The following is a 57,009-nucleotide window of genomic DNA, read 5'->3' as shown; positions in this document are numbered from 1 at the left end:
TGCGGCACGACCTTCTCGACCAGCGATTGCGCCGCATCGACGAACACGCCGCTCGGTAGCGGGCCGGTCTTCTCAATCCGCCCGCCCGCGGGCGCGACCGACTTGGCCGTGACGCCTGCTGCCTTGAGCGCGGCGCTGTTGCCCCAGCTCGCATGCCCGTCGGCACGCGCGAGCCAGACCGGGCGATCGCTGACCACCGCGTCGAGATCGGCGGCAGTCGGGAAGCGGCCGAGCGCCCACACCTCCTGGTTCCAGCCGCCGCCGATGATCCACTTCTTCTCGGGGTTGGCGGCAGCGTAAGCTGCGATCCGCGCCTTGGCCTCGTCGAGCGACTTGGTGCCCGACAGATCGAGCTCGAGCGCGCGGAAGCCCAATTCCATGACATGCCCATGCGCGTCGATGAAGCCGGGGAGCAGCACCTTGCCATGTTCGTCGGCGCGCCAGTCCAATTTGACCGGGCGCTTCTCGCTGTCGGCTAGCAGCTTGACGACCTTGCCCTCGGGCGAGATCAGCAGGCCGGTGAAGCGAAGGACCTTGCCGTCCTTGTCGAGCGTGATGCCGGTGACATTGTCGATCAACCCATCGGCAAAGCCAGCACTCGGGAGCGAGAGCGCCGCGAGGACGAATGCGGCGCGACGGGCGAAGGACTTGGTCTGCATGCGCAATGCGATAAGCAATGTTCCTTCGTCGCGCCAGATGGTCTAGGCGGCGGCATGGCTACTCATCCCCGCCCCGCGCCCGAAACCCTCCCCGTCACCCTCGCCGATGTCCAGGCGGCGCACGCGCGGATCGCCGATCAGATCGTGCGGACGCCGACGTTCATCAGCAAGACGCTGTCCGAGCTGACCGGGGCGACGGTCTATCTCAAGTTCGAGAACCTGCAATTCACCGCTGCGTACAAGGAGCGCGGCGCGCTCAACACGCTGCTGCAACTGCCCGCGGGTACAAGCGGCGTGATCGCGGCGTCTGCCGGAAACCATGCGCAGGGCCTCGCCTATCACGCCAATCGCCTCGGCATCCCGGCGACGATCGTGATGCCGACCAACACGCCGACCGTGAAGGTGACGCAGACCGAGGGCCACGGCGCGACCGTCGTGCTGTTCGGCGACACGTTCGACGCGGCCTATGCGCACGCCCGCGAGCTCGAAGGCGAGCGCGGGCTGACCTTCGTCCATCCGTTCGACGACGTCCGCGTGATCGCCGGCCAGGGCACGTGCGCGATCGAGATGCTGCAGGACGTGCCGAGCATCGACACCTTCCTCACCCCGATCGGTGGCGGCGGCCTGATCTCGGGCATGGCGGTGGTCGCTGCGGCGGCCGACCATCCGATCGAAGTCGTCGGCGTCGAGGCCGAGTTGTTCCCGTCGATGTTCAACCGCATCAACGGCACCGCAATGCCGTGCGCGGGCGATACGCTCGCCGAGGGCATCGCGGTCAAGGAGCCCGGCGGGATCACTTCGGGGATGGTCAAGGCGCTGGTCGACGACATCGTGCTGGTCAGCGAGCGCAATCTCGAACGCGCCGTCAGCCTGTTGCTGCAGATCGAGAAGACCGTGGTCGAGGGTGCGGGCGCAGCCGGCCTCGCCGCGCTGCTCCAGCATCCCGAGCGCTTCGCCGGCAAGACCGTCGGCGTCGTGCTGTGCGGCGGCAATATCGACACGCGGCTGCTCGCCAACGTCCTGCTGCGTGATCTCGCGCGCTCGGGCCGGCTCGCGCGATTGCGGATCCGGCTGCAGGATCAGCCCGGCGCATTGTTCAACGTCGCGCGGATCTTCGATGCCGAACGCGTCAACATCATCGAGATCTATCATCAGCGCGTCTTCACGACGCTCCCCGCCAAGGGCCTGATCACCGATGTCGAATGCGAGACGCGCGACCGCGCGCATCTCGACCGGCTCATCGCCGCTTTGCGCGCCGGGGGCTATGAAGTGAGTACCGTCGAACTCGCGTGACGAAACGAATCTGGCGTGCGGCCAACCGAGTCCCGCGACTCTATCGCAGGGGCCCGGATCGGTGCATTTTATTGCCAGCGCGCTGAATCGATTCAGCAAATGCGGCATTAACCACCAATATTGGTAAAGCCGCTTTTCATCACGTTCGGGAAGATTCATAACGGCGGTGCGAACTGGCCGCCGGGGCGGCAGGACACGATTATTCAAGGGACCCTCCGCGGTGACAGCGCCATTCCGCTTTCCACGATTCTTCGTCACCAGCCCGTCGCCCTGCTCGTATTTGCCCGGTCGCCAGGAGCGGAAGGTGTTTACCGAGTTGCGCGGCGAGCAAGCGAGCGATCTTAACGATGCGCTCGGCCGGATCGGCTTTCGCCGCAGCCAGTCGGTCGCGTATCGCCCGAGCTGCTCGGGCTGCACCGCGTGCGTCTCGGTCCGCGTCGTCGTTTCGGACTTCGAGGCGAATGCGACGCAGCGCAAGCAGTTGCGCAAGAATGCCGATCTCGAAGTTTCCGCCTGCCGTCCGTGGGCGACCGACGAGCAATTCCAGCTGCTGCGCCGCTACCTCGCATCGCGGCATCCCGGCGGCGGCATGGCCGAGATGGACGAAGGCGATTATGCCGACATGGTCGAGCATTCGCCCGTCAACAGCTTCATCGTCGAATATCGCGAGCCGTCGCTCCACGGCGAGCGCGGCAAGCTGATCGGTGCATGCCTCACCGATCAGCATTCTGACGGGCTGTCGATGATCTACAGCTTCTTCGACTCCGACAGCACCGATCGCCCGGGGCTCGGCAACATGATCATCATGGATCACATCCTGCGCGCACGTGCCGTCGGGCTGCCCTATGTCTATCTCGGCTATTGGGTGAAGGGCTCGCCGCGGATGGCGTACAAGATCCGCTATCGTCCGATCGAAGTGCTCGGCCCGCAAGGCTGGGGCCTGCTGGTCGACGAGGATGCGGTCTATTCGCCGCCCGCCGAGAAATACGCGATCATGGCCGAGCAGATGGTAACGACGCGCTGATCCGATCGCGGGGTTATTGCCCCGCCGCGCGATCCACATGGAGGTCGACGTCGAGCACCTCGTCGCCCTCGCCCAACCGGGATCCGGCGACGGGTGCGGCCCCTGCCGAATCGAGCGCGACGGCCACGCGCGCATAGGCTTCGTCGGCGCAGAGGCCCGTGCACGGATCGAACGCTACCCATCCGAGCCCTGCCACATGCGCCTCGGCCCAGCCGTGCGGCGCGGGGCGACCATCCCCGACCTCGATACACGACGGGCTGTAGCCCGAGACATAACGCGCCGGCACGCCGAGCGTCCGCGCCGCGGTGACGAACACCTGCGCCAGATCGCGCGCGCTGACCTTGCCTTCGGCGAACGCCTCGATTGCGGTGCGGCCTGCGACCGGACGCCCGCGACACAGCGCGAAGCGCCTGTGCACCGCCAGATTGAGCGCATGCAGCCGCGCGACCGGATCGGTCTCGCTGATCGCGCTTGAAAAGCCGACGATCTCGGCATTGGGCTTGGTCAGCGCCGTCTCGCGCAGGAACAGTTCGGGCGGCAACGGCTCGTGCCCGCCATGCACGATCCCGTGCGAGCGGTTGGTCAGCACCTCGCCCGAGACATGGATCTCGATGCTGTCGAGCGGTCCCTCGACATACAGCATCGTCGTGCGGTTGCCGAAACCGTCGCGCCCATAGCGCAGCCGTGCATCGCAATCGACGTGCAAGTTCCACCCTGCGACCGACTGGTCGTGCGTATCTTCCGGGGTCAACCGAAGCAGTTGGGTCAGCCGCGCCTGCGGGTTGGTGAAGCGATACGTCGTGCGGTGATCGATCGCGAGCCGCATCAGCTGAACTTGAACTGGCGGCCGACGGCCATGTGGAGATTGTCGTTCTCGGCGATGAAGCCCTGCAGATATTGGTGCAGCCCGCGCGCGATCACTTCGCCCGATTTGGTGCGAGCCAAGCGTTGCTGGCGGGTGCGCGCCATCCGGTCGGCCTCGCCGTGCAGGCCGGTACGCTTGGCGAGCAAATTGAGGATCTCGACGGCTTCTTCGACCGAGGCGGCGAGGCTGCGCGGCAGTTCGGAGCGTGCGATCAGCAAGTCGATGACGTTCGCCGGCTTCAACCCTTCCGAATAGAGCCAGCGATACGCGGTGACTGCGGACACCGTCTGCAGGATCGTCGTCCATTGGTCGCGATCGACCACACCGCCGACCGACTCGCCCTTGGGCAGCAGGATATGATATTTGACGTCGAGCAGCCGTGCGGTGTTGTCGGCACGTTCGATCGCCTGGCCCAGGCGGATGAACCACGTCGTCTGGTTGCGCAGCATGCGGTGCACCGCGCCCTCGAACCCGCGCGTCTCGGCCTTTACCGCCTCGACCAGGTTGAGCGTCGCCATCGCGCCGCCGGGGCTCGAGCGATTGTCGAAGATCAGCCAGGCGCCGTTGATCGCGGTCCAGGCCTCCTTGGTCAGCGCGGTGCGCACCGCGCGCGCATTGTTGCGCGCCATGTCGAGGGCGCGGACGATCGATCCCGGATGGCTGGTGTCGACGGTGAGGAAGCGCGCGACCGAGCTTTGCGAGATGTCCCTGCCGGTTTTGGCGAAGGCCTGGTCGGTCTCGGTCACCGCCAGCGCCGATGCCCACGCCGCCTCGCCCGCCGGGCGCGGTGAGAGGACGTCGAGCCTGACGGTCGCTTCGACGAGCCGCGCGATGAAGTCGGTCCGCTCGACATAGCGGCCGAGCCAGTACAGCGACGATGCAGTACGGCTCAGCATCGCGAGGCTCCGCGGCATGGCGAGGACCGCAGCGCGCCGCTCACGAGACTTGCTCCTGCGATTGCGTCTGCGACTGGAGCGGGTGGGACGGTTGCGCGCCCGCGCCATTGTCCATCAGGACGAAGCTGTCCTTGGTACCACCGCCCTGCGATGAATTGACCACCAGCGATCCCTCTTTCAGCGCGACGCGCGTCAGCCCGCCGGGAACGACCTGGACGCCCTTCGAGCCCGTCAGCACGAACGGCCGGAAATCGACATGGCGCGGCGCCAGGCCTGCCGCGGCAAGCGTCGGTACCGTCGACAGCGCCAGCGTGGGCTGCGCGATGTAGCGGTGCGGCTCGGCGATCAGCGCGGCGCGGAAGCTCTCGATCTCGGCCTTGGTCGCGGTCGGCCCCACGAGCATGCCGTATCCGCCCGACCCGTCGACCAGCTTCACCACCAGCTCGGGAAGCCTTTCGAGCACGTATTTCAGCGCCTGCGGCTCGCGGCAGCGCCACGTCTCGACATTGGGCAGCTTCGCGTCACCGCCCGAATAGAATTTCACGATCTCGGGCATGTACGAATAGATCGCCTTGTCGTCGGCGATGCCGTTGCCCGGCGCGTTGAGCAACGCGACGTTGCCCGCGGCATAGGCCGCGATCAGCCCCGGCACGCCGAGCATCGAATCCGGCCGGAAAACGAGCGGGTCGAGATAATCGTCGTCGATCCGGCGATAGATCACATCGACCTTCACGCGCCCCGCAATCGTGCGCATCCACACGACGTCATCATCGACGACCAGATCGGCCGCCTCGACCAGCTCGATCCCCATCGAATCGGCGAGGAAGCTGTGCTCGTAATAGGCCGAGTTATAGTGCCCCGGCGTCAGCACGACGCAGACCGGCGCGGCGACGCCGACCGGGGCCACCGACTTCATCGTCTCGAGCAAGCGATCGGGGTAGGAATCGACCGCCGCGACGTGGAAATCGCGGAACAGCTCGGGGCATAGCCGAAGCATCGCTTCGCGATTTTCGAGCATATAGCTCACCCCCGACGGGGTGCGCGCATTGTCCTCGAGCACGAAGAAATCGTCGGGTCCGGTGCGCACCAGATCGATCCCGCAGATATGCGCCCAGATGTCGTGCGGCGGGCGGATGCCGGCGATCTCGGGGCGGAATTGCGGATTGCCGAAGATCAGATCGGGCGGCAGCACGCCTTCGGCGAGGATCCGGCGTTCGCCGTAAATGTCGTGCAAGAAAGCGTTGATCGCCTCGACACGCTGGACGAGGCCGACCGAGAGGCGCTCCCATTCGTCGGCAAGGAAGATGCGTGGGACGATGTCGAACGGGATGATCCGCTCGCTCGCATCGCTCTCGCCATAGACGGCGAAGGTGATGCCCAATTGACGGAAAGTTGCCTCGGCCGAGTGTTGGCGCCGGCGAAGCTCGGCGTCGGGGGTGGTCTCGATCCAAGCGCCCAAGGCGGCAAGTTCGTCCCGCGGGGTCGTCGACCCTGCCTGCCCCATGATTTCGTCAAACGCCGGTCGTGTCCCCATCGAGAAGGTAAAGCCCCCAAATACGTCTTGGGTTCCATGCTGCGATGGATTGTTGCGCCGCACAAGCGCTGCCGAAAAGAAATCTGCTGTCTAGCGCGCGCGTTCCTGCGCCAGCGCACTGGCAAAATCGCGCCGCGCTTCCGCGACCAAATGCGGCAGCGCGCTGGGATCGACGAAGGCGTCCACCGCGCCGGCGTCGTGGCGCCTGGCCTGTCCGAGCAGATCGACCTGATCGGGGTGCATCGGCAGCACGATGTCGGCGGGCAGCGTCGCCAGCCGATCGAAGCTGCGGCGATAATCGGCGGCGATGCCGGGATAGGCGCGATTGCCGATCAGGCGATTGCCCGCCACGGTCACGCTGCACGGAAATACGACGTTCAAGCGCCGCCCCCGCTCGACTACCGGGATCGTCCACGTCGTGCAGCCCGGCGTATGTCCCGGTGTCAGCACCGCGGTCAGCGCGACGGTCCCGACGCGGACTTGCTCGCCATCGCGGACGATCCGGTCGACCGGAACCGGCGCAAAGCGGGTGTGGCCGTTCGCATTGTCGGCTTCGTGTCGGCCACGGCGCAGCGCGGAGGCATCGCCGGCCGAGGCGACGAGCTTGGCGCCACTCCAGCGGCGCAGTTCGGCGAACGCAGCGGCATGGTCGAAATGCGCGTGCGAATTGAGGATCCATTTGATCTGGCGTGGCTGCACGCCAATCGTCGCGAGATTGCGTTCGACGAGACCGGCGCTCTGCGCGAGTGGGCCGCTGACGAGGATCGTGCCCGCGCGCGTGACCACCGCGTAGACGCCCAGCCCCTCGGTCCCGACATACCAGACCGGCCCGGCAATGTGGAACGGCGCTGTCGGTCGCGACCAGGCGGGTGGGTTCTGCGCAACCGCCGCGCCTGCCCCGAGGACCAGCGCGGCGAAGCCGGCAAGCGCGCGCGCGATCATAGCGCCGCCAGCATCCCCGGGGTCAGCACTTGTGGCAACACTCGCGGTTCGGCCGCGCCCGGTGCGTAATAGAGATACAGCGGCACGCCCGCGCGGTTATGCGCCTCGATGAAGCGGCCCATCGTCGCATCGCCATTGGTCCAGTCGCCGAGCAGCACTGCGACCTTGTGATCGGCAAAGCTTTTGCGCGTCGCATCGGTCTCGATCGCGGCCTTCTCGTTGACCTTGCAGGTGAGGCACCAGTCGGCGGTGAAATAGACGAACACCGGCCGCCCCGCCTTGCGCAACGCGTCGAGCCGCGCCTCGGTGAAGGGCTCGTTGCCCGCCTCGGCGACCGCTGCCTGCGCCGGCGCGCGCGACACGAGCGCCGCGCCGCCGATCGTCACAATCAGCAAAGCGATCAGCGCGACCCAGCCGAACGCCAGCCCGCGTGCCTGGCGGCGACCGCCGATCCACAACGCGAAGCCTGCGAACAGCGCAGCGCCGAGCCCGAGGATCAGCCCGTTGACCCCTGCCTGCCGCCCGAGCACCCAGGCGAGCGCGAGCGCGGTCAGCCACATCGGCACCGACAGGATGTGACGGAAGGTCTCCATCCACGCACCGGGCTTGGGCAGCCGCTTGCGCAGCGCTGGCACGAAGCCGAGCGTGAGAAACGGGATGGCGAGCCCGAGCCCGAGCCCCGCGAACACCGCCAGCGCCGCCGGCCATGGCAGCACCAGCGCCGCGCCCAGCGCCGCGCCCATGAATGGCCCGGTGCACGGCGTCGCGATGAACGCCGCGAGCGCACCGGTCGCGAACGCGCCGCCTGCCCCGCCCGAGCGATTGACGAATTGCGGCGTCGGAATCTCGAACAGCCCGCCAAGGTTGAGCGACAGCGCGACCGTCAGCAGCAGCAGCACGACGATCGCGCGCGGATCCTGCAGCTGGAACGCCCAGCCGACCGCGGTCCCGCCTGCCCGCAGCGCGAGAATCGCCGCGCCCAAGCCGACGCACACCGCGACGACGCCGCCGGTATAGGCCAGCGCCTCACGCCGCGCTGCGCCCTCGTCGAGATGCCCGCGCGCGAGGCTCAGCGCCTTGAGGCTGAGGATCGGGAAGACGCACGGCATGATGTTGAGGATCAACCCGCCGAGCATCGCGCCGGCAAAAGCGATCAGCGTCGCCATCAGCACGCCGCCGGCCGGCGCCGTCGATGTCGCCGCGGTCGCGGCGACGGTGCCGGCATTGGCGGTCACGCGCAGCCCCTGCTGCGCGCCGATTTGCAGGACGCCGACCAGCGGCGCTGCCCCGCCGGCCGCACCGGCCTTAGTCTCGATTACCAGCCGGTCGCCGTCCTGGCTCACGCTCTGCGGCGCGTTGTAATCGAGCAGCCCGGTCGTGACCGGGTAGAAATAGGCATCCTTGAGCGCAGCACCGGCCGGATAAGGAATCGCGATGCGGATGCGCCCTTCGCTCGCTTGGAAGACGCCCTTCGCATCGAGCGGCTTGGGCACCGCGCGGCGCCACGCATCGAAGCGCGCTTGCGTGTCGGGCGCAATCGCGCCGTCGCCGACGGTCAGCGAAAGCGACAGATCGGCGGCTTCAGGCACGCATACCGTCGCCGAGCAGACGAGATAGGTCGTGTGGAGCGTGATCGGCAGCGCGGTCCCGGCGGCGAGGCCAGCTGGTACCTTAAGCGTGACGAGTGGCGCATAGGGCTTCTCGAACACATAGTTCATCAGCTCGGCGACGACGAGCCGCCCCGGCACCGGATAGATCGGATCGCTTGCGGTCACCCCGTTGGGCAGTTTCCATTCGAGCTTGGCCGGGAAGCCCGCATCGCCCGGATTTTCCCAATAGCCGTGCCAGCCAACCTCGGGCACCGTCGCCAGCGCGACCGTGACGGTCGACCCCGCCGCCGGCGTCGTGCTCTCCGCCACCAGCGTGATCGCGAGGTGATGCGCGCCCGGTGCGCCGATCGTGCCGCCATCGGCTTGCGCCGCGCTTGCCGTCAGCATCGCCAGAACCGTCATCAAGCCGAAATGAAACCAGCGCATTCGCACATCCTTGTAGGTCACGCGCACCAAGGGCATAGCTCGCGCGGGGTCAAGTATATGGCGCGGAGATCACCGATGAAACGACAGGCTTCCCTCGTGGCGATGGCGCTCGCGCTGCTCTCGGCCCCGCTCTCGGCAAAGGAACCTGCGCCGTTCACCCCGCCCGCGAGCGCACCGAAGCTGATCGTGGTCATCTCGGTCGACCAATTCTCCGCCGACCTGTTCGCCGAATATCGCAAGAGCTTCACCGGCGGGTTCGCGCGGTTGCAGCAGGGTGGCGTCTTCCCGAGCGGCTATCAGAGCCACGCCGCGACCGAGACCTGCCCCGGCCATTCGACGATCCTGACCGGTTTGCGCCCCGAACATACCGGCATCATCGCCAACACCTGGACCGACCTCAGCGTCGCGCGCGCCGACAAGGTCGTCTATTGCGCCGAGGACGAGACCGTTCCTGGCACGACGCACGACGGCCAGTACACCGTCTCCGACAAGCACCTGCTCGTCCCCACGCTCGGCGAACGGATGAAGGCCGCCAATCCGGCGATCCGCGTCGTCTCGGTCGCGGGCAAGGATCGCGCTGCGGTGATGATGGGCGGCCACAACGTCGACGAGCTCTGGTGGTGGAACGGCAAGGCATTCGTCAGCTATGCCGGCCGCGCCACCCCCGCGGTCGTCGCGCGTGCCAATGCCGCGACCGCCGCGAACATTGCCGCGCCGCAAGCCGCGCTCGACGTGCCCGAGGTCTGCAAGCCGCACGATCGCGCGGTGCAAGTCGGTGGCGGCAAGACCGTCGGCGCAGGACATTTCGAGCGCGCCGCGGGGAGCGCTTCGGCGTTCCGCGCCTCGCCCGCGTTCGACGGCGCGATCGTCGCGCTGGCGGCGGGGCTCGTGCAGGACATGAAGCTCGGGCAAGGGCCGACCACCGACATCATCGACGTCGGCGCCTCGGCGACCGATTATATCGGCCACACTTATGGCACCGAAGGCGCCGAGATGTGCATCCAGCTCCAGCAGCTCGATGCGACGCTCGGCTCGTTCTTCCAAATGCTCGATTCGACCGGGGTCGATTATGAAGTCGTGCTCACCGCGGACCATGGCGGCAACGACCTTCCCGAACGCGAGGTCGATGCCGGGCTGCCTGCCGCGCAGCGCGCCAAGGTGATGCTCGCCCCCGCGATCGCTGGGAAAGAGATCGCGGCGAAGCTCGGCATCGCAAAGCCCGTGCTGTTCGGCGACATCCCCAATGGCGACGTCTATATCGCCAAGGATCTGACGACCGCGCAGCACAAGGCGGTCGAGGCCGCGGCGATTGCCTATTACAAGGCGTCACCGCAAGTCGCAGAGGTGTTCACCGCCGCACAAATCCGCGCGACGCCGAGCCCCAAGGGACCGCCCGAGAAGTGGACCATGCTCGAGCGGGCGCGTGCGTCGTTCCGGGCCGGGCGGTCGGGCGATTTGCTCGTCTTCCTCCAGCCGCGCGTCACCCCGATCCCGAGCGCGGCGGGCGGCTATGTGGCGACGCATGGCAGCCCGTACGATTACGATCGCCGCGTCCCGATCCTGTTCTGGCGCAAGGGGATGAGCGCGTTCGAACATACCGGTGGCGTCGAGACGGTCGATATCGCGCCGACCCTTGCGCATCAGATCGGCCTGCCGCTGACCGCACCGAAGGTCGATGGGCGGTGCCTGGATCTGAATGCTGGCGGAGCGCCCTGCCGCTAAAATCCCTCTCCCTGCGGGAGCATCGGGTCGGTCATGCCCCCGGCATGACCTAAACAGCGCGGGGCGCTGTTTACCCGATGCTGGTGGCCGAGCGCAGCGAGATCGGGTGAGGGCAGGCTAGAATAGCTGCCCTCCCTTCCCGCTCCCAAAGGGAGAGGGAGATATTCACCGCACTTCGTACGATCGGATCCCAGCCCCCAACCGATTCGCGCCGATCGCAAGCTGATCCCCGCTCATATTGGCGACGAACGCCGGATTGGTCGGCGCACCCGGCGCGAGGCTCGCGTCATTATCCTCGATCCGCAGGCCCGCCGCGCTGTAGGTCTTCGCCTCGGCCGAGACGACGATCAGCCCGCTGTGATTCTCCTTGCGCGCGCCCTGCACGAAGGTGTTGCGTGCGATCAGCCCGGTCGCGCCTTGCGACAGGTCGATCATGTAGTTGGTCTTGCTGCCCTTGGTGTCGTCGAAGCTGTTGTCGGTGATCGTGACGCGCGGCGTGCGCAGCTTGACGTAATGCCCGCCGGTGCCGCGTTCGAAGCGCGAATTGGTGACGGTCACCGATCCGAGATTGGCGAGGTAGATGCTGTGCGAGCAGCTCGGCGTGATGTCGCACTGCCCGAGACCCGCGAAGGTCGAATGGTCGATCGTGATCTTTTGACCGCTGGGCTGGCCGCCGAGAATGCCCTCCTGATTGTCGAGGAACATCGAGTTGCGCACGACGAGATCGCCGACTTCGCTGCGGATCCCAGCGCCATTGCCGTCGCCGACCGCGATCTTGCGGAAGACGATGCCGTCGACCACCGAGCTCTGCCCGCGCAGCACGAACGCCGCCTTGTCCTCGCACGCCGTCCCCTCGAAGATCGCGGTACCCGGCGTCACCGCCTTGAAGGTGATGTGCCCGCCCGACTGGATCGTGCATTGATGATAGACGCCGGGTGCGATCAGGATCGTCGCGGTGCCCATGCGGATCGACTGCACCGCCTCATCGATCGTCTGGAAGCCTTGGCCGGTCCCCTCGATCGTGAAGGGCGCGCGCTGCTGCGCGGCGGCGGGGGCGGCGATCGCGATGGCGAGCAGGGGTAGAATGCGACGCATGGGGCTGGCTCCTTTGCGCGGCACGATGCCCGCGGGGAGGCTAGGTGGGAAGGCTAATTGAGGGTTAACCTCGCACCGTCACCCCGGACTTGGTCCGGGGTCCATACGAGACGGCAGATGACTCGCATGGATGCCGGATCAAGTCCGGCATGACGTTGGGTCAGTCCAGATTGGGCCGCAACCAGCGGGTCGCGGTCGCCAGATCGACACCACGCCGCTCGGCATATTCCTCGAGCTGGTCGGGCCCGACGCGCGCGACACCGAAATACTCGGCCTGCGGATGGCCGAAATAGAAGCCCGACACCGCTGCGGTCGGCAGCATCGCAAAGCTTTCGGTCAGCGTGATGCCGGTCGCGTCGGTCGCGCCGAGCAGCTCGAACAGCATCGGCTTCTCGCTGTGGTCGGGACACGCCGGATAGCCCGGCGCCGGGCGGATGCCGCGATAGTGTTCGCGGATCAGCGCCTCGTTGGTGAGCTGCTCGCCCTCGGCATAGCCCCACAATTCGGTGCGGACATGCTGGTGGAGCCGCTCGGCGAACGCCTCGGCGAGACGGTCGGCGAGCGCTTTGAGCAGGATGTCCGAATAGTCGTCATTGTCGGCCTTGAAGCGCGCGAGATGCGCGTCGATGCCGTGCCCCGCAGTGACCGCGAAGCCGCCGATCCAGTCGCCTGCCGGATCAATGAAATCGGCAAGACACATGTTGGCGCGCCCCTCGCGCTTGGCGATCTGCTGGCGCAGGAAGGGCATCCTCACGTCTTCAAGCCCCTCCCCTTCAGGGGAGGGGTTGGGGGTGGGGGAGGTCTCACCGAGACTGTCGGCGGCGGACGCGCTGGACGGCTCCACCCCAACCCCTGCCCTGAAGGGGAAGGGCTTTGCGGAAATCACCACGTCGTCCCCCTCACGCCGGCACGGCCACAGCCCCGCCACGCCCTTCGCGGTCAGCCATTTCTCGGCGATGATCTGGTCGAGCATCTTCTGCGCATCGGCGAACAGCGACGTCGCGCTCTCCCCAACCACCGAATCGGTCAGGATCGCCGGGTAATTCCCCGCCAACTCCCACGCGCGGAAGAACGGCGTCCAGTCGATCAGTTCGCGCAGATCGGCGAGATCCCAATCCTCGAACACGTGGAGGCCCGGCTGCTTCGGTGCTTCGGGCTTGAGTGCCATGTCGGCCGGGAAGGCATTGGCGCGCGCCGCCTCGATCGGGATGAGCTCGCTCTGCCCCTTGTTGGCGCGCGCGATCCGCACCGCTTCATATTCGTCGGCGGTCTTCTGGACGAAATCGTCGCGGATCGTATCGCTGACGAGCGTCGAGGCGACCCCGACCGCACGGCTCGCGTCGAGCACATGCACGACCGGCCCATCATAGGCCGGCGCGATGCGCAGCGCGGTATGGACCTTCGAGGTGGTCGCGCCGCCGATCAACAGCGGCATCGTCATGCCCGCGCGCTTCATCTCCTCGGCAACGGTCACCATCTCGTCGAGCGACGGCGTGATCAGCCCCGACAGGCCGATCATGTCGGCGTCATTCTCCTTGGCGGATTTGAGAATGTCCGACCACGGCACCATCACCCCCATGTCGACCACGTCGAAGCCGTTGCACTGGAGGACGACGCCGACGATGTTCTTGCCGATATCGTGCACGTCGCCCTTGACGGTCGCCATGATGATCTTGCCCTTGCCGCGCGCGCCGGGCTCCTTCGCCGCCTCGATGAAGGGCAGCAGATGCGCCACCGCCTTCTTCATAACGCGCGCCGACTTCACCACCTGCGGCAGGAACATCTTGCCCGATCCGAACAGGTCGCCGACGACGTTCATCCCGTCCATCAGCGGGCCTTCGATCACTTCGATCGGCCGCGCGAATTGCTGGCGGCATTCCTCGGTATCGTCGACGACATGCGCATCGATGCCCTTGACCAGCGCATATTCGAGCCGCTTGGTTACCGGCAGGCTGCGCCATTCGGCGGCGGCCTTCTCGGCGACGGCATCGGTGCCCTTGAAGCTCTCGGCCATCGCGATCAGCCGCTCGGTCGCGCCGTCATCGGAATTAAGGATGACGTCCTCGCACGCCTGGCGCAGCTTGGGGTCGATCGCGTCGTAGATGTCGAGCTGCCCCGCATTGACGATCGCCATGTCGAGCCCCGCGGGAATCGCATAATAGAGGAACACCGAATGCATCGCGCGGCGTACCGGCTCGTTGCCACGGAAGCTGAACGACAGGTTCGACAGCCCGCCCGAGATATGCGCGTGCGGGCAGCGCGCCTTGATGTCGCGGCACGCCTCGATGAAGTCGACCGCGTAATTGTTATGCTCCTCAATCCCCGTCGCCACCGCGAAGATGTTGGGATCGAAGATGATGTCCTCAGGCGGAAAGCCGATGCCCATCAGCAGGTCGTACGCCCGGCCGCAGATCTCGAGCTTGCGCGCGCGCGTGTCGGCCTGGCCGACGGTGTCGAACGCCATCACCACCACCGCGGCGCCGTAGTTCATCACTTTCCGCGCCTGGGCGAGGAACTGGTCCTCGCCTTCCTTCATGCTGATAGAATTGACGATCGGCTTGCCCGAAACGCACTTCAACCCCGCCTCGATCACCGACCATTTCGAGCTGTCGACCATGAACGGGATGCGCGCGATGTCGGGCTCGGCGGCGATCAGCTTGAGGAAGGTGGTCATCGCATACTCGGCGTCGAGCAGGCCCTCGTCCATGTTGACGTCGAGCACCTGCGCGCCGCTCTCGACCTGCTGGCGCGCGACTTCGACCGCGGCGGGGTAATCGCCCGCCATGATGAGCTTCTTGAAGCGCGCCGATCCGGTGACGTTGGTACGCTCACCGATATTGACGAAATTGGTGGAGGAGTTCGCGATCGTCATTTTGCCTGCTTCTCCCTCTCCCGCTTTCGCGGGAAAGGGTTGGGGTGAGGGTCTTCTTCTGCGCGACGCAGGACCCGATTGAAAACGTAGTAGGAAAAGAAGGCCCTCACCCGGCCTCTCCCGCAAGCGGGAGAGGGGAAGAAGGCAGTTCGCTCCCGGCTAAGCCGCCATCGTCATCGGCTCGAGCCCCGCCAACCGCGTCACCACCGGCGGCACCGGCAGCGCGCGCGGGGGCAGCTCGCCGACCGCCTTGGCGATCGCCGCGATATGCGCCGGGGTCGATCCGCAGCAGCCGCCCAGCACATTGACCTGCGCGTTGGCCGCCCATTCGCGCACCAGCCCCGCGGTGGTCGACGGCTGCTCGTCATATTCACCGAGCTCGTTGGGCAGCCCGGCATTGGGATACACCATGATCAGCGTATCGCAGATGTCCGACAGCGTGCGCACATGCGGCCGCAGCTGCTCGGCGCCGAACGAGCAATTGAGCCCGATCGTCACCGGCTTGGCGTGGCGCACCGCGTGCCAGAATGCCTCGACGGTGTGCCCCGACAGGTTGCGCCCGGAAAGATCGGTCAGCGTCATCGACAGCATGATCGGCACGTCGCGACCGAGCGTGTCGGCCGCTTCGAGCACCGCCATGATCCCGGCCTTGGCGTTCAAGGTATCGAACACCGTCTCGATCAGGATGAAATCGGCGCCGCCTTCGAGCAGCGCGTCGACCTGCTCGCGGTACACGTCCTTTAGATAATCGAAGTCGATCTCGCGGAAGCCCGGATCGTTGACGTCGGGGCTAAGCGACAGCGTCTTGTTGGTCGGCCCGACCGCGCCCGCGACGAAGCGTGGGCGGCCGTCCTTTGCCTGGAACTCGTCGGCGAGTCGGCGCGCGAGCTTAGCGCTCTCGACGTTGATCTCGCGCACGAGATGCTCGGCGGCATAATCGGCCTGGCTGATGCGGTTGGCCGAGAAGGTGTTGGTCTCCGCAATATCGGCGCCGGCTTCGAAATAGGCGCGGTGGATCGCTTCTGGCACCTCGGGCTTGGTCAGCGCGAGGATGTCGTTATTGCCCTTCTGGTCCTTGGCGAGGCCGAGCGTGCCTGCATAGTCGGCTTCGGAGAGCTTCCAGTTCTGGATCTCGGTGCCGAATGCGCCGTCGGTGATCAGGATGCGCTTGGCGGCTTCGGCGAGGAATGTCTGGCGGGTGGTCATGATCTTGTTCCTTCTAAGCCCCTCCCCTTCAGGGGAGGGGTTGGGGTGGGGAAGTCCGACAAGCCGATGGCTCGGTGAGACATCCCCCACCCCCTTCCCCTCCCCTGAAGGGGAGGGGTGAAATCCGTTACGCCGCTTGCGCCGCGATCAGCGCCGGCTGCCCGCGAATGCCGAGCAGATGGCAGATCGCGTAGCTGAGCTCTGCCCGGTTGAGCGTGTAGAAATGGAAGTCACGCACCCCGCCTGCATACAAGCGCCGGCACAGTTCCGCCGCGATCGTCGCCGACACCAACTGGCGCGCAGCGGGACGATCGTCGAGCCCGTCGAACAGCGTCCCCATCCAGTCGGGTACCACCGTGCCACACATCGCCGACATGCGCTGCACCGCGCCGAAGTTCATGATCGGCATGATCCCCGGAACGATCTCGGCGTCGATCCCGGCCTTGGCAGCGGCATCGCGGAAGCGGAAGAAGGTCTCCGCCTCATGGAAGAACTGCGTGATCGCGCGCGTCGCGCCGGCATCGAGCTTGCGCTTGAGATTGTCGAGATCGGCCGCCTCGCTCACCGAATCCGGATGGCATTCGGGATAGGCCGAAACCGAAATCTCGAACGGGTGGAGCTTGCGCAGACCCGCGACGAGCGCCGCGGCATTCTCATACCCACCGACCGGCGACTGGAACTTCTGACCCGCGACGGGCGAGTCCCCGCGCAGCGCGACGATGTGGCGCACCCCCGCCTTCCAATATTCGTCCGCGATCGCGTCGATCTCCTCGCGCGTCGCATCGACGCAGGTGAGGTGCGCCGCTGCCGGAATGTCGGTCTCGCGCGCGATCCGGGCGACCGTCGCATGCGTCCGCTCGCGCGTCGTGCCGCCCGCGCCGTACGTGACCGAGACGAAGCGCGGGCCGAGCGGCGCGAGCGTCTGAACCGACTCCCACAGCGTCTCCTCCATCTTCTCGGTCTTGGGCGGGAAGAATTCGAAGCTCACCCGCGCGTCGCCCGCGATATCGGCGAACAACGGCGCTGCAAGCGCGAGCCGCGCCTCCTGCATCTGCTTTACCGAAACCGTCATGCCGCCTTCACCTCTGCTACGCGTTGGCCGACCTTGCGGGCGAGCCACAGTTTGACCGTCAATTCCCCGCCCTCGAGCGTTTCGATCCGGGCCGGCGCCAGCCCCGCCGCGGCGAACCACGTTTCGATCTGATCGTCCGCGAAGCCCAGGCGGGTATGCGCATCCTTGGCGCGCAGATCCTCGCGGTCATGCGCCGCGAAGTCCGCGATCAGCAGGCGCCCCCCCGGTTTCAACACGCGCGCGGCCTCGGCAATCGCCGCGCCGGGTTGCTGCGCAAAGTGCAGCACGTGGTGGACGATCGCGAGGTCCGCCGCGTCGTCGCCGAGCGGCAGCGCATAGAGATCGGCCTGGCGCAGTTCGGCATTGCTCAGCCCGCGCTCGGACAGTTTCGCGCGCGCGAGCCGCAGCATTTCGGAACTGCGATCGATCCCGAGCGCTTGCCCTGCCCGTCCCGCGAACAGCTCGAGCATCCGCCCGGTGCCGGTCCCGATGTCGATCAGCTGGCCGATCGGCGCGTCGCCAAGCACCGCCGACATCGCCGCCTCGACCTCGCTCTCGGCGATGTGGAGCGAGCGAATCGCATCCCACTGCCCGGCATTGGCCTCGAACCAGCTTGCCGCCGAGGCCGCGCGATCGGCGCGGACCGCAGCGAGCCGCGCCGCATCGGCGACCCGCCAATGATCGGGCTCGATTTCGCCCCACGCATCGAGCGCGGTCGCTATCGGGCCGACGGTGGCGCCGCTGCCGAGCGCAACGAATACCCAGCTGCCTTCCTTGCGCCGCTCGGCAAGCCCCGCGTCGCACAGGATTTTCACGTGCCGCGAAACGCGCGGCTGGCTCTGCCCGAGCACTTGCGCGAGTTCACCGACCGACAGCTCCATCGTCCGCAACAAGGCGACGATCCGCAGCCGCGTGGCGTCGGCAAGCGCGCGAAAGATATCGAGGGCAATGGTCATTGTGGCATCACATATAAAGATATCTTTATATGAGGTCAACGCGGTTCGAACGCCCCTATTCCGAGACTGGCAGCGCAACAACATGCCGTCCGCGGAGTTGAAGCCCCCGACCCCATCCTCTAGCGTGCGCCCATTGCTGGGAGCCAAGGACCTATCATGATCAAGACCCGCATCCTGCTGCCGCTCACGATCGTCGCCGCCATCGGCCTCGCCGCGTGCAGCCCCAAGGCGCAGAACGATATCAGCGAGGCGGCCAACAGCGTCGCCGCCGACGCAAACGCGACCGGCGCCAAGGCCGTCGACGATACCGACGCCGCGCTGGGTGCTGCCGAAACGCGACTCGACAATGCCGGTGCGGTGCTCAGCAACAAGGCCGACCGGCTGTCCGACAAGGCCGACCGCGCGGCCGATCGCGCCGGGGCCGCGATTTCCGATTTCGGCAACGACATCCGCGATTGATGCGCATCGGTTTCAAGCGACGCGCCCTGCTCGTCTCGTTGCTGATGCTTGCCGCCTGCTCGCGCGGCACCTCCTCGACCGGCGCACCGCCGGGCGAGGACCGGGCGCTCGACGAGGCGGCCGCTTCGCTCGACGCCAATTCTCCCGACACCAACGCCGCCGTGATCGTCAATGACGACGCGCCCGGCAATGAGGACCAGCCGCAATGACCACTCTTCGCCGCCTCGGGGCCACCGACCTCCACATCGCGCCGCTCGTGCTTGGCGGAAACGTCTTCGGCTGGACCGCCGACGAAGCGACCAGCTTCGCCGTGCTCGATGCTTTCGTCGCGGGTGGCGGCACGATGATCGATACCGCCGACGTCTATTCCGCCTGGGTTCCCGGCCACAAAGGCGGCGAGTCCGAGACCGTGATCGGTGCGTGGCTCAAGCAATCGGGCAAGCGCGACCAAGTGCAGATCGCGACGAAGGTCGGCATGCTGCCCGGCGAAGGCGGCGAAAAGCTCGCGCCTGCCCGGATCGCGGCTGCCTGCGACGCCTCGCTCAAGCGGCTCGGCGTCGAGACGATCGACCTGTATTTCGCGCATCAGGACGACGACGTGGTCGCGCAGGAAGACGCGCTGGCCGCGTTCGGCAAGCTGATCGACGCGGGCAAGATCCGCGCGCTCGGCGCATCGAACTTCCACGCCGCGCGGCTGAAATCGGCAAACGATGCCGCCAAGGCGCACGGACTGCCGCATTATCATGTGCTCCAGCCCGAATATAACCTCGTCAGCCGCCAGAAGTTCGAGGGCGAGCTCCAGGCGTATTGCGTCGAGTACAATATCGGCGTGGTGCCCTATTACGGGCTCGCCTCGGGCTTCCTGACGGGCAAATATCGCAGCGCCGACGATTTCGGCAAGAGCGTGCGCGGCGGACGGATGCAGGCGTTGCTCGACGGCAGCGGACCGGCCGTCCTCGCCGTGATGGATGCGATCGCCGCGGAAACCGGCGCGAGCCTCGCGCAGATCGCGCTCAAATGGCTCGCCGAACAGCCCGCCGTCACCGCGCCGATCGCCAGCGCGACGAGCGTCGCTCAGGTCGAGGAATTGCTGGGATCGATGGACCTCGTGCTGAGCCCGGAGCAGATCGAGCGCTTGGCGGTCGCGGGCGCCTGAACGCCCAGGCGTCAGGCAACCGCGCGTAGCGGTTCGAGCATGGCGAGCTTGGCGCGCAGCCAGTGCGCGCCAAGCTCGGCGTCGAGCGCGACGGGGCTGAACGGATCGAGCCCGGACCCCGGATAGAAGGTCATTTCGCCGAACAACGGCCGCCCATCGATTTCGTAGAGATCGACCCGCACGAAATCGCGCCGGTCGGACAGGCGCTCGGCGGCCATGATCATCGGGCCGAGCGTGACCGGCGGCGTCGGGTCGGGATCGGCGGTTGCCGACGACACGCGCTGCCAGTGACGGTCGAACAGAATCCAGCGATGCCGTCCGCCGCGACCGAGATGAACCTGGACGTAGCGGACGCGCCCACCGAACACGTAGAATTTATAGTCGATCGGCAGCACCGGCGGCGCGCCGATGAATGGCTCGACCATCAGCCCGTGTGGGATGCCGGCGTAAAGATCCTCATCGAGCCAATATCCATAGGTCGATCGCATCCATCCGGCCGCACGCCGGCGGATGTCCGCCCAGTTGGCGCCATCGTCGAAGACGAAGGCGGTCTGGTTGCAGCCGTGCCGCGCCTTGACGACGAATGGCGTGGGCCATGCCGGTGCCTCAGGTAGTTCGGTTCCCTGCCACAGCGTCGGGATGACCCAGTCGGCGCCGAGCCGTTCGGTCACGATCGTCTTAGCCACCAGCTTGTCCGCCATTCGCACCATCGCGGGGTCGGCGCCGGCCAGTTTGCGCGCCTGGACCAGCTCGGTGAAAGTGCGCGGATCATCGAGCGCGGGCCAGCGCCCGTGTCGCCACCAATAGGTCAGGTAGATCCGCCACCGTGCGCGCACCCTGGCAAGTCGAGGCGCTGAGGCCGGAAACGCAACATCCATCGCAGCACAAGCCGCGATGGATGCTGTTGGTTCCGGACCGGCCGGAAGCTGCGGCGAATCCGAGCGGGAGCTCAAACCCCGCCGCGGCAAAGCCGCGTCGTCGGACGGGGCTGCTGGCCCCGCCGGCCGGGCCTGCCGCGGGCGCGGCGGAGCTTCGCTCCGCCGACTGCGTCAGGCCGCAAACTGATTCATCGTATTGTGCGCGCCGCCTGCCTTGAGCGCCGCCTCGCCCGCGAAATACTCCTTGTGATCGTCGCCGATGTCCGAGCCCGACATGTTCTGGTGCTTGACGCAGGCGATCCCCTCGCGGATTTCCTTGCGCTGGACGCCCTTCACATAGCCGAGCATCCCCGCATCGCCGAAATATTCCTTGGCGAGATTGTCAGTCGACAGCGCCGCGGTGTGATAGGTCGGCAGCGTGATCAGGTGATGGAAGATGCCGGCGCGCGCGGCGGCGTCCTTCTGGAAGGTGCGGATCCGCTCGTCGGCTTCGTCGCCCAGTTCGGTGCCGTCATAATCGACCGACATCAGCCGCGCCCGGTCATACGCCGAGACATCCTTCCCCTCGCCCGCCCAGGCATCATAGACCTGCTGGCGGAAGTTGAGCGTCCAGTTGAAGCTCGGCGAATTGTTGTAGACCAGCTTGGCGTTGGGAATGACCGCGCGAACGCGGTCGACCATTCCGGCGATCTGCTCGATATGCGGCTTCTCGGTCTCGATCCACAGCAGATCGGCGCCGTTCTGCAGCGAAGCGATGCAATCCATCACGCAGCGATCCTCGCCGGTGCCGGCGCGGAACTGGAACAGGTTCGAGGCTAGCCGCTTCGGGCGCAGCAGCTTGCCGTCGCGGTTGAGGATGACGTCGCCGTTGCGCGCGGTCGCCGGGTCGATCTCCTCGCAATCGAGGAAGCTGTTATACTGGTCGCCGAGATCGCCCGGCTCCTTCGACACCGCGATCTGCTTGGTCAGCCCCGCGCCGAGCGAGTCGGTCCGCGTGACGATGATCCCGTCCTCGACGCCGAGTTCGAGGAAGGCGTAGCGGCACGCGCGGACCTTCGCGAGGAAGTCCTCGTGCGGCACGGTGACCTTCCCGTCCTGATGGCCGCACTGCTTTTCGTCGCTCACCTGATTCTCGATCTGGAGCGCGCAGGCGCCCGCCTCGATCATCTTCTTGGCGAGCAGATAGGTCGCCTCGGCATTGCCGAAGCCAGCGTCGATATCGGCGATGATCGGCACGACATGCGTCTGATAGCCGTCGATCGCGTTGAGCAGCCGCTGCTCCTCGACTTGGTTGCCGCTCGCGCGCGCCGCATCGAGATCGCGGAACATCATGCCGAGCTCGCGCGCGTCGGCCTGGCGCAGGAAGGTGTAGAGCTCCTCGATCAACGCGGGAACGCTGGTCTTCTCGTGCATCGACTGATCGGGCAGCGGGCCGAATTCGGATCGCAACGCGGCGATCATCCAGCCGGAGAGGTAGAGATAGCGGCGCTCGGTCGAACCGAAATGCTTCTTGATGCTGATCATCTTCTGCTGGCCGATAAAGCCGTGCCAGCAGCCGAGCGACTGGGTGTAGGCCGACGGGTCGGCATCATACGCCGCCATATCCTTGCGCATGATCGCGGCGGTGTAGCGCGCGATGTCGATCCCGCTCTGGAACCGGTTCTGCACCCGCATCCGCGCGACGCTCTCGGCATCGATGCCATCCCACGTGCCGTTGTAGCGCTGGATCAGGCTCTTGGTCTGGGCGATGTCGGTCTGGTAGGTCATGGGGGTGCCCCTCGCTCTGTGTGTATGGCGAGATAGGTACATGAATTGACAGCGCTGTAAGCCGTTGATCGACTGACTACCGCGTTATCCTGTCAAACCCGCCGCCGGTGCAGTGTAATATTGTAAATATCACACTGCACCGGCCGGCTGCTATCGCGCTGGGCTTGCCGCCGACCCGGCGAGAATGCCGCCGTCGATCGTCAGTTCGGTCCCCGTCATGTAGCGCGCCTCGTCGCTCGCCAGCAGCACCGCGAGTGCGGCGACTTCCTCGGGCTCACCGAAGCGGCGCAGCGGCGTGTCTGCGACCAGCGCCGCCTCGCGCGCCGAACGATCCGGCCCGTCACCCAGCATCGGATCCCACATCGGCGTGCGGATCGCCGCGGGGTGGATCGAGTTGCACCGAATCGCCAGCCCCTGTTGCGCGCAATAGAGCGCCACGGTCTTGCTGTGGTTGCGGATTGCCGCCTTTGACGAGGCATAAGCCGCCGCGGCCGGGATCCCAATCATCCCCGAACGCGACGAGATATTGATGATCGACCCAGCACCCTTCGCCCGCATCGCGCCGATCGCATAGCGACAGCCGAGGAAGGTGCCGTCGAGATTGACGCGGTGGACCGCCTGCCAATCCTCGAGCGTGGCATGTTCAGGATCATGCGCGGCAACGCCGTCCTCGAACCCGGTGACGCCGGCATTGTTGACCAGCACGTCGATCGCTGGCCACGCCACCGCGAACCGCGCCCAATCCGCTTCAAGCGCAACGTCGAGCAAGGCAAAGGCCTGATCGAGCTCGGTGGCGAGCACCTGCGCACGCGAGCCATTCTTGTCGGTCACCACGACACGCGCGCCTTCGGCCGCGAACGCACGCGCGATCGCCGCGCCGATGCCGCGCCCTGCGCCGGTCACGACGCACAGTTTGTCTTCCAATCGTTTCACGCGAGAATTCCAGGGATGAGAGGCCGCGCTCGCGCGGCAGGATGGTCAGGCAGTCGGCTGCGTGTTCATCGATCTCACTCCGGTTAGCGGCACGATCTAACCGCTGGCGTGACGGGCGGCAAATCCCCGTTCAATCCCCGCCGAAGGTAAACGCGCTTACTCCGCGCTCGCGATCGTTGAGCACCAGTGCACGCCCCGCCGGCGGCAGCGAGCGCTGCGGACAATGCCCGCGCCCACACGCGCGACACCCGAGGCCGATCGGGGTCGCCTCCCCCTTGAGATCGACTCCGCGCGCGATCGCCAGCGCCCCGGCATGCTCCGCCGCCACGCCCAGCCCGACGACGAACTCGGCCGCCACGGCGCCGAAGCGACGCCCTTGCGGCGCGACCGTCCGCGCAAGCGTCAACCAGCGCGCGCCATCCTCGAGTTCGACGAGCTGCACGACGAGCTTGCCCGGCCGATCGAATGCGGCATGGATCTGCCACAACGGGCAGCGCCCTTCGGCCTCTGCCAAAGGCGACGCACTCGCGCCCGAAAAGCGCTTCGACGCTTGCCCGGCGCGGTCGATCCGCACGAAGAAGAAGGGCAGCCCCCGCGCGCCCACGCGCTGCAACGTCGTCAGCCGGTGCGCGACTTGCTCGAACCCGGCACCGAAGCGGCGCTGGAGCAGCTCGATATCGTATCCCGTCGCCTCGCACGCGCGCAGGAAGCGGGCGTACGGCATCATCACCGCTGCGGCAAAATAGCTGGCGAGGTGGCGGCGATAGAGTCGCTCGGCAGCACGATCGGTAAAGCCCGCGCCCTTGACCAGCCCGTCGACTTCGCTGCGCGCCTCGATCTCGGCAAGCTGATAGGCAACGGCGAAGGTACGCGAGGCCGGGTCGAGGATTTCGGACACCTGCAATTGCCGCGCGTGGAGATCGGTACGGCGCAGCAGGTCGGGCATAACGTCGACCGGCAGCACGCGGATGGTCAACTGGTGCTTGACGCGTAATCGCTCCGAGATCGCGCCGTAGAGATCGCCGGCTCCCAGCCGCAGCTCGTCGGCGAGTTTCTCCGCGATCGTGTCGAGATCCGAAAAATAGCCGCGCCAGCGTTCGATCTCGCGGCGTACCTCGCCGACCGAATCGAGCGCGCCGGGCGCGGCCGCGCTGCCCGCGCCGATCCGGTCGAAGGCACGCGCAAAGGCTTCGGCGCCGCCGGGTGCGCCGGCAAGCCATTCCTCGAGTTCGTTGCGGTCGATCTCGAGATCGGCGAACATCGGGTCGGCAAGCCGCCGCCTGAGCGCGGCCTCACCCCCGCCCGGCTCGCCTGCCGCGAGCGCGCGCGGATCGAAGTCGAAACTCTCGGCGAGCTTGACGATCAGCGATCCCGACAGCGGGCGCTGGTTCTTCTCGACGAGGTTGAGATAGCTCGGCGAAATCGTCAGCACTTCGGCCATCGCCGCCTGGGTCAGCCCCGCCTGGCGCCGCAAGCGGCGGATGGCATGGCCAGCGAAGAGTTTGCGATCGGCCATGACACGTCCTCGGATCTGCTCGGCGCTCCGGCGGAGTCGCGGGCGTACATGACCCTAACTGTCACATCTTTACAAGATCACCCGAGTTTGCGTCAGGATTGGTCACGCCTTTACCGATACCGCAGCCGAATCCCGCTGGCGGTTGGCACGCAATCGCTCCTAGTGGCGCCACGACTGATGAGCGGGCTTGTAAAAAGCGCCACAGTTTGAATGGCTTTGAGAGTTTCCTGGGGAGGAAAGGATGCCCGCCGCGCCTCGTGCGCGGCGGGCATTTCCTGTTTGGAAAAGCCCCTCACCTTCAGGGGAGGGGTTGGGGTGCGGCTGTAACAGGCGCGGGCTCTCTGCGAGGCCTCCCCACCCCCATCCCCTCCCCTGAAGGGGAGGGGCGATCACGCGCCTACCAGACACAAAGAAGGGACGGGCAGCAGCGCCACCCGTCCCCTCTTCAGTCCCCGCAGATCAGGCCGCGAGCTTGCGCAGCACGTACTGCAGGATGCCGCCGTTGAGGAAATATTCCAGCTCGTTGACGGTATCGATCCGGCACTTCGTCATGAACGTCTCGACCGTGCCGTCGGCGCGGGTCATCGTGACCTCGACGTCCTGGCGCGGACGGATTTCCGAGACCTTCATGATCGTGAAGCTCTCGGAGCCATCCAGGTTCAACGTCTTGCGATCGACGCCTTCGGCGAACTGCAGCGGCAAGACGCCCATGCCGACGAGGTTCGAACGGTGGATGCGCTCGAAGCTCTCGGTGATGACGACGCGCACGCCGAGCAAATTGGTGCCCTTCGCCGCCCAATCGCGCGACGAGCCGGTGCCATATTCCTTGCCCGCGATGACGATCAGCGGAACGCCGTCGGCCTTGAAGCGCATCGCCGCGTCATAGATCGGCATCGTCTCGCCCTTGTACGAGGACATGCCGCCCTCGACGCCGGGGACCATCTCGTTCTTGATGCGGATGTTGGCGAAGGTGCCGCGGACCATCACGTTATCGTTGCCGCGACGCGCGCCGTACGAGTTGAAGTCGGCGCGGGTGACCTGCCGCTCCATCAGCCACGCGCCTGCAGGCGAATCCGCCTTGATCGAGCCGGCCGGCGAGATGTGGTCGGTGGTGATCGAATCGCCGAGGATCGCGAGCGGACGCGCCTCGATGATGTCCTGCACCGGCGCCGGGGTCATCGACATGCCCTCGAAGTACGGCGGGTTGGCGATGTAGGTCGATGCCGGCGGCCAGGCATAGGTGTCCGACCCTTCGATCGCGATCGCCTGCCACTTCTTGTCGCCGAGGAACACGCTCGCATAGCGCGACTGGAACATGCCGCGGTCGATGTTCGCGTCCATCACGTCGCGGACTTCGGCGTTGGTCGGCCAGATGTCCTTGAGATAGACGTCGGTGCCGTCGGTCGCCTGGCCGATCGGGGTGGTGGTGAAGTCCTCGGTCACCGTGCCCTTGAGTGCGTACGCGACGACGAGCGGCGGCGAGGCGAGGAAGTTGGCGCGCACGTCGGGCGAGACGCGGCCCTCGAAGTTGCGGTTGCCCGACAGTACCGAGGCAGCGACGATGTCGTTGCCGTTGATCGCTGCCGAGATGGCGGGTGCGAGCGGGCCCGAATTGCCGATGCAGGTGGTGCAGCCATAACCGACGAGGTTGAAGCCGACCGCGTTGAGGTCCTCGGTCAGGCCGGCCTTGTCGAGATAGTCGGTGACGACCTGCGAACCCGGCGCCAGCGAGGTCTTGACCCACGGCTTGGGCTTGAGACCGAACGCATTGGCTTTCCGCGCGACGAGGCCGGCGGCGACGAGCACCGACGGGTTCGACGTGTTGGTGCAGCTGGTGATCGCGGCGATCACCACGTCGCCGTCGCCGATGTCATGGTCGCGGCCTTCGACCGGAACGCGCTTGGCGGTCGAATGATGATAGATCTTCGCCAGGTCGGCGTTGAACGTGTCGTCGACCTCGGTGAGGATGACCTTGTCCTGCGGGCGCTTCGGACCGGCGAGCGACGGCACGACATTGGCCATGTCGAGCTCGAGCGTGTCGGTGAAGACGGGGTCGGGCGCATCGGCCAGACGCCACATGCCCTGTGCCTTGGCATAGGCCTCGACCAAAGCGATGTTCTCTTCGCTGCGGCCGGTCAGGCGCAGATAGGTGAGCGTCGCGTCATCGATCGGGAAGAAGCCGCACGTCGCGCCATATTCGGGCGCCATGTTGGCGATCGTTGCGCGATCGGCGAGCGACAGCGCGTCGAGGCCCGGACCATAGAACTCGACGAAGCGGCCGACCACGCCCTTGGCGCGCAGCATCTGCGTGACGGTGAGCACGAGATCCGTGGCCGTAATGCCCTCGGCGAGCGAGCCGTGGAGCTTGAAGCCGACGACTTCGGGGATCAGCATCGACACCGGCTGGCCGAGCATCGCGGCCTCGGCCTCGATCCCGCCGACGCCCCAGCCGAGCACGCCGAGGCCGTTGACCATCGTCGTGTGGCTGTCGGTGCCGACGCAGGTGTCGGGGTACGCGATCGTCTTGCCGTCGGGCGCGACCGAGGACCACACCGTCTGGGCGAGGTTCTCGAGATTGACCTGGTGGCAGATGCCGGTGCCGGGGGGCACGACCTTGAAGTTGTCGAGCGCCTTCGAGCCCCACTTCAGGAACTCGTAGCGCTCGTTGTTGCGCTGATATTCGAGCTCGACGTTATCCTCGAACGCCTTGGGCGTGCCGAACTCGTCGACCATCACCGAGTGATCGATCACAAGATGCACCGGCACGAGCGGGTTGATCTTGGCGGCATCGCCACCGAGCTTGGTGATCGCATCGCGCATCGCCGCGAGATCGACGACGCAAGGGACGCCGGTGAAATCCTGCATCAGCACGCGAGCGGGGCGATACTGGACTTCGCGGTCGGACTTGCGCTCCTGCTGCCAGTCGATGATCGCCTGGAGATCCTCGGTGGTGACGGTCTTGCCGTCCTCGAAGCGCAGCAGGTTCTCGAGCAACACCTTCATCGAGAAGGGCAGACGGCTGATGTCGCCGAGCTTCTCGGCCGCAGCGGCGAGGCTGTAATAGTCGTAGTGCACGCCACCCACGTCGAGCGTGGTGCGTGTACCGAGGGTATCCTGGCCGATGGCGGTCATAAGCAGCGGGTCCTTCCCTTTGCGTCAGGCCGCGGCGGGGAGGCGAAACCTTGGAGGTTCCGCGCGGGCGCGACCGACTATGCGAATGCGAGAGTCGGGAGGCCGATAGCAGCGAGGTGTCGCTTGGGGAAGGGCGTGACGGCCGCGCGCAGGCGCGACGCGCGCAATCTTCGGCGCGTGAGCGTTTTTTCACTATTCGCGCAGGCGCCGGGCGCGCTACGTCTCAGCCGGGCCGAATGGCGGCTTAGCATTGAGCAGACTGGAGATTTTCGCTCCGGCGCAACAGCTCGAGACTGCGATACGAGGGGGCCGTTGATGCAAATGTTGCGCCTTATCCTTCCTGCGGCAGCGCTGATCGCACCGATGCCGGCATTCGCCAGAACGCCGGCGGGGTGTCAGATCGCCAAAATGCTCGAGCTTCCCGTGACGATGAACGGCCGATCACCGATGGTGCTCGCCAAATTCGGCGCCAAGGATGCGCGCTTCATCCTCGACAGCGGAGCCTTCTACAGCACGATCTCGCGGGCGAACGCCGCCGAGTTCGGCGAACGCGTATTGCCCCTGCCGAGCTATTTCCGGATCACGGGCATTGGCGGCGATGCCTCTGCCGCCTTCATCACCGCCAAGGACTTCTCGCTAGGCGGGATCGCCATCCCGAAAGCCGATTTTGTCGTGGCTGGTAGCGACACCGGGACCGCGGGGCTGCTTGGTCAGAACGTCCTCGGCATCGGCGATGTCGAATATGATTTGCCGCATGGCGCTGTCCGGTTGATGAAGGTGACCGGCTGCGCGAAGGCCAACCTGGCGTATTGGGCAGGCGACAAGCCCAGCACGGTGGTCCCGCTCGCCGCGCCGGGTCCGGGGCCGTGGAAACCGCATACGATTGGCACGATCCTGCTCAACGGCGTCAAGATCCGCGCGATGTTCGACAGTGGTGCGCAAAGCTCGCTGGTGTCGCTCGCCGCGGCCAAGCGCGCGGGGGTAACGCCTGAATCCCCCGGTGTTATCCGGACAGGCTTCAGCCGCGGCCTCGGCGCGCGGCAGGTGCCGGCGTGGCTCGCGCCGTTCGACACGATCGACATTGGCGGCGAGGCGATCCGCCGCCCTCGCCTGACCATTTCCGAGATCGGGATGCAGGATATCGACATGCTGGTCGGTGCCGATTTCTTCCTGACGCACCGCATGTTCGTCTCGAACGCCAATCGCGCGCTGTTCATCACCTATGAGGGTGGCCCGGTGTTCAACTTGACGCCGAAGGGCGCGATGTCGGCCGAGGGCAAGGCGCTCGACTTGACCAACACCGCCCCCGAACCAACCACCGCCGAGGAATATAGCCGGCGCGGCGCGGTCTTGTTTTCCAACCACCGCATCACCGAGGCGTTGCTCGATTTCTCCAAGGCGTGCGCGCTCGCCCCGACCGAAGGCCGCTATTTCTACCAGCGCGCGATGGCGCGGCTCGCCAATCGGCAGCGCGACGCGGCGCTCGGCGATCTCGCCGAATCGATCCTGCTCGCGCCGGGCGACCCTGACGCACGGATCGCGCGGGCGCGGCTGAAAGTCTCGATTGCGCCACGCGCCGAGGTGCTCGACGACGTCAAAGCCGCCGATCGCGCGATCGCCCCCTCGTCGGACAAGCGGCTCGCCGTTGCGAGCCTGTACGACCGGCTCGACGAACCCGCCGCCGCGCTTGCTAATTACGATCAATGGCTCGCCAGCCATCCGGAGGACAGCGGTCGCGCATCGGCGCTCAACGGCCGCTGCTGGGCCCGCGGCTTGCTCGGGACCGAGACCGACAAGGCGCTGTCGGACTGCAACGCCGCGATCCGGATCCAGCCCAAAAACCCGTCGTACCTCGACAGCCGCGGGCTGATCCGGCTGCGGCGCGGTGAGCTCCGCCAGGCGCTCGCCGATTATGACGCCGCCCTGGCGATCGCGCCCAAGAACCCCTGGACGCTGTACATGCGCAGCCTCGTCGCGGCGAAGAGCGGCGATACGGTAAAGGCCGAGGGCGACCGCGCGCTGGCGCTGAGCCTCGACCCCACCGTGGTCGAGCGCGCACGCAAGATCGGCCTTCCGATCCAGTAACGCCCGACAAACTGCAAATTTGTTCATGCCGCGTGCGTCTTACGCACGCCTGCTCTCGTACCTGCGCCGACAAGAACAGCCAAAGCGGTCTCGCGGCGGTTAGCGTCCTGTCGTGTGTAGGCGAAGCGGTGACATCGCAGATCAAGGTCCGCCACGGAGACGTCGCGGTCATGGTTCGACGATGCACCCGCAGCAGGGGAGGTCTGAACCGATGACCGACGATGTAAGCAAGCAACTGATCGACGTTCTGGATCGGCGTGTCGAACGCCGCAACGAACGCCGTGATTTCTTCAAGACTGCCTTTGGCGCCGCAGCCGTCGCAGGCGCCGGCATCGGCGCGATGTCGATGGGCAGCCGCGCCTCGGCAGCTGACCCGACCACCCCGACCGATCCCGACATCCTCAACTTCGCGCTCAACCTCGAATATCTCGAGGCACAGTTCTACAGCGTGGCCGTCACCGGCGTCGGCCTGTCGCCATCGATGCTGACCGGCACCGGTACGCAAGGTGCCGCGGTCGGTGGCCGCAAGGTCGTCTTCACCGACCCGCTCGTCGCCGCCTATGCCAAGGAAATCGCGGCGGATGAAATCACGCACGTGACCTTCCTGCGTACAGCCCTCGGCAGTTCGGCGGTCGCGCAGCCCGCGATCGACATCGGCATTACGCCAACCGGCGCGTTCAGCTCGGCCGCCCGCGCCGCAGGCCTGATCGCCTCCGCCCCTGCTGGCACCGCGCAGACTTCGGTGTTCGATCCTTATGCGAACGACGATGCCTTCCTGCTCGGCGCGTTCATCTTCGAAGACGTCGGCGTCACCGCGTACAAGGGCGCTGCCCCGCTGCTCACCAAGACCTATATCGAGGCGGCCGCCGGCATCCTCGCGGTCGAGGCGTATCATGCCGCACTCGTGCGCACCGCGCTCTATGCGCGCGGCGTTGCGACCCCGTCGCTGCGCACCTCGGCCGATGCGATCTCGAACGCCCGCGACTCGCTCGATGGGGCGACCGACCTCGATCAAGGCATCTCCCCGACGACGATCAACGGCGGCGCTGCGTCGAACATCGTGCCGCTCGACAGTAACGGCATCGCGTTCAGCCGGACCACCGGCCAGGTGCTCAACATTGTCTATCTGAACAATGCTTCGGTCGCGATGGGCGGGTTCTTCCCGGCTGGCGTGAATGGCAACATCAAGACGAGCGCCGCGAACTAAGCCGCGCCGTTCCCATTTGGGGAGATATCGACATGACCGATCAGACCATACTCGCGCAAGTCCTCGAGGCCGGTGAACGCCGCCGCCAGGAGCGCCGTCACTTCATGCGCACCGCCGCAACCGCGACCGTAGCGGCCGGTGGCCTGTCGTTGCTTGCAGCGTGCAACGACAGCACGACCCCGACACCCACGCCCACCCCGACCCCGACGCCGACGACATCGTCGAGCATGCAGACCGATCTCGACGTGCTCAACTTCGCGTTGAACCTCGAATATCTCGAGGCGCAATTCTATGTGAACGCGGTGTACGGCCAGGGCCTCCCGGCGTCGGCCTTGACCGGCACGGGAACGCAGGGCGCCGTCGTCGGCGGCCGCCAGGTCACCTTCACCGACCCGGTCGTCGCCCAATACGCCCGCGAGATCGCGGCCGACGAAGCGGCGCACGTCACCTTCCTGCGCTCGGCGCTCGGGTCGGCAGCGGTGGCGCAACCGGCGATCAATATCGACGGTGGCGCCAATGGCGCATTCACCATGGCAGCCCGCGCTGCCGGGATCGCGACGAACTCGAGCGGCGCGATCGACAACACTGCAGGCACGTTCGATCCCTATGCCAGCGACGTCAACTTCCTGCTCGGCGCCTTCATCTTCGAAGACGTCGGCGTGTCGGCCTATAAGGGTGCGTCGCCGCTGATTACCAACAAGACCTATCTCGAGGCGGCCGCCGGTATCCTTGCAGCAGAGGCCTATCACGCCGGCCTCGTCCGCACGGTGCTCTATGCCAAGGGTCTGGCGACGCCGTCGCTCGTCACCGCGGCCGGCAAGATCAGCGATGCGCGCGACAGCCTCGATGGCGCAAGCGACGACGATCAGGGCATCGCTGGCCCAGACGCGAGCCAGTCGAACATCGTGCCGACCGATGCCAATGGCCTCGCCTACAGCCGGACGACGGGCCAGGTGCTCAACATCGTCTATCTGTCGAAGTCGGCTTTGGTCGGTGGCGGGTTCTTCCCGAACGGCATCAACGGCAATATCCGGACGAGCGCAGCGAACTAAACCGCCGCACCGCACGTTCATGGCCCGCGCGACACCTGCCGCGCGGGCCTTTTTCGTGGGCGACGTCGTGCGCGGTTGCGCAACCCGGCGTTCGCGCGCAGCAAGCAGCCCTGAAACAAGGAGGATCCGATGCGTAAGGTGATGATCGCGACGACGGCCCTGCTGGGCCTGGCAGCCTGCAATACCGAGCACCCCGGCAAGACCGGCGCGCCGATCGCGCAAGGCGCGCGTGCGGTCGCCATGCTGCGCACCGCCGATGGTGCCGATGTCGGGCGCGCGACGGTGACCGAAGTTACCGGCGGGCTGCGCGTGACGCTCGACCTGCAGGGCTTGCCGCCGGGCACGCACGGCGCGCATATCCACACCGTCGGGCGCTGCGACGCACCCGATTTCGCCACCGCGGGCGGCCACTTCAATCCGCTCGGCGCAAAGCACGGGTCGATGAACCCGCAAGGCCCGCACGAGGGCGACATGCCCAATCTGATCGTCGGGGCGAACGGGCGCGGCACGATCGGCGCGGTGCTGCCCGCCGCGACGATGGCGGCGTTGCTCGATGCCGATGGCGCGGCGATCGTCATTCACGACAAGGCCGACGATCTGATGACCGACCCGTCGGGCAATAGCGGCGGGCGGATCGCCTGCGGTGTGTTCGCCGCGAGCTAGACGTTAGATCGCTTCCCCTGCCGCGCGCGCCCAGGCCTCACGGTTGGCCTCGGCGCGCGGGACGAGCTTGTACGCGCCGATGGCGGCGGCGATCGTGATCGGCGCGACGAGCAGCAGCGACAGCACCCCGGTCGAGAGGCTCCCCGACAGCGTCGAGATCCGCCCGGCGAGATACGGCCCCATCGCCAGACCGAGCAGCGTGGTGCCGATGAAGAACGTCCCCGTCGCGGTCCCGCGCATCCGCGGCAACACGAGGTCCTGCATCGTCGCCCCCGCCGCGCCGAGCGCCGTGCTGGCGCAGATCCCCGACAGGAATACCGCGGGATAGAACACCATCGTCGACGTCGCGGTGAATGCCAGCATGACGAACGGCAGCGGGACGGTCGCCCCGAACAGCACGACGATCAACCGCCCCGCCGGGTTGCGCCGCCGCAAGCGGTCGGCCGCGATGCCGCCGAGCGTCACGCCGAGAAACCCGCCGAGCGCCCCGCTCGACCCGACCAACAGCCCCGCCATCGCCGGCGTCTCGTGCAGCGTGCGCAGGACATAGGGCGATGCCCAGAAGCTCACCGCATAGCTGACAAAGGCGTTGAGGCCGTACGCGATCACGACGCACAGGAAGGCGGGATTGCCGACGATCAAGCGGAAGGTCGGCGGATCGCGGCGCTTGAGCGCACACGCCCACGAAAACACCGCATAGGCGCCGATCCCGATCGCGACCCATTGCGGCCAGGGCTCGCCGAACGCGATCAACAGCGTCACCGCGCCGACCACGATGCCCAGCCCGAGCAGATTGACCAGCAACGCCCTGCCCCCGCCCATCGCCGCGCCGATCAGCGTCAGCGGCGGCAGGATCGTGACGAGCTCGGCGAGGAATTCCTTGAACGGCGCGGGATGCGCCGGCGGTTCGGGCAGGCCTTCGACCGCGCCGCGGATCGGTTCCCGCAAGGTCGCGATCACGAGCGCGAGCACCAGACCCGGAATGCCGACGATCATGAACGCCGCCTGCCAGCCGTGCAGCCCGAACGGTCCGCCATCGGGATAGGCGTGGTTCCAGCGCTGGACGATCAGCCCGCCAATCCCGAGCGACAGCCCGCCGCCGACATACAGGCCCGACGAATAGATCGCGAGCGCGGTCGCGCGCAGCCGCTTGGGGAAGTAATCCGAGATCAGCGAATAGGCCGACGGGCTGGCGGTCGCCTCGCCGATGCCGACGCCGATCCGCGCGGTCGCCAACATCCCGCCGCTTCGCGCCATCCCCGAAAACGCGGTCATCGCCGACCACAAGGCGAGCCCGAGCGTCATCAAGCGGACGCGGTGCCAATTGTCGGCGAGCCGCCCGAGCGGAATCCCGAACAACGAATAGAATACGCCAAACGCCGTTCCATACAGAAAGCCGAGATCCTCGTCCTTCAAATGCAGATCGCGTTTGATGTCTTCGGCGAGGATCGAAATGATCTGCCGATCGACGAAATTGAGCACGTACACGAGGAAAAGGATGCCGAGCACATACCAGGCATAGGCCAGCGCGCGCGTCGGCGCGGAACCCGGAATGGTCGCCATCAATCGATCCTCTCGGCATTTTCTGCTCTGCCGATGGACCTAGCAGACCATACCCGAAATACGAAAGCGATTTTCGCACGTCCTCGGCGTGTGTGCGACCGGACGATCGCACACACGCCGGGGAAGCGCGTTTGTAACAAAGTGCTGCTGTCACAAAACGCTACCGCTCACGCTCTGCGGATTCGCTTGAAATGGTCCGGGTGAAGGCCGATATTGCTGGTATCCGGCACTTGGCCGGTCATTAGGAGCTTTTCGCAATGGCAAACTGGTCTGATCCCCGTTCGAATGCCTCGGCATTCCAGACGGCCGGGACCACGCGCACCGACGCGTATGACGCGGGTCTGCGGCGCTACATGCTCTCTGTCTATAATTACATGGCGTCGGCCGTGCTGCTGACGGGTATCGTCGCGCTCGGCTTCGTCGCCAGCGGCTTTGCCGCGCAGGTCTTCGGTGGCCCCGGCATCCTGAAGTGGGTCATCTCGCTCGCCCCGCTCGGCTTCGTGTTCGGCATGAGCTTTGGCCAGGCACGCATGACCAACGGCACGCTGCAGGCGATGTTCTGGGGCTTCGCGGTCGCGATGGGCCTGTCGCTCTCGACGATTTTCCTGGTCTACTCGCCCGTCGCGATCGCGCAGGCGTTCTTTGCGACGGCGGCTTCGTTCGGCGCGTTGAGCCTCTACGGCTACACCACCAAGCGTGACCTGTCGGCGTTCGGCACCTTCCTCATCATGGGCGTCGTTGGCCTGTTTGTCGCGAGCATCCTCAACATGTTCCTGCAGTCGGGCCCGCTCGGCTTCGTGATCAGCCTGGTCGGCGTGCTGCTCTTCGCGGGCCTCACCGCCTACGACACGCAGCGCACCAAGAGCCTCTACGCGCAGGTCGCGGGCACGTCGGACGAACAGCGCGTGACGATCATGTCGGCGCTCAGCCTCTATCTCGACTTCATCAACATGTTCCTGTTCATCCTGCGCTTGTTCGGCAACCGCAACTAAGCGTATCAGGGATACCATCTTACAGGGCCCGGCGGACCGCTCCGTCGGGCCCTTTCTTTTGCGCGAAAGACCAGCATGCGGCTCGGGATCGATGTGACGCTCGATTATACGATCGATGGCGCGGCCGATGTGCTGTTGCTGATCGAGGCCGCAAAGGGCATCGACCAGCGGCTCGAACTGCAGGACATGCGAGTCTACACCGACACTCCGCTCCGCGCGGTGCCGGGCGAAGCCGGGATCGGCCAACGCTGCTGGGCGCGCGGCGACGGTCCGTTCCGCGCCGAATACAAGGCGATCGTCGAAATCGCCCGAACGCCGATCGACCTCGCGACGCTTGGCGATACACCGATCCGCCTGATGCCGGGCGAGACGATCCCGTATCTCCTCCCCAGCCGCTACTGCGAATCCGACCGGCTCGAGGGCTTCGTCCACCAGGAATTTCCGGGTCTTGCGGCCGGGCCGCTCGCGATCGCGCTGACCCAGTGGGTCGGCGACCACCTCACCTACGCCTGCGGGACATCGACCGGCACCACCACCGCGATGATGACCTTTGCCGAACGCCGCGGCGTGTGCCGGGATTACGCACATTTGCTCGTCGCGCTCGCGCGCGCTGGCGGCATCCCGGCGCGCTGCGTCTCGGCCTATGCGCCCGGCGTCGATCCGCCCGATTTCCACGCCGTCGCAGAATTGTGGATCGATGGCGGCTGGCATTTGATCGACGCGACCGGAATGGCATCGTGCGCCGACCTTGCCCGCGTCGCGGTGGGGCGCGATGCCACCGACATCGCCTTCATGACCGTGTTCGGCACCGCTACGCTCAACTGGCAGAATGTTGCGGTCACGAAACTGTCCTGAGGGAACACCGCCGCGCGCTCGAGTGTTGGGGCTTTCTGCTATTCAGGAGAGCCAAGATGACCGAAGACACCAAACTGGTTGATCAAAAAGCGCTCGACAGCCTGTCGGTTGCGCCCGGCAACCCCGACGATGCCAAGGATATTCACGATCCGCGTCAGAATGCGGGCCAGGACGAGTCGATCGCCAAGCGGCTCGAACGCAATCCCGACAGCCCCGATGCGGCCCTCGACAATGCGCTCGACGAGTCGATGGACGCATCGGATCCGCCCTCGAACACCCAGCCGGGCGACAATGGCGCTGCGCCCAAGTCTTCGGGCTATGACTCGGATGCAGAAGCCAAGCGCGCGAGCGACGCGGACTGAACTCCAGCGGCGGTCGCGCAGATGTTGCGCGATCGCCGCAGATGGCGAACTTATCCTTCTGATAGGTCATTTCTTTCATAAGATATGTTGCGTCGCATCACGAAACGTGGTCGCTTGATGGGCGGGGACGGTGCGGCGTTAACCATGGCGAAAGGCCTTGAGGCGCAACGTTACTCGACTGCACTTTAGAGTGGGGTGACGGAAATGGGCTCTCGAATGAAACCGGCCAATGGCGCGATGACGCTGTCGGAAATGCAGGAATTTGCGACCTTTGCCTCAGCGACGCAGCGCTACGTGCGTCGCTCGCTCGACATCGGCCTCGACCGCAATGACGCGATCGAACGCTGGTCGCGCGATGGTGTCGAAACCGCGAGCATTCGCGCGCAGGCCCGACTCTACACCCGCCTCCCCGTGATCCGGGCGCTGCTTCCCGACGATACCGGGCTCGACGCGATCGAACCGTTCCTGACGCCGTTGATGACGGTCACCGCGTTTGATCTCGGCCAGGGTCGCCTCACCACCTTCGCGGCATATCGCTTCCTGTACGAACGCCTGATCGGCGCCGAAGTGCGGCCGTGGCTGCCCGCCGCGTTCTGCTCGGCGGCGGCGCTTCCGCATCTCCATCCCGATCTGCGGCGCAAGCTGCTCCAGTCGATCAGCGAAGCAGCGGCGACCGCATCGGGCTGGTCGAACCGCCAGCCGGCCTTCTATCCGAAATGGGTCGAAAAGGTCGAATCGACCGCGCTTCCGCACTGAGGCGCGACGCTACCCCCGAACCGCCGCGCTCATCGGCTCGGCGGTGACGGGATAGCCGAGATCGTCGGGAATACAGAGATATTCGCGCCCATCGCGCGTTTCACTCCACGGTGTCACGGTACGGATTTCATGCGCATGGGCATCCGCCACCGCGGCATCGAAATCCGCGAATTGCGCGAGCCGCTCGAGATTGCGCCGCGTCGGGAAGATGATCGTCGCGCGGCCCGCATCGGCATCGTCGAGCACATCCTGCGCGGTCGCCCAGAAGGTGCGGACATTCTCGGTCGCATCGACCACCGCGGCCGCCGACTCCGCGGGCAGCCGTGCGAGATAGAAGCGCGTGTCGAAGATCCGGCTCGCCGCGTGCGCCGGCAGCCACCGCGCAAAGCCGGTCAGCGCCGACGGATCGAGCGTCAAAGACAGTTGGTGGAGCACCGCGCCGAACGCGACACCGTCATGCAGCGCGGCGCGCAGCCGCTGGAGCGTCGCCCCCGCCATGGGCGACATGCCGACGGCAACGCCGACTTCCTCGATCGTCTCGCGGATCGCGGCGATCCGCGCCGCCATATCGTCGGGGTCGCCGCCAAGCTCGAGCGCGAGCGCGCGATCGCCCGGATCGACGCGCCCGCCAGGGAACACCAATGCCCCACCAGCGAACACCATCGCGCGCGATCGCTCGACGAACAGAAGTTCGGACGCCGGGCCACCCGACTCGCGAAACAGCACCAGCGTGGCGGCGGGGATCGGCGTGCTCATGCGCGGAATGCCCAGCGCAGCGTGCTCGCGACGCCGAACGTGTCGGCGCGCAGGAACGGCACGCCAAGGCTCGGCTGCGCGAGGCCATGCATCGCACGCGCCCAGCGGGGGAGCAGATCGACCCCGGCCTGCAACGTGATCGACGCGAACGGGCCCGCCGCGACCGAGGGCGCAGGCTGGTCGAACAGCACGCTCGCCACGTCGCGCGTGCGCGCATCGACCAGCAGCTCGGGCCGCATCGCCGCCATGATCGCCTCGGCCTCGGCGCGGCTGTGCGGCACCGGATCGACTCCGAGCGGCGCGGCGATCCGCGCCATCTCGGCGACGTAGCGGTCCTGGTCGGCGCGCGACATGGTTGGCTCGCCATAGCGGATCCAGCCATCGAGGAAACTCAGCACCTCGCAGACATGCACCCAGGCGAGCAATGCGGGATCGCCGGCGCGATACGGCGTGCCATCGGGGAGCGTGCCGCCGATATGATCGTGGATCAGCCGCACGCGCGCGATCATCGCGCGCGCATCGTCGGGCGCGCCGAAGGTGGTGACCGCGATGAAGCGCGCGGTCCGGCGTAACCGCCCCTGCATGTCGTCACGAAAGCCCGAATGATCCCACACGCCGGCGAGCACCTTGGGATGGAGCATCTGCAGCAGCAGCGCAGCGATCCCGCCGACCATCATCGAGGTGACGTCGCCATGGACGCGCCACGCCACCGAATCGGGCGGAAACAGTGCGTCCGCGTGGCGCTGCACGGGCTTTTCACCCCGCGCCGCATCATTGAACACGGCGCGCACTTGCCCGACGATCAAGCCCTTGAGCGGACGAGTCAGGTGGCTGGCAGGAGACATGCGGCGCATCGTGCCCGAAGGAAGGCAGTGCGGCTAGGCCCGCGATGCAGCGCGGAGCGGATTTGATCGAGAGCAACATCTGGCGTGGTGGAGCTGAGCGGAATCGAACCGCTGGCCTCTGCAGTGCGATTGCAGCGCTCTCCCATCTGAGCTACAGCCCCGCACCACGCCCGCGCCGTAATTCCGGGCGGTACGCCGCCTTAACGAGGCTTTTTGAGCGACGCAACTGCCCGCCTTCGCCAGCAGAAATTTCCTTGCGACGAAACGAATGCAGGCTGCGACGCATTCGGCCCGAACGCGGCTAAGTCCCGGAACGGATGGCGATCTCCTGCGCTGTATTGAACAGCCCCGCCGACACGAGCAGATCATGCGGCGCGGCGTTCACCGTCTCAGGAGGACGATATCATGGGTTATGAACGCTATCCCCGCAGCACTTCGGGTGGATATGACGATCGCGACCAGGGCCGAGGATATGGCCGCGAATCCAACAACCGCGATTCCTACGGCGCCGACCGCGATCGCTATGGCAGCCGCGACGCCCAGCCCTGGGGCGCCTATGACGAATTCGGCCAGCGCGACCGCTATAACGACGACGCCCGCCGTGACTCCCAGCCGCAGTCCGGGCGCGACTATGGCTATCAAGGTCAGGGCTATCAGGGCCAGGGCGGATACCGCCGGGACAATGATGGCCGCGGCGGCTACGGACAGAACGGCAATCAGGGCGATCGCTACGGCGCACGCGACTATGGCCGTCCCGACATGTACCGCGGCACCACCAACGATCGCTTCCAGCAGGATCGTGGCCAGCAGAGTCGCGGCCAACAGGGCTACGGCCGCCAGCCGCAGGGCTATGACTATGACGATCGCGGCTTCTTCGACCGCGCCGGTGACGAAGTCCGCTCGTGGTTCGGCGACGAGGAAGCCAATCGCCGCCGCGAGCTCGACGCACGCTATGACGAGCAGCGCTCCGGCCATCCCAGTGATGACCATTACAGCGACTGGCGCCGCTCGCAGATCGATGCGCTGGACCGCGACTATCACGAATATCGCCAGGAAAACCGCACCAACTTCGACAGCGAATTCGGCACGTGGCGCACCCAGCGCCAGACGCAGCGCGGGTCGCTCGCGCAGGTCACCGAGCATATGGAAGTCGTCGGTTCGGACGGCGCGCATGTGGGCACGGTCGACAAGGTGCGCGGCGACCGGATCATCCTGACGAAGAACGACGCCGACGCCGGCGGCCGGCATCACTCGATCCCGTCGCGCTGGCTCCAGTCGGTCGCCGACAAGGTGACGATCTCGAAGACCGCCGAGGACGCCAAGGCGCATTGGCGTGACGAGGAACGCAACCAGGCGTTCTTCAACGAAGACGGCACGCATCGCGCTGAAGGGAGCGAGGACAAGACCGCCACCGGCACGCAGGGCTTCGGCCAGACCACGCGGACCTATTGACGCGAGGCGCCCCGCTCCCGGTCGGGAGCGGCGCCAGCCGCGCGAAAGGTGGCGCACGACGCGGAAGCCGCCCCCCTTCCGCCGCGCCGCTACTCGGCCCCTCTCCCCAGTGGAGAGGGGCTTTTTGTTGGTCCGGTTACAGCGCGCCCGAGAAGGTGTCGCACTGCGCGGGGTCGCCGCTATCCATGCCCTTGCGCAGCCATGCCATGCGCTGCGCCGAGGTGCCGTGGGTGAAGCTGTCGGGCACGACGCGGCCCTGCGACTGCTTCTGGAGCGTATCGTCGCCAATCGCCTGCGCCGCCGTCATGCCTTCCTCGACATCGCCCGCGTCGAGCCGATCCTTGTTCTGCGCGGCCCACACGCCGGCATAGCAATCCGCCTGGAGCTCGAGCTTGACCGAGGCCTGGTTGCCCTCGAGCGCGCTACCACGCTGCTGGATCGACGCGACTTGATCCGACGTGCCGAGCAAATTCTGGATGTGATGGCCGAATTCATGCGCGACGACATAATCCTGCGCAAAATCACCCTTCGCGCCGAAGCGATTACCAAGTTCGTCGAAGAAGCTGGTGTCGAGATACACGCCCTGGTCGCGCGGGCAGTAGAAGGGCCCCATCGCGCTCTGCGCCGCACCGCAGCCCGAGCGGCCGTTGCCGGCAAAGAAGACCAGCTTCGGCTGCTGGAAGGTCTTGCCTTCACGCTGGAAGATCGACGCCCAGGTCTTGTCGGCCGAGCTGAAGGCGTTGCATGCAACCTTGCTCGCCGCATCGGTGGTGCAGCTCGCGGTCACGCTCTTGCCGGAGCTCGGCTGCCCGACCTGTTCGGTCGGCGCCGATCGCTGGCTCGTTCCGCCACTTCCGAGCATGCCCATCCCGCCGCCAAAGAAGAACAGCACGGCGAGGAGGATCGCGACGCCGCCGCAGCCGAAGCGACTGAACACCATCGGCAGCAGCCCGAGCAGCAAGCCACCCCCACCGCCGCCGCCGCCAAATCCGCCAAATCCGCTGCCGCCTTGACCGCGCTGGTCCTCGACGTTGATGTTGGGGTCGAAATCATCGAGGCGCATTGGATCAGTCCCGGGGTCGTTGCCGCTCGATGCTGAATGCTTCGCGCGCGCGCTTGTTGCAAGGAGCACTTGCTCCCGATCGACCGCCGCATGACGCGGCTTTCATCAAACTGTCGTTGATCCGCTCCGGCAACACGCGCATGTCGGACGCATGGCAGATGCAGCTCCGACCCGGCCGAAACGTCGCGCGAAGGCGCTTCCCTTGCCCGATTGCGTCGCGCTGGTGCTCCAGGGCGGCGGCGCGCTGGGCAGTTATCAGGCGGGCGTGATCGAGGGCCTGGCGGCGAGCGGAATCGAGATCGACTGGGTTGCCGGCATCTCGATCGGCGCGATCAACGCCGCGATCGTCGCGGGCAATCCGCCCGAGCGGCGGGTCGAGCGGCTGAATATCTTCTGGGACACGGTCACCTCGGCCTTGCCCAGTTTCCCGATCTTCCCCGACGACCGGATCCGCGAATTCCTCCACGAATGGTCGGCGGGCTTCGTGCTTGCGGCGGGCGTGCCGGGGTTCTTCAAGCCGCGGCTCGTCTCGCCGATGTTCGCGGCGCCCGGCACGCCCGGCGCGATGAGCTTCTACGACACCGCGCCGCTCAAGGATTTGCTCGACGCGCTGGTCGATTGGGATCTGCTCAACCACGGCCCGGTCCGCCTCTCGGTCGGCGCGGTCGATGTCGAGAGCGGCAATTTCAGCTATTTCGACACGACCGAGACCGTGATCGACGCGCGCCATATCATGGCGTCGGGGGCGCTCCCGCCTGGCCTGCCGCCAGTCGAAATCGACGGGCGGTTGTGGTGGGATGGCGGCCTCGTCTCGAACACGCCGCTGACGCACGTGCTCGATCATCAGGACGGCGCATTGCTCGCCTTCCAGGTCGATCTCTTCTCCGCCGCGACCGAGCGCCCGCGCACGATCATGGACGTGATGGCGCGCGAGAAGGAAATCCGCTTTTCGAGCCGGACGCGGCAAGTGTCCGATCAAGTGATGAAGGTCCGCAAGGATCGCGAACTCGCGCGCAAGGTGCTCGCCAAGCTGCCGCCCGAGCTCGCCGACGACCCTGACGTCGTCGCGCTGCGCAACCGCTCGAACGAAGATCCGGTCAATCTCGTCCACCTGATCTACCGCGCAAATGCGTGGGAGGGCGGCAGCCGCGATTTCGAGTTTTCCGCCCGCACGATGCGCGAACATTGGGAGGCGGGGCAGGAAGCCGTCGCCGAGACGATGGCGCATGCGCAACTCGTCGCCGAGAATATCGAGACCGGCAAGAGCGCCGCGTTCGATTTGACCGTTCACCGCACGCCCCTACCCTGACCGAAACGGAGATACGCATGTTCCTCAAGGGCAAGACCGCCATCGTCACCGGCTCGACCTCGGGCATTGGGCTCGAATATGCCAAGCTGTTCGCCGCCGAGGGCGCGAGCGTCGTCATCAACGGCTTCGGCGATGCCGCCGCGATCGAGACCGAGCGCGCCAAGCTCGAGGCGGCGAGTGGTGCGAAGGCGCTGTACGACGCCGCCGACATGACCAAGCCCGAAGAGATCGCCGCGATGGTCGCGCGCTGCCATGCCGAGCTCGGCGGGCCCGACATCATCGTCAACAACGCCGGCATCCAGCACGTCGCTAGAATCGAGGACTTCCCCGCCGACAAGTTCGAGGCGATCATCAAGATCAACCTCAACTCGGCCTGGTACATGATGCAGGCCGCCGTCCCGCTGATGAAGGCCAAGAAATGGGGCCGCATCATCTCGACCGCCTCGGCGCACAGCCTCGTCGCGAGCCCCAACAAATCGGCCTATGTCATGGCCAAGCATGGCCTTGCCGGCCTGACCAAGACGATCGCGCTGGAAACCGCGACCTATGGGATCACCGTGAACTGCATCTCGCCCGGCTATGTCTGGACGCCGCTGGTCGAGGCGCAGATTCCCGATACGATGAAGGCGCGCGGCATGACCAAGGAGCAGGTGATGAACGACGTCCTGCTCGAGGCGCAGCCGACCAAGGAGTTCGTGACCGTCGATCAGGTCGCAGCGCTCGCGCTGTTCCTCTGCCGCGAAGAGGCAAAATCGATCACCGGCGCCAATCTCTCGGTCGATGGCGGCTGGACCGCCGCCTGATCGGGCTTTTCGGCCGCGGCGGCGCGTGGTTGGCAACCTAGCACCGCCGTGGTTAGTTGTGCGCGCTATACCGGTCGCAATGAAAGAATGGTCGCCTTGAAGAGATTTGCCCGGGGTTTGGGATCGACGTTGTGTACGCTGCCGTTCGCGCTGTTCGGCCAATGCGGCGCCGGGGCGCACAAGACGATCGAAGTGCGGATCGAGCCCCGCTCGTTGATCGGCGTCTCGCACGACACCACCGATTGGCGCCGCGTCGCCACCCCCAACGATCGCGAGCGGCTGCGCGGCTGGCGCCAGGCGTGGATCGCCGCGCTCGCCAAGGCGTCGGCGAGCGTCAATGCCGGGACGCTGACGGCCGATCCCTTGCTGTTCGACCCAGACCGCGCATTACCTGGTGCGACGCCACCGCCCGGCGCGTATCACTGCCGCGTCTACAAACTCGGCGCCAACGGCACCGCGATGCACAACATCACGATCTATCCCGAGGTCGATTGCCACGTCACCCGCGATGGCGCGGTGTCGAGCCTCTACAAGGTGTCCGGGCCACAGCGCCCGGTCGGCCTGCTCTTTCCCGACTCCTCGTCGCGCGCGGTGTTCCTCGGCACGATGGTGATCGGCGACGAAACGCGGCCGCTCAATTACGGCCAGGACGTCAATCGCGATCTCGCCGGGTATGTCGAACGGATCGGCGAGCAGCGCTGGCGCCTCGTGCTGCCACGCCCCCGCTTCGAATCGCTGCTCGACGTGGTCGAGATCGTTCCGATCCCGCGCTGAGCGTCAGTCTGCAGGAGCCGCCGGCAGCCGCGCGGCGTCTTCCTTGCGTTCGGGCCGGATATAGATCGACGACAATTTGGGCTCGGCCGCCTTCAATTCGGTCTCGATGTCCTCGATCAGCAACTCCGCCTCGCCCATCGTCAGCGAATCCTCGAAGTCGGCACTGATCGCGAGGAAGATGCTTTCGGGCGCGGTATGGATCGAGCGGACGTGGTTGACCGCGGTAATCTGCGGCCGGCGATTGACGATCGCGTGGACCTTGGCGACGATCTCGGGGTCGGCGCCCTCGCCGATCAGCAGGCCCTTGGCCTCGCGCGCGAGCAGCGCGGCGACGACGCCGAGCAGCACGCCGATGACGATCGAGGCAATGCCATCGATCCGCGGATCGCCATAGGCATGGCTCAGGAACACGCCGGCACCAGCGACGATCAGCCCGCCAATCGCCGCCGAATCCTCGAACAGCACGATGAAGCCTGCCGGATCCTTCGACCGGCGCACCGCCTTCCACCAGTTCACGCCGCGATTGGCTGCGGCGAATTCGCGGATCGCGAAGAACCAGGACCCGCCCTCGAGCGCGAACGACACGCCGAGCACGATATAATTGACCAGCGGATCGCGCAGCGGTTCGGGATGCTTGTAATGCTCCCAGCCTTCATAGATCGAGACGCCCGCACCGACCCCGAAGATCAGGATCGCGACGACGAAGCTCCAGAAATAGAGTTCGCGGCCATAGCCGAACGGATGCGCCTCGTCGGGCGGGCGCTTGCCGCGGTGCTGGCCATACAGCAGCAGCACTTGGTTGAAGCTGTCGACGACCGAGTGGAAGCCCTCGGTCAGCATCGACGACGATCCGGTGAACGCCGCTGCGACGAATTTCGCCACCGCGATGCCGAGATTGGCGGCAAGCGCCGCGATGACGACGAAGTTCGAGCCGCCTTGCTTGGTCGCGGACATAGTGGAAGCTCCCTTTGGCGGCGACATAAACGCGCCGCCCGGCGCTGACTATGCCTTATTGCGCAACGGTAGCGCGCGCACGACCATAAGCGAAATAGACCGCGAGCCCGACCGCGTTCCACGCGAGGAACGAGATTTGCGTCACCACCTGCAGGCTGGTGAACAGATAGACGCAGCCGAGGATCGCAAGCGGCGCAACCACCCAAACGAGCGGGGTGCGGAACGGCCGTCGTGCGGCGGGGTCACGCCGGCGCAGCACGAGCACACACGCCGCGACCGCGACGAACGCGCACAGCGTGCCCGCGTTGGCGAGGCTGGCGATCACGTCGAGCGGGGTCAGCGCCGCGATGATGCTGACGAACACCGCGGTGACGAGCGTGATCCGCGCCGGCGTGCCGCGCGTCGAAAGCCGTGCGAGTGCGGGCGGCAGGAAGCCGTCGCGCGCCATGACGAGGAAGATCCGGCTCTGCCCGTAGAGAAAGCCGAGCAGCACGGTCGGCAGCGCGATCGCGGCAGCGGCGGCGACGATCGTCGCGACGCCGCCCTGCCCGATCTGGCGCAGGATCAGCGCGAGCGGTTCGCTGCTCTTGCCGAACACCGAGAAATGCACCGCGCCGACCGCGACCGCGGCGACGATCATGTAGATTGCCGTGCAAGCGACCATCGATCCGATGATGCCTATCGCCAGATCGCGTTCGGGATTGCGCGTTTCCTCGGCGGCGGTCGAGATCGCGTCGAAGCCGTAGAACGCGAAGAAGATGATCGCGGCAGCGCCCATCACGCCATACTTCACGCCGCCATCGCCCGCGACGCTGCCATAGCCATAGGGCGCGAACGGATGGAGGTTCGCCGGATCGAAATGCGGCAGCGCGACCGCAACGAACAGCGCCAGCGTGACGATCTTGACCAGCACGAGCACGGTATTGATCCGCGCGCTTTCACGCGTGCCGAGCGTCAGCAGCCCTGCCACGACCGCGATGATGAAGACTGCGGGCAGGTTGATCCCGAACGCGCCGCCGATGCTCGGCCCGTGCGTCGCCCAATCGGGCAGGTCGATGCCGAGACCATGCAGGAAGCCGACCGCATAGCCCGACCAGCCGACCGCGACGGTCGAGACGACGAGCGAATATTCAAGGATCAGGCTCCACCCGACCACCCAGGCGATCACCTCGCCGAGCACGGCATAGCTATAGGTATAGGCGCTGCCCGAGGCGGGGATCATCGTCGCCATCTCGGCATAGCAGAGCGCGGCACACGCGCAGATCGCTCCCGCGATCGCGAAGCTCAGAAGCACGGCAGGCCCCGCACGATCCGCCCCGACGCCGATCAGCGTCAGGATTCCGGTGCCGACGATCGCGCCAACGCCCAGCGCAACGAGATGTGGCCATGACAGCGTGCGCGCCATGCGCTCCTCGACCGGCTGGTCGTCGCCGTGGAGGATGATCTTCTTGCGAAACAGACCGGTCAAAATGCTTCCCCCCCGGACCGCGACACGATCGCGCGGTCAAAACCCCTCAGCTGCGGGGACTTATTCCCACTCGATCGTGCCGGGCGGCTTGCTCGTATAGTCGTAGGTCACGCGGTTGATGCCCTTGACCTCGTTGACGATTCGCGTCGCGACGCGCGGCAGGAAGTCGCCGGGGAACTGGAACGCTTCGGCGGTCATCCCGTCGGTCGATGTGACGGCGCGGAGAGCCAGCACGTTGTCATAGGTGCGCCCGTCGCCCATCACGCCGACGCTGCGCACCGGCAGCAGCACGGCGAACGCCTGCCAGATCGTGTCGTACAGCCCCGCCGCACGGATCTCCTCGAGATAGATCGCGTCGGCCTTGCGCAGGATGTCGCAGCGTTCCTTGGTCACTTCGCCTGGAATGCGGATCGCGAGACCCGGCCCCGGGAAGGGATGCCGCCCGACGAACGCCTGCGGCAGGCCAAGCTCCATGCCGAGCGCGCGGACTTCGTCCTTGAACAGCTCGCGCAAGGGCTCGACGAGCTGCATGTTCATCCGCTCGGGCAGCCCGCCGACATTGTGGTGGCTCTTGATCGTCACCGATGGGCCGCCGGTGAAGCTGACGCTCTCGATCACGTCGGGATAGAGCGTGCCCTGCGCAAGGAAATCGGCACCGCCGACCTTGCGCGCTTCTTCCTCGAACAGGTCGATGAACGCGCCGCCGATGAACTTGCGCTTCTTCTCGGGGTCGGTCTCGCCCGCAAGGCCGGCGAGGAACGTCTCTTCCGCGTTCACATGGACGAGCGGGATATTGTAGCTATTGCGGAACAGGCTGACGACCTGCTCGGCCTCGCCGGTGCGCATCAGGCCGTGGTCGACGAATACGCAGGTGAGCTGCTCGCCGATCGCTTCGTGAATCAGCACGGCAGCAACCGCCGAGTCGACACCGCCCGACAGACCGCAGATGACGCGGCCGCTGCCGACCTGCGCGCGGATCTCGGCGACCTTGGCGGCGCGGAACTCGGCCATCGTCCAGTCGCCGGTGAGGCCACAGACGTGGCGCGCGAAATTGGCGATCAGCTTGGCGCCGTCGGGGGTGTGCGCGACTTCCATGTGGAACTGCGTCGCGTAATATTTGCGCGAATCGTCGGCGACGACCGCGATCGGCGAGCCGGGGCTGACCGCGACCGGGCGGAAGCCGGGGGCGAGCGCGTTGACCTTGTCGCCGTGGCTCATCCAGACGGTGTGCTTCTCGCCCGTCTTCCACACGCCGTCGAAGAGGACGCAGTCGTCGGTAATCTCGATCACGGCATGGCCGAACTCGCCGCTTTCGCCGAGCGTGACGTTGCCGCCGAGCTGCTGCATCAGCACTTGCTGGCCGTAGCAGATCCCCATGATCGGCACGCCGCTGTCGAGAATCGCCTGCGGAATGCGCGGGCTCCCCTCGTCGAGCACCGAGGCCGGGCTGCCCGACAGGATCACGCCCTTGGGCGCCATTCGCGCAAAGGCCGCTTCTGCGGTGGTGAAGGGAGCGATCTCGCTGTAGACGCCGGCTTCCCGCACGCGTCGCGCGATCAATTGCGTTACCTGGCTGCCGAAATCGACGATGAGGATCGAGTCTGTCGGATGGGTCATGCCGCCAGATAGCAGATGCGCGCCGTGGGGGAAGAGTTTTGGGGACGAAATGACCGACACCTATTTAAAAGCCGCAGCGCGCGCCGGATTCGAGCCGATGGTCGTTGCCGCCGGCGAGGACGGGCGCAAGCTCGCAGGGCTTGCCGGGCTCGCTGCGAAGATCGGCCTGCGTGGGCGCGTCTACCCGCTTGCGATGCAAGCGCGCACGCACGAGCCCGACGATGTCGAGGTCGCCGCGCGGACGCAGCAACTGATCGGCCAGAGCGTCCCGCGCTGGCATTTCAACATGCTGCGCGACGAACCACGCAACGCCGCGTTCGACGCCGCGATCCGCCGCGCGGTGACGCCGGGCACGCATGTTCTCGACATCGGCGCAGGGAGCGGCCTGCTCTCGATGATGGCAGCGCGCGCCGGCGCCGGGCGCGTCGTCGCATGCGAGGAAAATCCCGCGATCGCCGATATGGCGCGACAGATCGTCGCGACGAACGGATTTGCCGATCGCGTGCGCGTGGTGACGGGCAATTCGACCGAGCTCGACGTTGAATCCGATCTTGAAGGCCGCGCCGACGTGATCGTCTCGGAGATCGTCTCGAACAATTTGCTGGCCGAGGGTGTGCTCAAGACGCTCGCCGACGCCGCGACGCGGCTACTCGCGCCCGGCGGGCAGATGATCCCGGCGGGCGGCGAGGTGATGATCGCGCTCGGCAGCTGGTCAGCGGCGGAGGAGCACCGGATGACGATGGTGGCGGGCTTCGACCTCGGCGGCTTCAACGCGCTGACGCAAGTGCCGCGCAACGTCGCGGTGAGCGATGCGACGCTGACGTTGCAAAGCGACCCGGCGGCGTTGCTGTCGTTCGACTTTACCGGCGAGGCGGCGCGCGAGCCGCATCACGGTACGGCGACGCTCGTCGCACAGGGCGGACCCGTCGGCGGGATCGTGCAGTGGATCCGGCTGCAGCTCGACGAGGTCCTCGATTACGAGAACCGGCCTGGCCCCGATGCGAAATCGCATTGGGGGGCGCAATACTATCCGTTCGACGTGCCGCTCGAGCTGGCGGCGGGGACCGCGGTGCGCGTCGTGGGGGTGCATGATGGGCACCAGTTGCTGGTGTGGCGCGAGGAATAGCGCTCTACCCGTCACCCCGGCCTTGTGCCGGGGCCCACCGCTATTCAGACATATCGGCCGCACGACGCGCGGCACGGTGGGCCCCGGCACAAGGCCGGGGTGACGGCGGAGTTTACTGCACCGGCTTCACCTGCAACCCGGTCCACTTCGCCGCGAACGCCCACGCATCCGCCGTCTCGGCAATCACCTTGTCGGTTGGCTTGCCGGACCCATGCCCCGCGCGCGTCTCGATCCGCACCAGCCGCGGCTTCGGCCCCAGGTCGGCCGCCTGCAGCGCGGCCGTATATTTGAACGTATGCCCCGGCACGACGCGGTCGTCGGTATCCGCCGTCTCGGCCAGGATCGCCGGATACGGCTTGCCCGGCCGGATGTTGTGATACGGCGAATAGGCATAGAGCGTCTTGAAATCGGCTTCCTTCGACGGATAGCCATAATCGTCGACCCAATAACGCCCCGCGGTAAAGCGGTCGAAGCGCAACATGTCCATCACGCCAACGGCTGGCAGCGCCGCCGCGAACAGATCGGGCCGCTGGTTGGTCACCGCCCCGACGAGCAGACCGCCGTTCGATCCACCCTGGATGACGAGCTGATCCGCGCCGGTGATATGCTGCGCCTTCAGATACTCGCCCGCCGCGATGAAATCGTCGAACACGTTCTGCTTGTTGGCGAGCCGGCCGCCGTCGTGCCACGGCTTGCCATATTCGCCGCCGCCGCGGATGTTGGCGACCGCGAACACCCCACCCTGCTCGAGCCACGCGATCCGCGTCGCCGAAAACGCCGGCGTCACCGAGATGTTGAAGCCGCCATACGCATAGAGCAGCGTCGGCGCGGGGCCCGTCACGTCCTTGCGCTTGACGATGAACATCGGGACCTTGGTCCCGTCCTTCGACGCGTAGAAACGCTGCTCGACCGCATAGCGCGACGGATCGAACGCGACCTTGGGCGCCGCCCACGGCGTCGCCTTGCCCGTGCTGACATCGTAGCGATAGATCGTCGTCGGCCTGGCGAAGCTGGTGAAGGCGTAGAAGGTCTCGGGATCGTCGGGGTCGCCGCCAAAGCCGCCGACATCGCCGATACCGGGGAGCGGCACGACGCCATCGGGCTTGCCGTCGAGCGTGTAGCGACGCACTTCGCTCTTCACGTCGGCGAGATAGGACAGCAGCAGCTTGCCGCCGACGATCGACGCGCCGTCGAGCACGTCCTTGCCCTGTGGCACCACCTCATGCTCAGGCACCTCGGCCGAGCGCGCGTAGAGGTTGGTCGCGACGATCCGCAGCCGCGGCGCGTCCTTGTTGGTCAGCCAGTAGAAATTGCCGCCGACATTGCCAGCGAAGGTCCACTGGTTCTGCAGCCCCTTGAAGATCGTGCGCGGCGCGAGCTTGGGCGCGGTGAGATCGATGACGGTGATCTCGTAGCGATTGTCGGTGCCCTCATGCGTCGTGATGACGAGCCATTTGCCGTCGTCGGTCACGATCGCACCATGGCCCATCTTGGGCCGATCGGGGGTTGCGTAGATCAGCGAGTCGGCGCTCTGCGGCGTGCCGAGCTTATGGAAATAGACCTGCTGGTTCTCGTTGAGCGCCTGGAACTTGGCGCCCTGGGCGGGTGCAGCGAAGCGCGAATAATAGAAGCCCGATCCATCCTTCGCCCAAGACAGGCTCGAGAACTTGACCCAGTCGATCTGGTCGCTGATGCCGCCGCTCGCGACGTCGAGCACCTTTACGGTACGCCAGTCAGTGCCGCCGTCCTGCACCGCATAGAGCAGCTTGCGGCCGTCCTCCGACGGGGTCCATTCGGCGAGCGCCGTCGCGCCGTCCTTCGACCAGCCGTTGGGATCGACCAGCACCCGGCCCGCCCCATCGACGCTATCGCGCACATAGAGCACCGCCTGGTTCTGCAGTCCGGCATTGCGCGTATAGAAGTAGCGACCGCCCTTCTTCACCGGCACGCCGAACCGCTCGTAATCGAGCAGCTGCTTCAACCGTGCGGCAAAGACGTCGCGGCCCGGCAGCGTCGCCAGATAGGCGCTGGTGACGGCATTCTCGTCGGCGACCCACTTCGCCACCTCGGCATCGGTGCGGACGTCGTTCTCGAGCCAGCGATACGGATCGGCGACCTTGACGCCGAACTGTTCATCGACCTGTGGCACACGGCGGGTCTCGGGATATTGCATGGTCTGGGCCTGTAGTTGCACGGGGGCCGCGAGAACGAGAGCGATCAGCGGCAGGGTCAAGCGCATGTAGGGCTCCGAAACGGAAAAAGGAGCCGCACTCTACCGAGCGCGACTCCTTTCTCAACCTGCAAAGCAACGAAGGCTTATGCGGCCTCGTCATACTCGCCGTCGACGATCACCGGGCCCGAATCCTGGCCCTTGGCGCTCACGTCGCGGTCGACGAATTCGATGACGGCCATCGGCGACGCGTCCGACATACGGATGCCGGCCTTGATCACGCGGGTGTAGCCGCCGTTGCGATCGGCATAGCGCGTTGCCAGAACGTCGAACAGCTTGATCAGCTGCGCATCGTCGAGCAGCCGTGCGTGCGCCAGGCGGCGGTTGCTGAGACCACCCTTCTTGCCGAGCGTGATCAGCTTCTCGATGTACGGACGCAGTTCCTTCGCCTTGGCGACGGTGGTGGTGATCTGCTCGTGCTTGATAAGGGCAGCGGACATGTTGCGGAACAACGCAATGCGATGTGCCGAGGTACGCTGCAGTTTACGACCGCCTACGCGATGACGCATGGTGATTTCCTTCGTTCGTTAGGGGGCCGTGTGAGGTACCCCAGACCAGGTGACCGTTATGGCCGCCACCTATCGCCGTCTTGCTGACCGTAGCCCTCTCCCATTCTTCATGGGAGAGGGTTGGGTGAGGGTCTTCTTCTACTCGCGCCCGCCGCGGCGAAACCGCGTCGTCGGACGTCGCAAGCGACGCCGGCCGGGCTTACGCCGTCTCAGAATTAGCGTGCGCTAATCCTGTGCGGCTCAGCCCATGATTTCCTGCTCGAGCTTCTTCGCCATCTCTTCGATGTTCTCAGGCGGCCAACCCGGGATTTCCATCCCGAGGCGGAGCCCCATCGAAGACAGCACTTCCTTGATCTCGTTGAGCGACTTGCGGCCGAAGTTCGGCGTACGCAGCATCTCGGCTTCGGTCTTCTGGACCAGATCGCCGATATAGATGATGTTGTCGTTCTTGAGGCAGTTGGCGCTGCGCACCGAAAGCTCGAGCTCGTCGACCTTCTTGAGCAGGTAGCGGTTGATCTGCTGCGTGTCGCCCGACACTTCGCCAGCCGCAGCCGCCGGAGCAGCGTGACCGATCGGAGCCGAACGCGTCACCGACGAATCGTCGAAGTGGACGAACAGCGCGAGCTGGTCCTGCAGGATGCGACCTGCGTAACCAACGGCGTCCTCAGGCGTGATCGTGCCATCGGTTTCGATCGTCAACGTGAGCTTGTCGTAATCGAGCTCCTGCCCGACGCGAGTGTTCTCGACCTTGTAGCTCACCTGCTTGACCGGCGAATACAGCGCGTCGACCGGGATCAGGCCGATCGGCGCATCGGCCGGACGGTTGGCGACGGCAGCGACATAGCCCTTGCCGACGTCAGCGGTGAATTCCATGTTGAGCGTCGCGCCCTCGTCGAGGTGGCACAGCACCAGCTTGGGGTTCATCACCTCGATGTCGCCCGTCACCGCGATGTCGCCAGCCGTGACCGCACCCGGACCCGTTGCCGAGAGCTGGAGGCGCTTGGGCCCCTCGCCCTGCATGCGCAAAGCGATCTGCTTCACGTTGAGCACGATATCGGTCACGTCTTCGCGAACGCCGGCAAGCGACGAAAATTCGTGCAGCACGTTCTCGATCTTGATCGAGGTGACCGCTGCCCCCTGCAGCGACGACAGCAGAACGCGACGCAGCGCGTTGCCGAGCGTCAGGCCGAAACCACGCTCCAGCGGCTCGGCGACGAAGGTTGCCTTGCGCTTGCCATCACCGGACTTCTTCTCGAGGCCGGACGGCTTCTTCAGTTCCTGCCAGTTCTTTGCATTGACGGACATAGGCTATCCCTTGGTTTTGGGTCGGCACTGCGCAATGCCGACCAATTACGAATCCCGGGCGTGCAGCGCGATCAACCGCGCACGCCCGAGAGAAATCAGACGCGACGACGCTTCGAAGGACGCACGCCGTTGTGCGGGATCGAGGTCACGTCGCGGATCGAAGTGATCTGGAAACCGACCGCCTGCAGCGCGCGAAGCGCCGACTCACGGCCCGAACCCGGGCCCTTCACTTCGACTTCGAGCGTACGGACGCCGTGCTCGGCAGCCTTCTTGCCGGCGTCTTCGGCAGCGACCTGCGCTGCGTACGGAGTCGACTTGCGCGAGCCCTTGAAGCCCATTGCGCCGGCCGACGACCACGAGATCGCGTTGCCCTGGGCATCGGTGATCGTGATCATGGTGTTGTTGAAGCTTGCGTTCACATGGGCGACGCCCGAGGTGATGTTCTTGCGCTCGCGCCGCTTAATGCGCTGTGGTTCACGTGCCATTTTGAAATCCTAAATCCTGAACGAGGAGCGAGCCGCGGTCACCCGCGGCTCAAGCTCACTTCTTCTTACCGGCGATCGGCTTAGCCTTGCCCTTGCGGGTGCGCGCATTGGTATGCGTGCGCTGGCCACGAACCGGCAGGCCCTTGCGATGGCGCAGGCCGCGATAGCAAGCGAGATCCATCAGGCGCTTGATGTTCATCGCAACCTGGCGACGCAGATCGCCTTCGACGGTGTAGTCAGCGTCGATCGCCTCACGGATGTGGAGCACTTCCTGATCGGTCAGGTCCTGCACACGCGCCGTCATCGGGATGTTCAGCTTGGTGACGATTTCCTTGGCCTTGGTGTTGCCAATGCCATGAATGTAGGTGAGCGCAATAACGACGCGCTTGTTGGTCGGGATGTTGACCCCGGCGATACGTGCCATGAACTTTTTCTCCTGCTCCACGGGGCTGCATGGCTGCAGACCCCATCTCGACGCGTTGAATACCGTAACGCACGACACCGGCGCACGCAAACAGCGCCGCCGGAGACCGGTGTTTCGGAATAGAGGCTCGGTAAGCCCCGACTCGGGTGCTGTCAAGCGAGCGCTGTAGTGTCGACGAGCAGATCGGGGATGGTCGCGGACGGCACGGGAGCGCCCCATGCAAACTCGTCGCGCTGCGCGTAGGTTTCGTTTTCCGGGCCCGCCATTCGGATAATCTTTCGAGCGACGACATCGACGACCCAATATTCGGGTACACCCGTCCGCGCATACAGGCGGGCCTTTCGTCCAAGGTCGAACTGCAGCGAACTGCTCGACACTTCGACCGCAAGCCGAACCGAGTCGCGCGAGACGAAGCGATCGTCTTCAATCGTCGCTACGACGACATCAGGCTCGGGCAGACTGTGATCGTCGAGGTGCGTCGAGACGGGTGCATAAGCCGTGAGGTTGGCTTTCAACTTTCGGACACCGAGACTGATGGCAATCAAGATCTCGGCCTGCGCTTTAGCGTGCGGGCGATGAACCGCGTTCATGACGAAGATCTCACCATCGATGAGCTGCACGCGTCCGACATTTTCGAAAGCCCCCGCTTCGTCCAAGATCAGAAATTCATCGACGGTGATCAGATGACGAACAGGATCGCCCTCCTCCACGGAGGCGTCGGCGGCTCGAATGGCTTGCTCGGCACCCATGGCCTTTCTTACCAAAAACCGCCCGTTATCACAACGTCACCGGCACGACGATTGCTGCGACCAGCCCCGGCGCATTGTCGCCCAGCGCGATCCGCCCGTCATGCAACCGCGCGACCGCCTCGACCAGCGCCATCCCCAACCCCGCCCCCGGCAAACTGCGCGCACTGTCGAGCCGACCGAACCGACGCAGCGCTTGCGCGCGGTCAGCCTCGGCGATGCCGGGCCCGCGATCCTCGACCTGGAAGCGCGCCTCGCCCCCCGCGATCGCCAGCCGCAAGGTGATCGCCCCGCCCGCCCCGGCGTGGCGCAGCGCATTGTCGATCAGATTGGCGAGCGCTTGCGTCATCAATTCGCGGTGCAGCACGATGCGCGGCGCGCCGGATTCGATCACCGCCTCGAAGCGCATTCCTGCATCCTCAACGACTGGCGCGTACAATTCGGCGATTTCTTCCATCAATGCGGCGGGATCAATCGGCGCGAGCCGGTCGCGCGGCACCGATTCGGCGCGCGTGATCTCGATCATCGTCGACAGCATCCGCATCACGAGGTCGGTCTCGATCAGCAGCCCGCCCATCGCTGCCTCGCGCTGCGCGGGATCGGCCTGCAACACCGCCGCCTCGGCCTTTGCGCGTAGCCGCGCGAGCGGCGAGCGGAGATCGTGCGCGAGCCCGTCGGTGACGATCCGCAATTCGGTCATCAGCCGTTCGGTCTTGTCGAGCATCGCGTTGAGCCGCAGCGCGAGCCGGTCGAACGCGTCCCCGCCACTCGCCGCATTGGGAACGCGGCGCGACAGATCGCCCTCGGCGACCCCCTCGATCACGTCGGTGACGCGGTTGAGCCGCTGCCCGACATAGCGCGTGACGACGAGACCGCCCCCGACCCCCAGCGCGAGCGACAGCAGCGTCGCGGCGGCCAGCGCGCGTTCGATGCCGCGCTGTTCGGCCTCCCAATCGTCGAGCAGATGCCCGCTGACCAGCCGATTGGGCCCGATCTGGCGCACGGCGTAGCCTGCCTCGCGTTCGGACCACGGCATCGAATCGCCGACTTGCCCAATATGGAAGCCGATCGAAGGCGCCCGCCCGACATGCCCGATCGCGGGACCGACCTGCGCCAGCCGACGGCCGTCGGCGGCGACCACCATCACGATCCTGGTCGGATCGCTCGGCGCCTGCGCATCCTCGATCGCGCGGACGAGCGCCGGCAGGCCCCCCGTGCGATAGACCGCGACCAGCGCATCCGATTCCTCGATCGTGTCGCGCCGCACCGCGTCGATCGCGTCGTCATGGACGAGCTTCCACACGAACCCGACGAGCACGAGGTTCGAGATCAGCGCCAGCCCGATCGCGAGCAGCGCGATCCGCGCGGTGACCGAAAGCCGGATCAAGGCTCGGTCGACAACCGATACCCCGCGCCGCGCACGGTATGCAGGATCGGCGCGCTAAAGCCTTCCTCGAGCTTGCGCCGCAACCGCCCGATATGGACGTCGACGACGTTTGATCCCGGGTCGAAATGATAGTTCCAGATCTTCTCGAGCATCATCGTGCGCGTCACCACCTGCCCGGCGTGGCGCGCGAGATATTCGAGCAAGTTAA

General features: G+C 66.1%; 50 protein-coding genes and 1 tRNA gene (2 of these 51 cut by a window edge). 19 read left to right on the top strand and 32 right to left on the bottom strand.

The window, feature by feature from the left end:
• On the bottom strand, positions 1-659 hold the 5' portion of the coding sequence (locus ACP7C5_RS03590) for an amidohydrolase (protein WP_426263196.1). The gene continues 1,003 nt to the left of window position 1, outside the view; only the first 659 of its 1,662 coding nucleotides appear in the window; its start codon is at positions 657-659; its stop codon lies off the left edge, out of view.
• A gap of 54 nt (positions 660-713) precedes the next feature.
• Here ACP7C5_RS03590 and ACP7C5_RS03585 point away from each other — a divergent pair, with 54 nt between their 5' ends.
• Both ACP7C5_RS03585 and ACP7C5_RS03580 read left to right on the top strand, forming a co-directional pair.
• Positions 714-1,952 (top strand): threonine ammonia-lyase, encoded by a 1,239-nt coding sequence (locus tag ACP7C5_RS03585; RefSeq protein ID WP_133189530.1) that lies wholly within the window; start codon positions 714-716, stop codon positions 1,950-1,952.
• A 220-nt stretch (positions 1,953-2,172) separates the two neighbouring features.
• Complete coding sequence (locus ACP7C5_RS03580) at positions 2,173-2,976, top strand: arginyltransferase (RefSeq protein WP_426263195.1); 804 nt, start codon at positions 2,173-2,175, stop codon at positions 2,974-2,976.
• A 13-nt stretch (positions 2,977-2,989) separates the two neighbouring features.
• Here the strand turns inward: ACP7C5_RS03580 and ACP7C5_RS03575 are convergent, their stop codons facing one another.
• From ACP7C5_RS03575 to ACP7C5_RS03555, 5 genes are all read right to left on the bottom strand, one after another.
• Positions 2,990-3,802, bottom strand: a complete 813-nt coding sequence (locus ACP7C5_RS03575) for a transglutaminase family protein (protein WP_133189534.1) — start codon at positions 3,800-3,802, stop codon at positions 2,990-2,992.
• Entirely contained in the window at positions 3,802-4,737 is a 936-nt protein-coding gene (locus tag ACP7C5_RS03570) for an alpha-E domain-containing protein (protein ID WP_189675299.1), read from the bottom strand. Before ACP7C5_RS03570 ends, ACP7C5_RS03575 begins: the two co-directional genes overlap by 1 nt.
• A gap of 40 nt (positions 4,738-4,777) precedes the next feature.
• Positions 4,778-6,271, bottom strand: coding sequence for a circularly permuted type 2 ATP-grasp protein (locus ACP7C5_RS03565; protein ID WP_426263194.1), 1,494 nt, complete (start codon positions 6,269-6,271; stop codon positions 4,778-4,780).
• Between the two features lie 90 nt (positions 6,272-6,361).
• A complete protein-coding gene (bla, locus tag ACP7C5_RS03560; protein WP_426263193.1) occupies positions 6,362-7,213 on the bottom strand; it encodes a subclass B3 metallo-beta-lactamase in 852 nt (283 codons plus the stop codon).
• Complete coding sequence (locus ACP7C5_RS03555; RefSeq protein WP_426263192.1) at positions 7,210-9,249, bottom strand: protein-disulfide reductase DsbD family protein; 2,040 nt, start codon at positions 9,247-9,249, stop codon at positions 7,210-7,212. The genes bla and ACP7C5_RS03555 overlap by 4 nt, the downstream gene beginning before the upstream one ends.
• 75 nt (positions 9,250-9,324) lie before the next feature.
• On the opposite strand from ACP7C5_RS03555, the gene ACP7C5_RS03550 reads away from it, so the two are divergent.
• Complete coding sequence (locus ACP7C5_RS03550; protein ID WP_426263191.1) at positions 9,325-10,971, top strand: alkaline phosphatase family protein; 1,647 nt, start codon at positions 9,325-9,327, stop codon at positions 10,969-10,971.
• A gap of 165 nt (positions 10,972-11,136) precedes the next feature.
• On the opposite strand, the gene ACP7C5_RS03545 is transcribed toward ACP7C5_RS03550, so the two are convergent.
• The 5 genes from ACP7C5_RS03545 to ACP7C5_RS03525 all read right to left on the bottom strand — a co-directional run bounded on the left by ACP7C5_RS03545 (position 11,137) and on the right by ACP7C5_RS03525 (position 18,172).
• Positions 11,137-12,066 carry a right-handed parallel beta-helix repeat-containing protein gene (locus tag ACP7C5_RS03545; RefSeq protein WP_354286861.1) on the bottom strand — a complete coding sequence of 310 codons (930 nt, stop codon included), beginning with the start codon at positions 12,064-12,066 and terminating at the stop codon, positions 11,137-11,139.
• Positions 12,067-12,226: 160 nt separating this feature from the next.
• Positions 12,227-14,938 (bottom strand): methionine synthase, encoded by a 2,712-nt coding sequence (metH, locus tag ACP7C5_RS03540; RefSeq protein ID WP_426263190.1) that lies wholly within the window; start codon positions 14,936-14,938, stop codon positions 12,227-12,229.
• Between the two features lie 159 nt (positions 14,939-15,097).
• Complete coding sequence (locus ACP7C5_RS03535) at positions 15,098-16,144, bottom strand: homocysteine S-methyltransferase family protein (RefSeq protein ID WP_322162770.1); 1,047 nt, start codon at positions 16,142-16,144, stop codon at positions 15,098-15,100.
• Between the two features lie 127 nt (positions 16,145-16,271).
• Positions 16,272-17,216, bottom strand: coding sequence for a methylenetetrahydrofolate reductase [NAD(P)H] (gene metF / locus ACP7C5_RS03530; protein WP_322162768.1), 945 nt, complete (start codon positions 17,214-17,216; stop codon positions 16,272-16,274).
• A complete protein-coding gene (locus ACP7C5_RS03525) occupies positions 17,213-18,172 on the bottom strand; it encodes an ArsR/SmtB family transcription factor (RefSeq protein ID WP_426263189.1) in 960 nt (319 codons plus the stop codon). Before ACP7C5_RS03525 ends, metF begins: the two co-directional genes overlap by 4 nt.
• 156 nt (positions 18,173-18,328) lie before the next feature.
• Here ACP7C5_RS03525 and ACP7C5_RS03520 point away from each other — a divergent pair, with 156 nt between their 5' ends.
• Genes ACP7C5_RS03520 through ACP7C5_RS03510 form a run of 3 tightly spaced genes read left to right on the top strand, consistent with a single transcriptional unit; the run spans position 18,329 to position 19,787 of the window.
• Positions 18,329-18,631, top strand: a complete 303-nt coding sequence (locus ACP7C5_RS03520) for a hypothetical protein (protein ID WP_426263188.1) — start codon at positions 18,329-18,331, stop codon at positions 18,629-18,631.
• Positions 18,631-18,840 (top strand): hypothetical protein, encoded by a 210-nt coding sequence (locus ACP7C5_RS03515; RefSeq protein WP_426263381.1) that lies wholly within the window; start codon positions 18,631-18,633, stop codon positions 18,838-18,840. The genes ACP7C5_RS03520 and ACP7C5_RS03515 overlap by 1 nt, the downstream gene beginning before the upstream one ends.
• A complete protein-coding gene (locus tag ACP7C5_RS03510; protein ID WP_426263187.1) occupies positions 18,837-19,787 on the top strand; it encodes an aldo/keto reductase in 951 nt (316 codons plus the stop codon). The genes ACP7C5_RS03515 and ACP7C5_RS03510 overlap by 4 nt, the downstream gene beginning before the upstream one ends.
• A gap of 11 nt (positions 19,788-19,798) precedes the next feature.
• Here ACP7C5_RS03510 and ACP7C5_RS03505 read toward each other — a convergent pair whose 3' ends face one another.
• From ACP7C5_RS03505 to acnA, 5 genes are all read right to left on the bottom strand, one after another.
• Positions 19,799-20,623 (bottom strand): ATP-grasp fold amidoligase family protein, encoded by an 825-nt coding sequence (locus ACP7C5_RS03505; RefSeq protein WP_426263186.1) that lies wholly within the window; start codon positions 20,621-20,623, stop codon positions 19,799-19,801.
• 213 nt (positions 20,624-20,836) lie between these two features.
• A complete protein-coding gene (locus ACP7C5_RS03500; protein ID WP_426263185.1) occupies positions 20,837-22,432 on the bottom strand; it encodes an isocitrate lyase in 1,596 nt (531 codons plus the stop codon).
• Positions 22,433-22,582: 150 nt separating this feature from the next.
• The gene (locus ACP7C5_RS03495; protein WP_426263184.1) at positions 22,583-23,365 is read right to left on the bottom strand and encodes an SDR family oxidoreductase; all 783 of its coding nucleotides are present in this window, start codon (positions 23,363-23,365) and stop codon (positions 22,583-22,585) included.
• A 130-nt stretch (positions 23,366-23,495) separates the two neighbouring features.
• Complete coding sequence (locus ACP7C5_RS03490) at positions 23,496-24,881, bottom strand: helix-turn-helix domain-containing protein (protein WP_426263183.1); 1,386 nt, start codon at positions 24,879-24,881, stop codon at positions 23,496-23,498.
• A gap of 459 nt (positions 24,882-25,340) precedes the next feature.
• Positions 25,341-28,013: an aconitate hydratase AcnA gene (gene acnA / locus ACP7C5_RS03485; protein ID WP_133189569.1), complete on the bottom strand. Its 2,673-nt coding sequence runs from the start codon at positions 28,011-28,013 to the stop codon at positions 25,341-25,343.
• A 321-nt stretch (positions 28,014-28,334) separates the two neighbouring features.
• Here acnA and ACP7C5_RS03480 point away from each other — a divergent pair, with 321 nt between their 5' ends.
• The 4 genes from ACP7C5_RS03480 to ACP7C5_RS03465 all read left to right on the top strand — a co-directional run bounded on the left by ACP7C5_RS03480 (position 28,335) and on the right by ACP7C5_RS03465 (position 33,020).
• The gene (locus ACP7C5_RS03480; protein ID WP_426263182.1) at positions 28,335-30,098 is read left to right on the top strand and encodes an aspartyl protease family protein; all 1,764 of its coding nucleotides are present in this window, start codon (positions 28,335-28,337) and stop codon (positions 30,096-30,098) included.
• Positions 30,099-30,309: 211 nt separating this feature from the next.
• Positions 30,310-31,305: a ferritin-like domain-containing protein gene (locus ACP7C5_RS03475; RefSeq protein WP_426263181.1), complete on the top strand. Its 996-nt coding sequence runs from the start codon at positions 30,310-30,312 to the stop codon at positions 31,303-31,305.
• Between the two features lie 32 nt (positions 31,306-31,337).
• Positions 31,338-32,357 (top strand): ferritin-like domain-containing protein, encoded by a 1,020-nt coding sequence (locus tag ACP7C5_RS03470; RefSeq protein WP_426263180.1) that lies wholly within the window; start codon positions 31,338-31,340, stop codon positions 32,355-32,357.
• A 129-nt stretch (positions 32,358-32,486) separates the two neighbouring features.
• Positions 32,487-33,020, top strand: a complete 534-nt coding sequence (locus tag ACP7C5_RS03465; protein WP_426263179.1) for a superoxide dismutase family protein — start codon at positions 32,487-32,489, stop codon at positions 33,018-33,020.
• Between the two features lie 3 nt (positions 33,021-33,023).
• On the opposite strand, the gene ACP7C5_RS03460 is transcribed toward ACP7C5_RS03465, so the two are convergent.
• A complete protein-coding gene (locus ACP7C5_RS03460; protein WP_426263178.1) occupies positions 33,024-34,583 on the bottom strand; it encodes a spinster family MFS transporter in 1,560 nt (519 codons plus the stop codon).
• A 257-nt stretch (positions 34,584-34,840) separates the two neighbouring features.
• Between ACP7C5_RS03460 and ACP7C5_RS03455 the strand changes: the two genes are divergently transcribed.
• From ACP7C5_RS03455 to ACP7C5_RS03440, 4 genes are all read left to right on the top strand, one after another.
• Positions 34,841-35,575 (top strand): Bax inhibitor-1/YccA family protein, encoded by a 735-nt coding sequence (locus tag ACP7C5_RS03455; RefSeq protein WP_133189579.1) that lies wholly within the window; start codon positions 34,841-34,843, stop codon positions 35,573-35,575.
• 75 nt (positions 35,576-35,650) lie between these two features.
• On the top strand, positions 35,651-36,430 hold the full coding sequence (locus ACP7C5_RS03450) for a transglutaminase-like domain-containing protein (RefSeq protein WP_189675315.1): 780 nt from the start codon (positions 35,651-35,653) through the stop codon (positions 36,428-36,430).
• Between the two features lie 56 nt (positions 36,431-36,486).
• Complete coding sequence (locus tag ACP7C5_RS03445; protein ID WP_133189583.1) at positions 36,487-36,792, top strand: hypothetical protein; 306 nt, start codon at positions 36,487-36,489, stop codon at positions 36,790-36,792.
• A 216-nt stretch (positions 36,793-37,008) separates the two neighbouring features.
• Positions 37,009-37,548 carry a hypothetical protein gene (locus ACP7C5_RS03440; RefSeq protein ID WP_426263177.1) on the top strand — a complete coding sequence of 180 codons (540 nt, stop codon included), beginning with the start codon at positions 37,009-37,011 and terminating at the stop codon, positions 37,546-37,548.
• Between the two features lie 9 nt (positions 37,549-37,557).
• On the opposite strand, the gene ACP7C5_RS03435 is transcribed toward ACP7C5_RS03440, so the two are convergent.
• From ACP7C5_RS03435 to ACP7C5_RS03425, 3 genes are all read right to left on the bottom strand, one after another.
• Positions 37,558-38,304, bottom strand: a complete 747-nt coding sequence (locus ACP7C5_RS03435) for an NUDIX hydrolase (protein WP_426263176.1) — start codon at positions 38,302-38,304, stop codon at positions 37,558-37,560.
• Positions 38,301-39,149 (bottom strand): oxygenase MpaB family protein, encoded by an 849-nt coding sequence (locus ACP7C5_RS03430; RefSeq protein WP_426263175.1) that lies wholly within the window; start codon positions 39,147-39,149, stop codon positions 38,301-38,303. Before ACP7C5_RS03430 ends, ACP7C5_RS03435 begins: the two co-directional genes overlap by 4 nt.
• A gap of 85 nt (positions 39,150-39,234) precedes the next feature.
• A tRNA-Ala gene (locus tag ACP7C5_RS03425) sits at positions 39,235-39,310 on the bottom strand.
• 244 nt (positions 39,311-39,554) lie between these two features.
• Here ACP7C5_RS03425 and ACP7C5_RS03420 point away from each other — a divergent pair.
• Positions 39,555-40,601, top strand: coding sequence for a DUF2171 domain-containing protein (locus ACP7C5_RS03420; protein ID WP_426263174.1), 1,047 nt, complete (start codon positions 39,555-39,557; stop codon positions 40,599-40,601).
• Positions 40,602-40,737: 136 nt separating this feature from the next.
• On the opposite strand, the gene ypfJ is transcribed toward ACP7C5_RS03420, so the two are convergent.
• Entirely contained in the window at positions 40,738-41,664 is a 927-nt protein-coding gene (gene ypfJ / locus ACP7C5_RS03415) for a KPN_02809 family neutral zinc metallopeptidase (RefSeq protein WP_426263173.1), read from the bottom strand.
• Between the two features lie 151 nt (positions 41,665-41,815).
• Between ypfJ and ACP7C5_RS03410 the strand changes: the two genes are divergently transcribed.
• The 3 genes from ACP7C5_RS03410 to ACP7C5_RS03400 all read left to right on the top strand — a co-directional run bounded on the left by ACP7C5_RS03410 (position 41,816) and on the right by ACP7C5_RS03400 (position 44,550).
• On the top strand, positions 41,816-42,973 hold the full coding sequence (locus ACP7C5_RS03410; RefSeq protein WP_133189595.1) for a patatin-like phospholipase family protein: 1,158 nt from the start codon (positions 41,816-41,818) through the stop codon (positions 42,971-42,973).
• A gap of 17 nt (positions 42,974-42,990) precedes the next feature.
• Positions 42,991-43,776: a 3-hydroxybutyrate dehydrogenase gene (locus ACP7C5_RS03405; RefSeq protein ID WP_133189597.1), complete on the top strand. Its 786-nt coding sequence runs from the start codon at positions 42,991-42,993 to the stop codon at positions 43,774-43,776.
• A 129-nt stretch (positions 43,777-43,905) separates the two neighbouring features.
• Complete coding sequence (locus ACP7C5_RS03400) at positions 43,906-44,550, top strand: DUF4893 domain-containing protein (protein WP_322162744.1); 645 nt, start codon at positions 43,906-43,908, stop codon at positions 44,548-44,550.
• Positions 44,551-44,553: 3 nt separating this feature from the next.
• On the opposite strand, the gene ACP7C5_RS03395 is transcribed toward ACP7C5_RS03400, so the two are convergent.
• From ACP7C5_RS03395 to guaA, 3 genes are all read right to left on the bottom strand, one after another.
• Positions 44,554-45,504: a cation diffusion facilitator family transporter gene (locus tag ACP7C5_RS03395; protein WP_426263172.1), complete on the bottom strand. Its 951-nt coding sequence runs from the start codon at positions 45,502-45,504 to the stop codon at positions 44,554-44,556.
• A 55-nt stretch (positions 45,505-45,559) separates the two neighbouring features.
• On the bottom strand, positions 45,560-46,909 hold the full coding sequence (locus ACP7C5_RS03390; RefSeq protein WP_354287125.1) for an amino acid permease: 1,350 nt from the start codon (positions 46,907-46,909) through the stop codon (positions 45,560-45,562).
• Between the two features lie 123 nt (positions 46,910-47,032).
• The gene (gene guaA / locus ACP7C5_RS03385; RefSeq protein ID WP_426263171.1) at positions 47,033-48,589 is read right to left on the bottom strand and encodes a glutamine-hydrolyzing GMP synthase; all 1,557 of its coding nucleotides are present in this window, start codon (positions 48,587-48,589) and stop codon (positions 47,033-47,035) included.
• 49 nt (positions 48,590-48,638) lie between these two features.
• On the opposite strand from guaA, the gene ACP7C5_RS03380 reads away from it, so the two are divergent.
• Positions 48,639-49,715: a 50S ribosomal protein L11 methyltransferase gene (locus ACP7C5_RS03380; RefSeq protein WP_426263170.1), complete on the top strand. Its 1,077-nt coding sequence runs from the start codon at positions 48,639-48,641 to the stop codon at positions 49,713-49,715.
• Between the two features lie 112 nt (positions 49,716-49,827).
• Here ACP7C5_RS03380 and ACP7C5_RS03375 read toward each other — a convergent pair whose 3' ends face one another.
• The 8 genes from ACP7C5_RS03375 to ACP7C5_RS03340 all read right to left on the bottom strand — a co-directional run.
• Entirely contained in the window at positions 49,828-51,954 is a 2,127-nt protein-coding gene (locus ACP7C5_RS03375; RefSeq protein WP_426263169.1) for a prolyl oligopeptidase family serine peptidase, read from the bottom strand.
• 77 nt (positions 51,955-52,031) lie between these two features.
• Positions 52,032-52,454 carry a 50S ribosomal protein L17 gene (gene rplQ / locus ACP7C5_RS03370; protein WP_133189611.1) on the bottom strand — a complete coding sequence of 141 codons (423 nt, stop codon included), beginning with the start codon at positions 52,452-52,454 and terminating at the stop codon, positions 52,032-52,034.
• 240 nt (positions 52,455-52,694) lie between these two features.
• Positions 52,695-53,759: a DNA-directed RNA polymerase subunit alpha gene (locus ACP7C5_RS03365; RefSeq protein WP_133189613.1), complete on the bottom strand. Its 1,065-nt coding sequence runs from the start codon at positions 53,757-53,759 to the stop codon at positions 52,695-52,697.
• A gap of 95 nt (positions 53,760-53,854) precedes the next feature.
• Positions 53,855-54,244 (bottom strand): 30S ribosomal protein S11, encoded by a 390-nt coding sequence (gene rpsK / locus ACP7C5_RS03360; RefSeq protein ID WP_010164557.1) that lies wholly within the window; start codon positions 54,242-54,244, stop codon positions 53,855-53,857.
• 55 nt (positions 54,245-54,299) lie between these two features.
• Complete coding sequence (rpsM, locus tag ACP7C5_RS03355; RefSeq protein ID WP_010185518.1) at positions 54,300-54,668, bottom strand: 30S ribosomal protein S13; 369 nt, start codon at positions 54,666-54,668, stop codon at positions 54,300-54,302.
• Between the two features lie 152 nt (positions 54,669-54,820).
• Positions 54,821-55,417, bottom strand: coding sequence for a Uma2 family endonuclease (locus ACP7C5_RS03350; RefSeq protein WP_426263168.1), 597 nt, complete (start codon positions 55,415-55,417; stop codon positions 54,821-54,823).
• A gap of 28 nt (positions 55,418-55,445) precedes the next feature.
• Positions 55,446-56,801 carry a sensor histidine kinase gene (locus ACP7C5_RS03345; RefSeq protein WP_189675327.1) on the bottom strand — a complete coding sequence of 452 codons (1,356 nt, stop codon included), beginning with the start codon at positions 56,799-56,801 and terminating at the stop codon, positions 55,446-55,448.
• Positions 56,798-57,009, bottom strand: partial view of a response regulator transcription factor gene (locus ACP7C5_RS03340; protein ID WP_133189619.1) — the 3' portion only. It continues 481 nt past the right edge of the window; only the last 212 of its 693 coding nucleotides appear in the window; the start codon falls outside the window, past its right edge — the gene reads right to left on this strand; the stop codon is at positions 56,798-56,800. The genes ACP7C5_RS03345 and ACP7C5_RS03340 overlap by 4 nt, the downstream gene beginning before the upstream one ends.

Origin of the sequence: Sphingomonas sp. PWP1-2 (genome assembly GCF_049898305.1) — a bacterium.
GTDB classification, from domain to species: domain Bacteria; phylum Pseudomonadota; class Alphaproteobacteria; order Sphingomonadales; family Sphingomonadaceae; genus Sphingomonas; species Sphingomonas glacialis.
Note: the sequence above shows the minus strand (reverse complement) of the source record. Positions and strands in the feature narration are given on the sequence as shown.

Excerpts from the sequence above, each read along its gene's own strand:
- ACP7C5_RS03470 (WP_426263180.1), top strand. The coding sequence starts at position 31,338 with ATGACCGATCAGACCATACTCGCGCAAGTCCTCGAGGCCGGTGAACGC.
- ACP7C5_RS03550 (WP_426263191.1), top strand. The coding sequence starts at position 9,325 with ATGAAACGACAGGCTTCCCTCGTGGCGATGGCGCTCGCGCTGCTCTCG.
- ACP7C5_RS03475 (WP_426263181.1), top strand. The coding sequence starts at position 30,310 with ATGACCGACGATGTAAGCAAGCAACTGATCGACGTTCTGGATCGGCGT.
- ACP7C5_RS03375 (WP_426263169.1), bottom strand. The coding sequence starts at position 51,954 with ATGCGCTTGACCCTGCCGCTGATCGCTCTCGTTCTCGCGGCCCCCGTG.
- ACP7C5_RS03510 (WP_426263187.1), top strand. The coding sequence starts at position 18,837 with ATGACCACTCTTCGCCGCCTCGGGGCCACCGACCTCCACATCGCGCCG.
- ACP7C5_RS03430 (WP_426263175.1), bottom strand. The coding sequence starts at position 39,149 with ATGTCTCCTGCCAGCCACCTGACTCGTCCGCTCAAGGGCTTGATCGTC.
- ACP7C5_RS03520 (WP_426263188.1), top strand. The coding sequence starts at position 18,329 with ATGATCAAGACCCGCATCCTGCTGCCGCTCACGATCGTCGCCGCCATC.
- ACP7C5_RS03535 (WP_322162770.1), bottom strand. The coding sequence starts at position 16,144 with ATGACCACCCGCCAGACATTCCTCGCCGAAGCCGCCAAGCGCATCCTG.
- ACP7C5_RS03490 (WP_426263183.1), bottom strand. The coding sequence starts at position 24,881 with ATGGCCGATCGCAAACTCTTCGCTGGCCATGCCATCCGCCGCTTGCGG.
- metF (WP_322162768.1), bottom strand. The coding sequence starts at position 17,216 with ATGACGGTTTCGGTAAAGCAGATGCAGGAGGCGCGGCTCGCGCTTGCA.
- ACP7C5_RS03450 (WP_189675315.1), top strand. The coding sequence starts at position 35,651 with ATGCGGCTCGGGATCGATGTGACGCTCGATTATACGATCGATGGCGCG.
- ACP7C5_RS03545 (WP_354286861.1), bottom strand. The coding sequence starts at position 12,066 with ATGCGTCGCATTCTACCCCTGCTCGCCATCGCGATCGCCGCCCCCGCC.
- ACP7C5_RS03410 (WP_133189595.1), top strand. The coding sequence starts at position 41,816 with ATGGCAGATGCAGCTCCGACCCGGCCGAAACGTCGCGCGAAGGCGCTT.
- ACP7C5_RS03365 (WP_133189613.1), bottom strand. The coding sequence starts at position 53,759 with ATGTCCGTCAATGCAAAGAACTGGCAGGAACTGAAGAAGCCGTCCGGC.
- ACP7C5_RS03500 (WP_426263185.1), bottom strand. The coding sequence starts at position 22,432 with ATGACCTACCAGACCGACATCGCCCAGACCAAGAGCCTGATCCAGCGC.
- ACP7C5_RS03395 (WP_426263172.1), bottom strand. The coding sequence starts at position 45,504 with ATGTCCGCGACCAAGCAAGGCGGCTCGAACTTCGTCGTCATCGCGGCG.
- ACP7C5_RS03565 (WP_426263194.1), bottom strand. The coding sequence starts at position 6,271 with ATGGGGACACGACCGGCGTTTGACGAAATCATGGGGCAGGCAGGGTCG.
- ACP7C5_RS03460 (WP_426263178.1), bottom strand. The coding sequence starts at position 34,583 with ATGGCGACCATTCCGGGTTCCGCGCCGACGCGCGCGCTGGCCTATGCC.
- rpsK (WP_010164557.1), bottom strand. The coding sequence starts at position 54,244 with ATGGCACGTGAACCACAGCGCATTAAGCGGCGCGAGCGCAAGAACATC.
- ACP7C5_RS03380 (WP_426263170.1), top strand. The coding sequence starts at position 48,639 with ATGACCGACACCTATTTAAAAGCCGCAGCGCGCGCCGGATTCGAGCCG.
- ACP7C5_RS03350 (WP_426263168.1), bottom strand. The coding sequence starts at position 55,417 with ATGGGTGCCGAGCAAGCCATTCGAGCCGCCGACGCCTCCGTGGAGGAG.
- ACP7C5_RS03455 (WP_133189579.1), top strand. The coding sequence starts at position 34,841 with ATGGCAAACTGGTCTGATCCCCGTTCGAATGCCTCGGCATTCCAGACG.
- ACP7C5_RS03555 (WP_426263192.1), bottom strand. The coding sequence starts at position 9,249 with ATGCGCTGGTTTCATTTCGGCTTGATGACGGTTCTGGCGATGCTGACG.
- ACP7C5_RS03440 (WP_426263177.1), top strand. The coding sequence starts at position 37,009 with ATGAAACCGGCCAATGGCGCGATGACGCTGTCGGAAATGCAGGAATTT.
- ACP7C5_RS03405 (WP_133189597.1), top strand. The coding sequence starts at position 42,991 with ATGTTCCTCAAGGGCAAGACCGCCATCGTCACCGGCTCGACCTCGGGC.
- bla (WP_426263193.1), bottom strand. The coding sequence starts at position 7,213 with ATGATCGCGCGCGCGCTTGCCGGCTTCGCCGCGCTGGTCCTCGGGGCA.
- ACP7C5_RS03480 (WP_426263182.1), top strand. The coding sequence starts at position 28,335 with ATGTTGCGCCTTATCCTTCCTGCGGCAGCGCTGATCGCACCGATGCCG.
- ypfJ (WP_426263173.1), bottom strand. The coding sequence starts at position 41,664 with ATGCGCCTCGATGATTTCGACCCCAACATCAACGTCGAGGACCAGCGC.
- ACP7C5_RS03420 (WP_426263174.1), top strand. The coding sequence starts at position 39,555 with ATGGGTTATGAACGCTATCCCCGCAGCACTTCGGGTGGATATGACGAT.
- ACP7C5_RS03390 (WP_354287125.1), bottom strand. The coding sequence starts at position 46,909 with ATGGCGCGCACGCTGTCATGGCCACATCTCGTTGCGCTGGGCGTTGGC.
- ACP7C5_RS03515 (WP_426263381.1), top strand. The coding sequence starts at position 18,631 with ATGCGCATCGGTTTCAAGCGACGCGCCCTGCTCGTCTCGTTGCTGATG.
- ACP7C5_RS03525 (WP_426263189.1), bottom strand. The coding sequence starts at position 18,172 with ATGACCATTGCCCTCGATATCTTTCGCGCGCTTGCCGACGCCACGCGG.
- ACP7C5_RS03585 (WP_133189530.1), top strand. The coding sequence starts at position 714 with ATGGCTACTCATCCCCGCCCCGCGCCCGAAACCCTCCCCGTCACCCTC.
- ACP7C5_RS03575 (WP_133189534.1), bottom strand. The coding sequence starts at position 3,802 with ATGCGGCTCGCGATCGATCACCGCACGACGTATCGCTTCACCAACCCG.
- ACP7C5_RS03445 (WP_133189583.1), top strand. The coding sequence starts at position 36,487 with ATGACCGAAGACACCAAACTGGTTGATCAAAAAGCGCTCGACAGCCTG.
- rpsM (WP_010185518.1), bottom strand. The coding sequence starts at position 54,668 with ATGGCACGTATCGCCGGGGTCAACATCCCGACCAACAAGCGCGTCGTT.
- guaA (WP_426263171.1), bottom strand. The coding sequence starts at position 48,589 with ATGACCCATCCGACAGACTCGATCCTCATCGTCGATTTCGGCAGCCAG.
- rplQ (WP_133189611.1), bottom strand. The coding sequence starts at position 52,454 with ATGCGTCATCGCGTAGGCGGTCGTAAACTGCAGCGTACCTCGGCACAT.
- ACP7C5_RS03570 (WP_189675299.1), bottom strand. The coding sequence starts at position 4,737 with ATGCTGAGCCGTACTGCATCGTCGCTGTACTGGCTCGGCCGCTATGTC.
- ACP7C5_RS03435 (WP_426263176.1), bottom strand. The coding sequence starts at position 38,304 with ATGAGCACGCCGATCCCCGCCGCCACGCTGGTGCTGTTTCGCGAGTCG.
- ACP7C5_RS03465 (WP_426263179.1), top strand. The coding sequence starts at position 32,487 with ATGCGTAAGGTGATGATCGCGACGACGGCCCTGCTGGGCCTGGCAGCC.
- acnA (WP_133189569.1), bottom strand. The coding sequence starts at position 28,013 with ATGACCGCCATCGGCCAGGATACCCTCGGTACACGCACCACGCTCGAC.
- metH (WP_426263190.1), bottom strand. The coding sequence starts at position 14,938 with ATGACGATCGCGAACTCCTCCACCAATTTCGTCAATATCGGTGAGCGT.